The organism is Baekduia sp., from assembly GCF_035318805.1.
In the GTDB taxonomy this organism is placed as follows: domain Bacteria; phylum Actinomycetota; class Thermoleophilia; order Solirubrobacterales; family Solirubrobacteraceae; genus Baekduia.
In genome coordinates, this window is sequence record NZ_DATHDY010000037.1 from 1 (window position 1) to 56,182 (window position 56,182).

Below are 56,182 nucleotides of genomic sequence, written 5' to 3' on the forward strand. Positions count from 1 at the left end.
GGGCGCTCGGCCAGCAGCTTGGCCGCGTAGAGCACGAGCGCCAGCTTCATGATCTCCGACGGCTGGAAGACCAGCGGGCCGGCGCCGAGCCAGCGCCGCGCGCCGTTGACCTCGACGCCGAGGCCGGGGACCTTGACGAGCACGAGGCAGACGAACGCCCCGGCCAGCAGCGGCCCGGTGATCTTGGGCACGATCTCCAGCCCGCGCCGCGCGAGGACCTGCATCAGCGTGAAGCCGATGGCGCCGTAGGCCACGTACCTGACCATGAACGACGTGCCGTCACCCTGCCCGGAGAGCAGCGTGCGGGCGGACGAGGCACTGAACACCATCACCGCCCCTGCTGCCAGGAGGCAGAGGGTGGCGGTGATCAAGATGTTGTGCTCGATCGAGTGGGGATGGCGGCGGCGGGCCATCAGGCCCTAGATTCGCGCCAGCTCCCGGAAAGCCTCCCCGCGGACCTCGAAGTTCGCGAACTGGTCGTATGAGGCGCACGCGGGCGCGAGGAGGACGACGTCGCCCGGGCGCGCGGCCGCGCGCGCGGCCGCCATCGCGTGCTCGAGATCGCCGGCCTGCGTGGCCGGCGCGGCGCCGTCGAGGGCCTCGGCGAGCGGGCCCGCCTCCTCGCCGATGAGGTAGACGCCGGCGCAGTGCGCGGCGACCGCGTCGCGCAATGGCGCGTAGCTCTCCCCCTTGCCGCGACCGCCCAGGATCGCGTGCACGGGCACGTCGAACGAGGCGAGCGCGACCAGCGCGGCGGCCACGTTGGTGGCCTTGGAGTCGTTGACGTAGGTGATGCCCTCGCGGACGGCGACCTCCTCGAGGCGATGGGGAACGCCGGCGAACGCCCTCAGCGCGGCGCGCACGCCGTCGAGGTCCAGGCCGCGCGCCAGCGCGACGGCGGCCGCGGCCATCGCGTTGCGCACGTTGTGCGGGCCGCGCAGCGCCAGCTCGCCGGCGCGCAGCAGCGGCTCGCGGTCCCACCAGAGCGTCCCGGCGCGCAGCGACAGCTCGGCCTCGGGCGAGTCGCCGAAGCAGACGCGCCGCGCGCAGCCGCCGAGGTCCGCGATCGCCAGGCCCTCGGGCGCGACCGCGACGTCGTCGTTGCCCTGGTGGGCGAAGACCTTCAGCTTGGCCCGGTGGTAGGCGTCGAGGCTGCCGTGGCGGTCGAGGTGGTCGCTGTCGAGGTTGAGCAGGACCGCGGCCTCGGGCGCGAAGGCGACGGTGTCGTCGAGCTGGAAGGACGAGGCCTCGCAGACGACGACGAGACCGTCCCCGCCCGCCCCCAGGTGCTCGTCCAGCGCGAGCGAGGCGTAGGCCGTGCCGACGTTGCCGACGACCGCGACCGGGATCCCGCACTCGCGGTGGATGTGGCCGAGCAGCTCCACGGTGGTGGTCTTGCCGTTGGTGCCGGTGACCGCGATCACCTCGTTGGGGACGCAGCGCCAGGCGAGCTCGAGCTCGCCGAGCACCGGGATCCCCCGCTCGCGCGCCGCGGCGATGACCGGTGCGTCTCCGGGCACGCCGGGCGACTTGACGACCGAGCGGACGCGCTGCAGCAGCTCCACGCCGTCGCTTCCGGCGTGGACCTCGACGCCGTCGGGAAGGTCGGCGCGCAGACGGTCGGCGGGCGCGCGGTCGACCGCGACGACCTCCTCGCCCCGGGCGTGCAGCAGCGCCGCGGCGGCCTGGCCGGAGCGGGCGAGGCCGACGACGAGGTGGGGACCGGGCGGCAGCGGCGGGCGGAGCGACATCGGGCCGGGACGGTAGTCCTTCGCGCAATTGGGCAGTCCCGAGAGCTGTGGTCCGTCTCCGCCAGGCGCTCGCCCTCCTGCTCGTCGTCGCCGCCGCCGTCACCGGGACGGTCGGCGCGCTGGCGCTCGTCGACGGCCAGCGCCGCCTGTCGGTGGGCACGATCCAGGTCGGCGTTTCCCCCTTCCACGACGGCGCGCTCGACCTGTACGTCCCGCTCGTGGACTGGGGCGCGCGCTTCGGCGGCGTGCGGCTGCCCGCGCGGCTGAACGTCGAGGTGCGCTCGGTCGATCGCGACGTCGTCCAGCGCGTCGCGCGCGGCCGGCCGGTGGACGTCCGGCAGGTGCGCGACGAGGCGGCCCGGGCGATCGCGTCGTACCTGCGCCGGCTGCTCGCGCTGTCGCTCGTCGCGGGGGTCGTGCTGGGCGGGCTGGTCGCGCTGGCGGTGCGCGGCCACGCCGGCGTCCCCGGCCCGCGGGTGCGCACGGGGCTGGCCGTGGCGGCCGGCGCCTCGGTCGTCACGGTGGCGATCGTCGCGCTGCTGCTGCCGCCGCGCGGCCGGATCGCCGATCCGACGTACTACGCCCACGGCCCCGACCTGCCGCGCGCGCTGGACGCGCTGCAGTCGCTGCGGCGCTCCGGCACCGCGCTGGACCAGGAGCTCAACGGCCAGCTCGTCGGCCTGGCGCGGCTGGTCGTCGCGCCCGGCGAACACCCCGCGCTGAGCGGGCGTCCCCGGCTGGTGCTGGCGAGCGACCTCCACAACAACGTGCTCGCGCTCCCGACGCTCGAGCGCGCCACCCGCGGGCTGCCGCTCGTCTTCGCCGGCGACCTGACCGACAAGGGCACACCCCTGGAGGCGAGCCTCGTGCGGCGCATCGCGCACATGGGCCGGCCGACGATCGTCGTCGGCGGCAACCACGACTCCGACACGCTGTTGAAGGAGCTGGCCGGCGCGGGCGCGATCGTCCTGACCCAGTTCGGCCGGCTGCGCGCCGACGGCTCGCACGGGCCGATGGTGGTCCGCGTCGGCGGCCTGCGGTTCGCCGGCTACGACGATCCGTTCCTGCGCCGGGCCGGCGAGCAGTACGAGGACCGCTTCCGCCGCGGCCTGACGATCGCCGCCCAGGAGGACTTCCGGCGCTGGGTCGCGACCGTGCAGGACCGGGTCGACGTGATCGTCGTCCACGAGCCGGAGGTCGCCGCGGGCGTGCTCACCGACCTGCGCCGCGACCCGCCGAAGAAGCCGCTGATGGTCCTCGACGGGCACACCCACCGCCCGTTCCTGGAGGCCGACCCCAACCTCCTGGAGGTCAACGGCGGGACGATCGGCGCCGGCGGCACGGGCAACCTCGCCGACGAGCGGACCAACCTCGGCCTCGCGGTGATCACCTACCGCCTCACGCCGACGCCCCTGCCCTTGGCCGTCGACCAGGTCTCGATCGATCCGGGCTCAGGCTCCTCGTCCGCCCGCCGCGTCCGCGTCGACCGCCAGCTCCGCGCCACCGCGAAGGCCCAGGGCTAGGCGATCGACTGCTGGTAGATCGTGAAGCCCGACGCCGCGCAGACCGCGGCGATGATCCAGAAGCGCAGGATGATCTTGGTCTCCGACCAGCCGAGGATCTCGAAGTGATGGTGGATGGGCGCCATCAGGAACACGCGCTTGCGGAACGTCTGGAAGCTGAAGACCTGGATCAGGACCGACAGCGCCTCCACGACGAAGATCCCGCCGAGGAGGATGAGGATCTCCTCCGTCTTGGTCATGACCGCCAGGCCCGCGATCGCTCCCCCTAACCCGAGCGACCCCGTGTCCCCCATGAAGATCGTCGCCGGGAACGCGTTGAACCACAGGAAGCCGACGCACGCGCCCACCAGGCAGCCGGCCAGCAGCGCCAGGTCGTCCTGGCCCGACGTGATGAACGTGATGCCGATGTAGGCCAGCAGCACGATCGCCGCGCACCCCGCGGCGAGGCCGTCGAGGCCGTCGCTCAGGTTCACCGCGTTGGTCGTGCCCGCCACCACGAGGTAGATGAACAGCGGGTAGAACGGCCCGAGGTCGACGGTCGCATCGATCGTGCGCAGGCGCAGCGTCGAGGGCAGGTCGGCCTTCTGGGTGGCGATCCACCACAGCAGCAGCGAGATCGCGACCTGGCCCCCGAGCTTCATCTTGCCGCTGAGCCCGAGCGACCGGCGCCGGATGATCTTCGTGAAGTCGTCGGCGAAGCCCAGCAGCGCCGACAGCAGCGCGGCGAGGTACACGCCGATCGAGCGCCAGTCGTAGTCGCTGAGCAGGAGGAACGGCACCGAGACGGCGGTGAAGATGATGATCCCGCCCATCGTGGGCGTGCCGGCCTTCTCGTGGTGGCCCTCGGGCCCCTCCTCGCGGATGTTCTGCCCGAACTCGCGGCGTCGCAGATAGGCGATGAAGCTGGGGCTGAGGAAGATGCAGATCAACAGGGACGCCATCCCGGCGATCAGGACCTGCCCCATCAGGCGGTGAGCCCCTGCGCGACGACCTCGAGGCCGACGCCCCGGGACCCCTTCACGAGCACGGTGTCGCCGTCCTGGAGCAGTCCGGGCAGCAGCGCGACCGCGTCGGCCGCGGTCGCGACCGCCCGGACCTCGCCACCGAACGCGGGCCCCATCGCCTCGGCGAGCGGCCCGACGGTGACCAGGAGGTCGACCCCGACGACCCGGGCGTGGGCGCCGATCTCCTCGTGGAAGCGCCGCTCGCCGGGCCCGAGCTCGAGCATGTCGCCGAGCACGGCGACGCGGCGGGCGGGCGGGTCGACCTCGGACGCGGCAAGGTCGTCGAGGGCGGCGCGCATCGACATCGGGTTGGCGTTGTAGCAGTCGTCGATGACGACGATCCCCCGGCCCACGTCCACGCGCTGGCCCCGCAGCTCGCTCAGCGCGACCTCGAGGCGACCGGTCGGCTCGACCCCGATCGCCCGCGCCGCGGCCAGTGCCGCCAAGGCGTTTGCCCGCATGTGCGCGCTGAGACGGTCCCCGCCCGCGGTGATCTCGAGGCCCTCCGGAAGGGCGTCCACGTCGCCGCCCGGGCCGAAGGTCACCCAGCTGACGTCGTCACGCGTACGGTGCCCTTCGAGCAGCGGCTCGCCGGCCGGCACGATCGCGGTGCCGCCGGGCTTCAGCCCGTCCAGCAGCTCGGCCTTGGCGGCGGCGATCGCCTCCACCGAGCCCAGCAGCTCGAGGTGTACCGGCCCGACGTTGACGACGATGCCCACGTCGGGCTCGGCGATCGCGGCCAGCTCGGCGATCTGGCCCGCCCCGCGCATCGCCATCTCCAGGACGAGCACCTCGGTGCCCGCGGGTGCGCTCAGGACGGTCAACGGCAGCCCGATCTCGGTGTTGAGGTTCAGCGGCGTGGCGATCACGCGGCGCTGCTGGTCGACCATCGCGGCCAGCAGGTCCTTCGTGGAGGTCTTGCCGGTCGAGCCCGTGACGCCGATGACCTGCGCGCCGAGCTCGCGGCGCCAGGCCGTCGCCAGGCGCTGCAGCGCGGCCAGCGGGTCCTGGGCGACGAGCACGGCGCCACCGCCGTCGGTCGGGTCCTCGACCCCGCCCCAGCCCTCGCCGACCAGGACGCCCCACGCGCCCGCGCCGAGCACGGCATCGGCGAAGCGGCCGCCGTCGACGCGCTCGCCGGGCAGGCCGACGAACAGGTCGCCCGATCCGGCCTGGCGCGAGTCGATCACGGCCCGCGTCGGGCCGCTCGTGCGATCGCCGGGCTCGACGAGCCGGGCGCCGGCCGCCTCGGCGACCTGGTCAGGCGTCCAGTCGCGCACGCAGCGCCTCCCGGGCGACCTCGCGGTCGTCGAACGGCAGCTTCACGCCGCCGGCGACCTCCTGGTAGGTCTCGTGGCCCTTGCCGGCGATGAGCACGACGTCACCGCGATCCGCCTGGGCGATCGCCCGCTCGATGGCGGCGCGCCGGTCGGTGATCCGGGTGACGCGATCGGTCCCGCCCGCACCCGCGGCCATGGCGTCGATAATCGCCTCGGGGTCCTCGCTGCGCGGGTTGTCGGAGGTGAGGATCACGGTGTCGGCCTGCCGCGCGGCGGCGGCGCCCATCAGCGGGCGCTTGCCGCGGTCGCGGTCGCCGCCGGCGCCGACGACGACGATCAGGCGGCCCGTGGCCAGCTCGCGGGCGGTGCGCAGGACGTTGTCGAGCGCGTCGGGCTTGTGGGAGTAGTCGACGATGACGGCGAACTCCTGCCCGGCGTCGACCGGCTCGAAGCGCCCGGGGACGTCGCCGGCGCCGGGAAGCGCCGCGGCGACGGTCGCGTCGTCGGTGCCCAGGGCGCGCGCGGCCGCCAGCGCGACGAGCACGTTGAGGACGTTGAAGCGCCCCGGAAGCGGCGCGCGCATCGCGGTGCCGTCCACGGTGAAGTCGGTGCCGTGCGGGCCGGGACGGAGGTCCACCGCGCGCACGGCGGCGCCGGGCGCGTCGATCCCGATCGTCACGGCCTGCGGGAACTCGCGGGCCAGGCGCGCGCCGTAGGGGTCGTCGACGCAGGCGATGAGCGTCGCGCCCTGCTGCGCGGCCACCTCGAACAGCGCGCGCTTGGCGAGGAAGTAGTCCTCCATGTCGGCATGGAAGTCGAGATGGTCCTGCGTGAGGTTGGTGAACGCGGCCACGTCCCAGTGGATCGCGTCGACGCGGTGCAGCGCCAGCGCGTGGGAGGAGACCTCCATGACGGCCGCCGCGTCGCCGCCGTCGCGCATCGCCGCGAACGCGCGCTGGAGGTCGATCGCCTCCGGCGTCGTGCGCACGACCGGCGCCTGCACCCCGCCGATCCACGACGTCACGGTCCCCATCAGCCCCGTCCGGCGACCGGCGGCCTCCAGCAGCGCGCGGACCATGTAGGACGTCGTCGTCTTGCCGTTGGTGCCGGTGATCCCGACCATCGCCAGCGCGGCGGTCGGGTCGCCCGCCAGCCGCGCGGCGGCGGGCGCCATCGCGGCGCGGACGTCGTCGACGACGATCTCCGGCACGCCGAGGCCCAGCGGGTGGTCGACGACGAGCGCCACGGCACCGCGGGCCACGGCGTCGGGCGCGAAGTCGTGGCCGTCGGCCGTGAAGCCACGCACGCAGAAGAAGACCGTCCCGGGCTCGACGCGGCGGGCGTCGAAGGCGAGCGCGCGGACGTCGGCTGCCGGGAGCGTCGGATCTCCGAAGAGGTCGCCCAGGAGCATCGCGGCGACCATAGCGGCCTGGACCCCGACCTACTTCGGCGGGATCTTCTGGTATTGCAGGGCGAAGCCGGCGATCTTCCCGAACGCCGGCGCCGCGACCTGCCCGCCGTAGATGTCGCCCTGCGGCTCGTCGACCATGATCGAGATGAGCAGCTGCGGGTCGTCGGCGGGCGCGAAGCCGACGAAGGAGGCGACGTACGCCGACTGCGAGTACTCACCGGTGGCCGGGTTGATCTTGTTCGCCGTGCCCGTCTTGCCGGCCAGGGTGTAGCCCTTGAGCTTGACCTCGGCGGCGGTGCCGCCGGCCGCCAGCACGCCCTTGAGCATGTCGCGCAGGGACGAGGCGGTCGCCGCCGACATGATGCGCCGCCCGACCGACTGGGTCTGCAGGCTGCCGTCGATGCGCCGCACGACGTGCGGTGTGCGCAGGATGCCGCCGTTGGCGATCGCGCCGTAGAACTGGGCGATCTGCATCGACGTGACGGCCTCGCCCTGGCCGATCGGCAGGTTGCCCATCGAGGACCCGGAGTACTTGTCGAGCGCCGGGACGATGCCCCGCTGCTCGCCGGGCAGGTCGGTGCCGGTGGGCTTGTCGAAGCCGAACTTGCGCAGGTAGTAGTCGAAGCGCTCCGCGCCGAGCCGCCGGCCGATCGTGATCGCGCCGACGTTGTCGGACTGCGCCAGGATCTGGCGTGTCGTCATCGTCGCCCAACCGCGATCCTCGGCGTTCTTGATGGTGCGGTCGGCGACGACGATCTGCGGCGGCAGGTCGAACGACGTGTCCGGCGTGACCTTGCGGTCCTCCAGCGCGCCGGCGACGGTGATCGCCTTGAACGTGGAGCCCGGCTCGTAGGTGATGCCCACTGCGCGGTTCATCAGCGCCGACTGCGGCGCGCCCGCGGGGTCGTTGGCGTTGACCGTGGGCCAGTTGGCCAGCGAGAGGATCTCACCGGTGGAGGGATCGGTGACGATCGCGGTGGCGCCCTTGGGCCGGTAGGTGCGGCCGATGCCCTTGAGCACCTCCTCGACCTTCTCCTGGATGTGGGAGTCCAGCGACAGCTCCACGCGCGCGCCGGGCTCGGCGCGCTTGAGGTCCTTGACCTGCACGTCCTCGCCGTGGCCGTCGCGCACGATGCGGCGCTCGCCGTCGCTGCCGTGCAGCTTGGCCTCGAGCTCGTACTCCAGGCCGGAGGAGCCCTTGCCCGCCATGTTGACGCCGCCCAGGACCTGCGACGCGAGGTAGTCGTGCGGGTAGACGCGGCGCTGACCGGGCTGGAACTCGATGCCCGCGATCGCGAGCTTGCGGATGGCGTCGGCCTTGTCGGCGGGAACATGGTGGCCGAGGTAGACGAAGCCGGTGTCGCGGCGGGCCAGCTGCTTGAGGACCACGGCCTGGTCGACGCCCAGCAGCGGCGCGATCTGGCTCGCCGCCTTCACGGGGTCCTTGACCAGGTAGGGCGTGGCCGAGACGTCGTCGGCGGCCTGCGAGGCGGCGAGCTCGACGCCCTGGCGATCGGTGATCGTGCCGCGGCGGGCCGGGAGGACGGCCTGGGCGACCTGCTGGCTGGTCGCGGCCTTGGCGAGCATGTCGCCCTTGAGCGTGCCGAGCTGCAGGGAGCGCAGGCCGGCCAGGCAGATGAGGGCCAGGAAGAAGGCGAAGAGCAGGCCGATGCGCCGCTCGACCAGGACCACGGCTAGTTCCCGGTCGGGGCGGCCGCGCCCCCGGCGGTCGCCGCCGCGGTGGTGGCCGCGGCGGGCGGGGACTGCGTGGTGCCGGGCGCGGCGGTGGCGCCGGCGGGGGCTTGGGTCTGCGGCGGCGCGGCCGCCTGCTGCTGGGTCGTCGCGGGCGGCTGCGCGGCCGCGGAGGTCTGGGTGGGCGCCGCGGTCGCGGCGGCGGTGGTGCCCGTCGGGGTGGCGGTGGCGGTGGCGGTGGCGGCCTGCACGGGCGCCGTGGTCGCCGTCGCCGTCGTCGCGGCGGCGGCGGCGGTCGCCGCCTGGGCGCGCGCCATCGCGTCGGGATCCGGCGAGGTCATCGTCTGTGCCGCGCGGGCGGCGGTGTCGCCGGCGCCGGCGCGGACGTAGTGCTCCGCCCCGTCGGCGGGGACGACCATGCCGAGGCCGCGGGCGACGCTGTCGATCCGGTCGCCGGACTCCATGCGCGAGACGGCGCTGCGCAGGTTGGCGTTCTGGCTCTCGAGCGTCGAGGCGCTCTGCACGGCGCGACCGATGCCCGCGTTCAGCTTGAGCATCGAGACCTGCATGAAGACGATGCCCATCAGCCCGGCGGCGACGAGCGGGATCCACAGCTGCCCGCGCACGAGGCGGTCCAGCAGGCGCGAGTCGGCCAGCAGCCGGCAGCGGCGCAGCGCGCGGACCGCGAGCGGATCGGCGACGGTCGCAGCGCCGGCGCGGCGACCGGTCGACGCGCCCGAGCGCTTGGGGCGGGCGGGGCGGGCGGCGGGGCGGGCGGCGGGGCGGGCGGGGGGGCGGGCGGGGCCGGATACCCGTCGGGGAGCGCGCGGAGCGGCGGTGCGCGGAAGCGCGCGGCCGGCGGTGGCGGCGGGCGGGGTCATGTGGTGGCGTCCTCTTCCCTGAGCTTGCGGGCCGCCCGCATCCGCGCGGACGTCGATCGGGGGTTGCTGGCGATCTCGCCGGCCGACGGCGCGATGCCGCGGCCGATCAGCTCGGCTTCCGGCGTCCGGCCGCAGACGCAGACCGGCAGGCTCGGCGGGCAGGTGCACCCCTGCGCACGGGCGGCGAGGAAGCGCTTCACGCGGCGGTCTTCGCCGCTGTGGAAGGAAATGCCTGCAAACCGGCCACTCACACGCAGGAGGTCCCACGCCAGCGGGAGCGCGGCGTCGACCTGGCCGAGCTCGTCGTTGACCGCGATGCGGATCGCCTGGAACGAGCGCTTGGCCGGATGTCCGCCGCCGAAGCGGGCCCGCGCCGGGATCGCGTTGGAGATGACGTCGACCAGCTCGCTGGTCGTGCCGATCTCGCGCTCCTGGCGGACGCGGACGATCGCGCGGGCGATGTTGCCCGCGTAGCGCTCGTCGCCGTACTCGCGCAGCAGCTGGGCGATGCGCCGCTCGTCCCACGCGTTGACGATCGTGCGGGCGTCGAGCTCCTGGTCGGAGTCCATGCGCATGTCCAGCGGCGCGTCGTAGCTGTAGGAGAACCCGCGCTCCCAAGTGTCGACCTGCATCGAGGAGATGCCGAGGTCGACGTAGACCATGTCGGCCTCGATCCGCTCGGCGACCAGCTCGCGCAGGCCGTCGGCGAAGGAGGCGTGCAAGAAGCGCGTCCGGCACGGGACCTCGGCGGCGAGCGCCTCGAAGTGGGCCTCGGCGACCGGGTCGCGGTCGATGGCGATCAGCGTGCCGGTCGGGCCCAGACGCTCCGCGACGAGGCGGGCGTGGCCCCCGGCGCCGAACGTGCAGTCGACGGCGATCTCGCCGGGCTGGGGGTTCAGGGCCTCGATCAGCTCGCCGGCGAGGACCGGGACATGTGAGGCGGTCATGTCATACGGGATAGTGATCATCACGCGGTTGCGGGGGCATCGAAGGCCGCCGAGATGTCGAAGATGTCCGCGGCGAGCTGGTCGTTGTAGGCCGTCCAGGCGTCGCGGTTCCAGATCTGGAGGTGGTCGCCGGCGCCGACCACGGTCACCTCGCGCGTGAGCTTGCCGTGGTCCATGAGGAACGGCTGCACCGGCACGCGGCCCGCGCTGTCCAGGCCGCCGGGCGTGGAGTTCGCGGAGAGGAAGGTCATGATCTTGCGCCCGCGCTGGCTCATCGGATGCACGTCCTGCAGCGCCGCGCGGCGGAAGTCGTCGTAGCCGGCCGTCGGCCAGATCGCGACGCAGGGCTCGATGTCCTTGGCGAGGACGAGACCGCCTTCGAGCGCACCCCGATACCGCGCAGGAACCGTGAGGCGGTTCTTGGCGTCGAGGGTGTAGTCGGCTTGGCCGGTGAACGAGGTGTCCATGTGGACGGCTGCATCGCGGAAGAAAAGGGGCCGGGGTGGAGGAGTGGGAGGAGCTCCTCCACCCCGGTCCGCAGGGAGCGTTGTATCCCACTCTCTCCCACGATGCAACACCGATTCCACACTTTCCCCCACCCGCGGACCACGAGGGGCTCAGGAACGGCCCGAATCCCGCATGGGCACTGGGGTTTCGGCGGTGGGAGGCCGCGACTCGTCCGTATGACGAGAAGCGCACCGCGGGTTGCAGAACGGCGCGCCGCAACGTCGCTTGCGCGTTTGGCGCGGTTCCGTCCGCGGCGTGTGCCTCTGGTGGGAGGTGGTGGGAGGCCCGGCGACCCCCGTCCAGACGCGGCGCCCCGCGCCGGCACTCGCCCGTACCATTCGCGCCATGTCCTCCCTGCTCCTGCCCCGCTCCGTCACGGCCTTCGTGGCGGCGGCGGCCGTCGCGGTGCCGGTCGCCGGCTGCGGCGCCGGCGGATCGTCGGCGGGCGGCGACCCCGGCGCCGACCCGGCGGCGTTCGTCCCCGCCTCCGCTCCGGCTTACGTGGAGGCGCAGATCCGCCCCGACGGTGCGCTCGCCGCCGGCGCCCGGACGGTCGCGGGCAAGCTCCTGCGCACGGGTGACCCAGGCGGCAAGATCGTCGACCTGCTGGAGAATCGGCTGAAGGACTCCGGCGCCACCTACGCCGAGGACGTCGCCCCGTGGCTGGGCAGCCGTGCGGGCATCGCGGTGACGGGCGTGCGCGACGGCTCGACGCCGGACCTGGTCGCGGCGATCGTCTCCAAGGACGACGATGCGGCCGGGAAGTTCGTCGACGGCCTCAAGGGCACTCAGGCGCGCAAGTACCGCGACGTCGGCTACCGCTTCGAGGCCGATGGCGACCTCGCCGCCGCGGTCGTCGACCACGTCGTGCTGATCGGCACCGAGCGCGGCTTCAAGTCGGCGATCGACGCGCGGTCGGGCGACCGGCTCGCGGGCGCGGGCAACTTCAAGGAGGCGCGCGCCACGGTCGGCACCGACGGCCTCGGGTTCCTCTACGCCGATCCGGCGCGGATCTTCGACCTGGCGCTGGGCGCGGTGCCGAAGGGGACCGGCGGCGCGGGCGGCGCCCAGGCCTCCCAGGCGCTGAAGGGGCTGCTGGCCGGGTCGGGCATCCGGTCGGTCGCCGCGTCGCTGGACGTCGCGGCCGACGCCGTGCGCGTCGACGCCGCGGTCATCGGGATGAAGACGACGACGGGCGCGGGCGACGGTCCGGGCGCGGCCGCCGCGGTGCCGGCGGGCTCGTGGCTGAGCCTCGGCGTCGGCGACGTCGGCGGCACGGTCGAGCGCGCGCTGGCGCAGTTCGGCACGAGCGGCGGCTCGGGAGCGACCGGCGGTCTGGATCCGGCGGCGCTGCTGCAAGGGCTGCAGGGCGGCCTCGGCGTGGACGTCCAGAAGGACTTCCTGTCCTGGATGGGCGACGCGGCGCTGTTCGTCCGCGGCACGACGATGGACGAGCTCGGCGGAGCGCTCGTCGTGCAGTCCAAGGATGCGGCGAAGTCGAAGGCCGCGATCACGACGATCCGCCGGCTGCTGCAGACCTTCGGCGCGCGGCCCAAGCCCCTCACGGGCGTGAGCGGTGCCGAGGGACTCACGCTGCCGGCCGGCGGCAAGGCCGGGGCGATCCAGATCGCCGCCAAGGGCGACCGGTTCGTGATCGCCTACGGCCCCGACGCGCTGAAGGACGCCCTGGCGGGCGGCGCCGCCCTCGGCGACTCCGCGCCGTTCAAGACGGCCGCGGGCCTCCTGGAGGGCGCGAAGCCGTCGCTCTTCCTCGACACGCCGCAGGTCGTGAAGCTGCTCGGCGCCCGCGCACCGAGCCGGCCGGGCTTCGCCAAGGCGAAGCCGGCGCTCGAGGCGTTCGGGCCCGCCGCGGCCGCGGTGTCGTCGAGCGGCGACGTCACGCGGCTGAAGGTGGCGGTGCAGGTCCCGTAGGGCTGCGCTCGCCGCGGCGCGACTCAGGTCACGAGCTGCAGGCGCGGGTTCGGGCGCTCGCCGCGGCCGACCTTCGCGCGCGGCTCGCCGTCGACCTTGACGATGTCGGCGGTGAAGTCGTTCTGCCCGCGCAGCAGCGAGGAGCCCACGCCGTAGGCGTCGACGGGCGCGTCCTGCTCCTCGAAGCTGCGGATCTTCGCGGCGTCGAAGCCGCCGGAGACGACGATGCGCACGCGCTGGTGGCCGGCGGCGTCGAGCGCCTGGCGCACGCGACGCGCGAGCTCGACGTTGACGCCGCGCGGCGCGTCCTCCCCCAGGTCCGCGAGCGCCTCGTCCACCAGCCGCTCCGACGTGTCGAGCCGGACGCCCCACAGCTCGTCGGCGAGCGCGTCGGCGACCTCGACGGCCGTCCGCGCCGAGTCGTTCTCGAAGTCGACCAGGACCGTGACGTTGATGCGGTCGCCGTAGCGGTGCGAGAACGCGCGCGCGGCCTCGACGGTGTCGCCGCCGTAGGCCGCGATGAGCGCGTGCGGCACCGTGCCGACGCCGCGTCCGCCCCACCAGGACGCCTGGGCGTCGGTCGACACGCCGATGGCGCCCGCGACGTGCGCGGCCCAGCCGTCACCGGTCTGCACCAGCCAGTGGTCGTGGCGGGCCGGGAAGTACAGGATCTCCTTGCCGCGCGCGGCGGAGACGACGTCCCGGACGTTGCGCATGATGAGCGAGCGGCGCGCCATGGTGCCGAGGTAGACCGTCTCGAGATGGGCGAACTGGGCGTAGTCGCCCTCGATCGTCATGACGGTCTCGTTCGGCGCGACGACGTCGCCCTCGTGCAGCGCGTGTACGACGAGGTCGTCCCACGCCGGGACCCACACGCCGTCGTCGCCGACGTGGCCGGCGCCGACCTTGAGCACCGCGATGGCCTCGTCGACGCCGCCGAGCAGCGTGTCGTGCTTCTGGAAGACCTGCATCATCACGCGCGGGTGGCGATCCTCGGCCTCCAGCAGCTCCTTGGTGGAGTTGAAGTAGGCGTCGCTGTAGTAGCCGGCCCGCAGGCGCCCGACGGGCAGCTGGAAGGTCGCGGGGTCGAGTCGCAGCGGGTCCGGCGCCATCGGGCGACCGTACCGCGCGTCAAGCGAGTCCATGCACGAGACCGGCCGCGACGAAGAGGAGCACCGCCGGCACCAGCAGGAGCGCGACCGCGAGCTGGATCCGCGGCGCGGCCGCGGCGGCCTGCTCGTGCAGCCGCCGCGCCCGGTCGGCCCGGGCGTCCTGCGCGAGCGCGTGCAGCGCCGGGCCGAGCGGCGCGCCGTGGTGGTCGGCGCGCTGGACGGCGGCCGTGAGGACCGCGATCGCGGGCAGCGGCAGGCGCCGCTGAAGAAGGCGGAGCGCGTCGGCGCGCGGTACGCCGAGCTGGAGCCGGGCCGCGAGCGCGCGCAGTTCGGCGGCGACCAGGCCGCTGCGCCGGCGGCCGACCTCCTCGAGCGCGCGCCCGATCGGCAGCCCCGCCTCGACGCCCACGCGCAGCAGGTCCAGGACGTCGGCGAGCTCGAGCCCGGCGCGAGCGGCGCGGCGCCGGGCGCGCCGCGCGAGCCAGAGGTCGGGCGCGAAGAAGCCGGCCGCGGCGGCACCGGGGAGCACGACGAGCGCGAGCCGGGTCGGCAGCGCACCGGCCAGCGGCATGGTCGCCAGCGCCGCCACCACCCCACCGCCCGCCTTGGCGGCCATCGCGTCGGCGGTGCGCACCGTGGCCGGCAGGCCGCTCGCCGCCAGCCGCGCCCCGAGATCCCTCGGCGCCGCCGGCGCGCCGATCCTCCGTCCCAGCCGCGTCAGCGCCGCAACCCACCGCGCCGCCCTCCCCCGTTCGCGAGTCGCGCTCGCCGCCGCCACCCGCGCTCGTGCGACGACGACCGCGAGATCGGCCAGCCCGGCGGCGGCCAGCGCTCCGGCGACGCCGGCGAGGGCCGTCGCGAGGGTCATGCGGCCCCCAGCCGGGCGAGGCGGGTGATCACGGTGAGGGCGAGGGCGCCGACGGCGAGCGCCGCGACGAGCAGCAGGCGCGAGCGCGGGTCGGCCAGGAGCGTGGCGAGGGAGCCCGGTGCGACGAGCTCGCCGAACGCCAGGCCGGCGAACGGCAGGCCCGCGACCAGGCGCGCGGTCGCCCGGGCCTGCGCGGTGAGGCCGCGGGCGTCGGCCTCGACCCGCCGGGCATGCTCGCGGGCTTCGGCGACCGAGCGCAGGAGGCGGGCCAGATCGCCGCCGGCCTCACGCTGCAGGAGGATCGCCGCCACGAGCGTGTCCCACGCCGGGTCGTCGGCGCGACGGCGCAGGCGCTCCAGCACGGCGTCGGTCGGCTCGCCGAGCGTCAGGCGGCGGGCCACGACCGCCAGCTCGCCGCCCGCCGCGCCGCGCACCGCGCCGGACGCGCCGAGATCCTGCAGCGCCCCGCGGATGCTGTGACCTCCCGCCAGCGCGTCAGCGAGCGCCCGCGCGACGGCCGGCACGCCGTCGGCGAGCCCGCGACGCCAGCGGCGGCGCCTCGCGGCCACCGCGGGCCCGACCGCCGCGGGCCCGGCTCCCGCCAGCACCGCTCCGGCGACCGGGCCGGCCAGCAGCCAGCCGGCCGACAACAGCGCGCCGGCACCCAGCACCGCGAGTCGCCGGCGCTCCGGCGCCGTCGGCTCCCGCCCCGCACGCCCCGCCAGCCGCAGCGGCGCCACCACGCGCCCGAGCGCCTGCACCGGCCGCGCCTGCTCGAGCACCGCGAGGCCGTCCCAGGCGCCGAACACGGCGAACGCCGCCGCCAGCGCGGCGAGCAGCGGCGCGATCACGCCGCCGCCTCCAGCCGCTCGGCCAGCCGATCGGAGAGCGGGGCGCGCCAGCGCGGGCGCGAGTCGCGGATGGTGTAGACGTCGCGCGTCGCCGGGCCGGAGGCGATGCGGACGACTTCGCTGACCGCGACGACCTGGCGGCGCCCGTCGCGCAGGCGGGCCTGGTGGACCACGAGGTCGAGCGCGTCGGCGATCTGCTCGCGGATCGCGGCGTGGGGCAGGCCGAGATCGGCCATGAGGGCGAGCGTCTCGACGCGGCGCAGCGCCTCGGCCGGCGAGCCGGCGTGCACGGTCGAGAGCGATCCGTCGTGGCCCGTGGTCATCGCGGCGAGCATCTCCAGCGCCTCGCCGCCGCGGATCTCGCCCACCACGATGCGGTCCGGGCGCATTCGCAGCGCGTTGCGCAGGAGCCGGCGGATGGTGATCTCGCCGCGGCCCTCGACGTTCGGCGGGCGCGCCTCCATCCGCACCACGTGGGGCTGCTGCAACCGCAGCTCGGCGGTGTCCTCGATCGTCACGATGCGCTCGTCGCGCGCCACGAACGACGACAGCGCCCCCAAAGTGGTGGTCTTGCCCGAGCCGGTGCCGCCGCTGACCAGCACGTTCAGCCGCGCCTGCACCGCCTGGGCCAGGAAGTCACGCAGGGGCGGCGACCACGTCCCGCACGCCACGAGCGCGTCGGCATCGAGCGGCCGGGCGCGGAAGCGCCGGATCGTCAGCAGCGGCCCGTCGACGGCCAGCGGCGGCAGCACCACGTTGACGCGCGAGCCGTCGCTCAACCTCGCATCACACAGCGGCTCGGCCTCGTCGACCCGCCGCCCCAGCGGCGCGAGGATGCGCTCGATCGCGTGGCGCAGCTCCGCCTCGTCGGCGAACCGCACCGTCGTCGGCTCCAGCCGGCCGGCGCGCTCGACCCAGACCGTGCCGGCCGGGCCCGCGGCGTTGACGAGGATCTCGTCCACCGACGCATCGGCCATCAGCGGCTCCAGCGGGCCCAGGCCAAAGGAGCGCCGGGCGATGCGCGCGGTGAGATCGGCCCGCGTCGCGGCGTCCAGCAGGCCCGCCTCGCGATCGACGAGCGCCGCGATGCGGTCGGTCAGCGGCGCGCCGCCGGCCGCGCCGTCGCCCTCCCCGGCCACCGCGAGCAGCCGCTCGCGCAGCGCATCGGCCAGATCGTCGAGTCGGTCGCGTGCGGTCTCCACCTCCACCCAAGGGCGCGGCGCAGCGAAACTCGCCCCCCTAGGTCCGCCGGAGAACGACGACGGCCGGGCGGATGATCCGCCCGGCCGCGTGCCGCGAGTGCTTGGTGCCGCGTGGCCGCTACGGGCCGTCCACGTGATACGGGCTCGCCCAGTCCTCCTTGGCCGGGTAGTAGCCCTGGGGCACCGGGTAGTGGCAGTAGCTCGAGTAGGTCGGCTTGCACGGGTTGAACGGCTGGACGCGCGCCACCGGGTTGGTCCCGCCGGGCCGGCCGTAGCTCACGCCGTCGACGCTGAACCCCGACGAGACGTAGGTGCTGCACCAGTTCAAGGGACGCCCCTGCTCCTGGTCGTTGCGGTAGCCGTCGTGATCGACGTCATCGTCGCCGTCGCGGACGTCGTCGCCGTCGGTGTCGTGGTCGACGAAGTCCAGGCCCGAGAACGCCGGTCCGGCGTAGTTCGACTCGACGTAGTCCGCGTTGCAGCGGTTGCCGGGCGCGTTGGCCCAGGCATTCCACCACGCCGGGCTGCTCAGGGGACCGTTGGCCTCCACCCAGTTCGTCAGCCCATCGCCGTCAACATCGCGATCGGCGTCGCTGGTGGAGCCGTCGGTCTTCTGCGTGCCGTCGCTGTAGCTGAGCGGGAAGATGAGGTGGCAGTTGTTGTACGTGGCGTCGTGCACGTGGCCCGAGCAGGACCCGTACAGCCAGGCCTGGTACTCCTGGGTGAGGGTCAGCGAGTCGCCGTCGAAGTCCGAGTTCGCGTCGGTCTTGTCCAGCGCGTTGGGGTAGGCCCGCTTGCCCGGGTAGGGCACGTTCGAGTTGTTGAGGTCCCTGGCCGAGTAGTACTCGAACCCGTCGCTCACGCCGTCGCCGTCGGTGTCCCAGGCCAGCGGGTTGGTCCCGAGGCCGTTCTCGAACCCGTCGACCAGGCCGTCGCCATCGTCGTCCTCGTCGCTGGCGTTGGGCAGTCCGTCGCCGTCGATGTCGCTGGAGCCCAGGAGGCACGCGGCATTGTCGTAGCTGGGGACGCAGGCGTCCAGCGGCGAGACCTTCCGGCTCTTGAACGGCAGCGACATCATGCTGAGGTACTCGGTCAGGTTGGAGATGCCGTCGTGGTCGACGTCGTCGCCGTCGTCGCGTAGCCCGTCACCGTCGGAGTCCGGGGACAGCCAGTCGAGCGTGTCGACCTTCTGCACGTCCACGAGGCCGCCGGAGATCTTGTCGGTGCAGTAGAACGGCACCTGGTTGATGCCGCCGCACTGGAGCGGGCTCTGCTGCGCCAGCTCCGCGGCCTGCGCGAGGTAGCTCGGGGTGAAGATGCCGAAGTCGTAGAACTTCGGGTCCGAGTCGGCCTGGCTCTTGGTGATGCGCGCTGCCTCGATCGTCGTGCCCGCAAGGTCGCCGCGGGTTTCGTCCATGTTCGGGAAGCCGTCGCCGTCGGCGTCGCGCTCGAGGTCCGAGAGGAACCCGTTGCCGTCACGGTCCATGTAGCCCTGGCCGGCCGGTACTGCCCCGCGGCCCGTGGAGGCGCCGTTGCCGCCGCTGTAGCTCAGCGGGATCGCGTTGCCGCCGTACGTCGCCCAGGCGCTGTACTCCTCAAGGTTCGTCAGGCCGTCGCCGTCGCTGTCGATGGCGGCGTCCTTGGGATCAAGCGGGTTGGGGCTCGGCTTGGTCTTCGGGTAGACACCGCCGTTGCGATCCTTGGCCGACTGGATCTCCCAGCCGTCGGACATGCCGTCGCCGTCGGAGTCGCGCTTGCAGGCGTCCGTGCCCGCCGTGGCCTCCAGGGTGTCGGAGGCGAGGTCGTTGTCGTCGTCGCCGTCCTTGGCGTTGGACACGCCGTCGGCGTCGCAGTCGCCGGCGGAGCCGGAGGCCGAGGACGTCGGGGAGAGCAGCGGCGACTGGCCGGTCTTGGTGTAGGTCTTGCCGAGCTTGGTGGCCATGACCCGCAGGCGGAAGCGCGTCGGCTGCGGAGCGCCGCTCTTCTGCTTGAAGAAGGTGAGGAGCTTGGCCGGGACGGTGACCGTGATCTGCGTCGTGGTCGCCTTGTCGGCCTTGACGAAGAGGGCCTTGCCGCCGTCGCGCTTGAAGACGACGTAGTTCTTGGCCTTGCCCGACTTGTACGTCTTGCCCTTGATGACGATCTTGTCACCGATGCCCGCCTTCATCGGCGAGACCTTGGTGACGGTCGGGTACGTCGTCTTCTTGGTGGTCTTCTTCTTCGACGAAGTCGTCTTGGACTTCGCCGTCCCCGCCTTCTTGGCGACCGGGGCAGCGTTGGCAGCCGCGGGGACCATGAACATGGCCAGCGCGAGGACGAGAGGAAGGGAACGAAGGATTCGCAGCATGAGTGAGCCTCGGCCCGGGGTATCGGTCGTGTGGGTGGAGCCTTGAGGTGCGGACCCGCTGCTGGACGGGTGACCGAGGCGCCATCGGACGTCCGCGATCAGACCCCGGCGGGGCCGATCGACCGTCCTCATCGGAGATCTGCCCCGACCGTCGTGCCGGCCACGCCGCGGCGGTGATCGCCCGCGGCCCGCGGCAGGAGGCGAAGCTCGCGGGCGAACGACTGCGCGGCCGCGAGGAACACCGCCTGCCGCACCGTCACGCGCAGCGAGACCGCGACGCGCGGTCCGCCCTCCTCGGCACCGGCCTCCGCGGCCGGGCCCGCTGCGAGGACCTCGGCGTCCTCCAGCGCCACCGACGTCGAACCGCCGCCGTCGCCGCGCTCCCGGGTCACGAGCACGTCGACGCGGCCGCCGGGGCGCACGAGCTCGATCGAGCCGCGGGCCACGACGTCGGCCACGCGCTCCCCCGGCCGGACCGGCGCACCGGCCACGCGGGTGCCGTCGTCGACCGCCGAGGGCGTCACGTCCTGGCCCAGCTCCAGCGCGACCGCGGCACGGGTTCCGGCGAGCGCCGCGACGGAGGCGTACGCCGCGGCCGGCGCGAAGCGCGCAGGCACGCGGCGGATGCCGAGGTAGCGGGCGTCGAGGCGCGTGCCCGCGGCGAGGCGCGTCCGCGCCACCACCACCGGCACGGCCGGGCCGACCGAGCGCCGCAGGGCCGCCTCGCGCCCGGCGACGTCGGAGGCCGCCAGGGCGCCGAGCACCAGAGCGAGGCCGAGCAGGAGGGCGGCGCGGCGCCGGCGCGTCACGGGCGGGCCGCCGCCGCCGGAAGCTCGATGGCGACGCGGCCGCCGCCCGCCGACGGCACCGCCGCGATCCGGCCGCCGCAGTGCGTCAGGACGTTCGCCGCGATCGCCAGCCCGCGCCCGCGACGGCCTCGCCCCGCCCGCGGCCGGCGCGCGAGCTCGGCGACGGACGCGGGGAGCCCGGGGCCGCCGTCGGCCACCTCGACCCGGACCCGGTCGCCGATCCTGCGCGTGCGGATCTCGACGATCCCGCCGCCGTGCTCGATGGCGTTGGCGACCACGTTGCCGGTGGCCTGCGCGACGCGCAGCGCGTCGGCGTGCACGACCGCGGTGCCGGGCCCGGGCACCAGCACCACCCGAGCGCCGTGCGCCGCGGCGACCTCCTGCCACGTCTGCACCTGGCAGCGCAGCAGGGCGTCGAGGTCGACGTCGGCGCTGACGGCCGCCGAGCGCGGGTCCTCGAGCGCCAGGACCGCTCGCCGCAGCTCGAGCTCGAGGGCGGCGACGAGGATCGGCGCCACCTCGCCGCGACGCGCCGCGCCGTGGAGCGCGAGCTGGGCCGCCGACAGCGGCCCACGGACCTCGTGCGCGACGCGCGCGGCGCGCTCCCGCAACGCCCGGCACCGGTGCCACGCGATGACGGCGGCGGCGGCGCTGAGCACCGCGACGAACGCGGCCGGCACGGCGCTCATGCCGCCTCCAGCTCCAGGCTGCTGGAGCCCGGATCGTCGATCAGGCGGTAGCCCACGCCCCAGACGTTCAGGACGAAGCGGTCGCCGGCGATGCCGAGCTTGGCGCGCAGACGGCAGGCGTGGCTGTCCAGCGTCCGCGTCGTGCCCCTCGCCCGGTAGCCCCAGACGCTGCGCAGCAGCGCATCCTTGGTGTGAACGGTCGTCGGCGACGCCGCCAGCACGCGCAGGAGCGCGAACTCCTTCTGGGTCAGCGCGATCCGCCGGCCGGCCAGCCGGACGTCGCGCGACGCCGGGTCGATCTCCAGCGTCCCGACCCGCACGCGCGACGGCCGGCGGCGGCGCTCGGTGCGGCGCAGCAGCGCCCCGACGCGCCCGCGTAGCTCGGCGTACGAGTAGGGCTTGGCGACGAAGTCGTCGGCCCCCGCCTCGAAGGCGCGGACGCGGTCGACCTCACCGCAGCGACCGCTCAGCACGAGCACGGGCAGGTCCGGATCCATGCGGCTCACCGCGCCGTCGGCGGCGCGGACGCGGCGCACCACGTCGAGGCCCGAGGCCTCGCCCAGCCCCACGTCCAGAATCGCCAGATCGGGGAACTTCGTCTCCAGCAGTCGCAGGGCGTCGGCGGCCGACTCGGCGACGAGGAGCTCGTAGCCGTCGGCGGTCAGCTCGTCGGCCAGGAACGTCCGCGTCGTCGCGTCGTCCTCGGCCACGAGGATGGTCGCGGGCGTGTCGTGGGTCATGCCCCCACAAGGGCGGCGCGTTGCAGAACTCGCCCCCCTCGGCCCACCGGAAGGGTCCGGTCAGACCGCACCGAACCTCATCCCGACGGCGGGCCGCACGAGGAGCGGACGGACTGCAAGATCCATCCCATCACCTGCGGAGACGAAGGGATCGGGCATACGATGCCGACGACTCCGGGAGCCGCCGTCCTACCTCGGCGCGACTTGACCGATTCACCATATGAACGACGCACGCCGAGGCAACTACGACAGCGGTGAGGACTTCGTCCTCGAATACGGCGAACTCCGGTTCACCTTCAACGAGCGCGACTTCCGCGAGCGCTGCGAGCAGGCCGCCAACAAGCTGGGGTTCGTCTCCGGCCGGTTGGACGACCCCGAGCTGGAGGACCTGGTGACCCTGTCGGTCAACGGGGAGATCCAGGAGCCCGCGTCCGCGCTGGGTGAGCACGTCAACGACTGCTGGCCCGAGCTCGTCGGCCCCAGCGACCGCTCGCTGGTGCACTGGCTGCGCCGCCTCGTCTTCCGCTCCGCCTGGCTGGACCAGCGCGTCAAGGAGGACGAGCTCGACGTCGAGTTCGACGCCGAGACCTCCTCCTTCATGTACGTCCAGCCGGACCGCGACGGCGAGCCCGTCGAGCTGGCCCCCGAGCCCTCCTGGGGCCGGGTCGCCTACGTGCCGCGGTAGGCGCCGGCGGCGATACCTCAGGCTCGAGTCGAGCCTGAGGTCGAGCCTGATCGAGGGTTAGGCGCCGAGCGCCTGCGCCCGCGCCTGGGCGATCGCGTCGGCGCCGGCGTCACCGACCAGCAGCTCCGGGCGCAGCGTGCCGCTGTTGACCAGGTCGAGCGCCGGGAAGCGGCCGGTCCGGGTCAGCGTGCGGTCCAGGGCGATGATCGTCGTCTCGCCGCCGACGGGCGCGGCCGCGGTGGCGACCACGGTCAGCGAGCCGCCGTCGACGATGTTGCGGGCCGCCCCCAGGGCGCGGCGCGCGGCGTGCGGCGGCAGGCCGTCGATCGCGTCGATGAGCACGACGACGTCCCCGCCGCGTGCGGTGATGCGCTTGGCGGTGTCGATCGCCCGCTCGACGGCCTGGGTCTGGGCGTCGGGGCTGGCGCCGATGGTCAGCGCGGCGGCGGGCTCGATCTCGCCCGCGCGCCACTCGGCGCACTCCTCGGGCCGCACGGCCGCGAGCACGACGTGGACCTCGAGGCCCTCGACGGCCTTCAGCGCGCCGGCCAGGCGCTTGAGCGCCTCGGACTTGCCGGCGTGGGCCTCGCCCACGATCGCGGCGCGCGAGCCCTTGCCGATCGGCGTGAGCCACTCGATCGCCTTGAGCGTCGCGTCCTCGGAGCCGAGCGCCAGGCGCTCGGTCGGCAGCGTGCACGGCAGGTCGTCGAAGTGCGTGCCCTCGGCGACCTCGTCGGCGGGGCGGCCGTTGATGGTGTCGATGCGGATCAGCGACGGGTAGCGCTCGGAGCGGCGCGGCTCGCGCACCGGGCCGGCGACCTGGTCGCCGGAGACGAGCTCGCAGCGGCGGATCTGGGCGGCGGAGACGTAGACGTCGTCGTCGGAGGCCTCCGGCGGCGTGACGCGGACGAAGCCCGAGCCGTTGGGCAGCAGCTCGACGGTGCCCTCGGCGATGCGGTCCTCGCGATCGGCGTCGCGGTCGTCGCGGTCGCGGTCGCGGTCGCCGCGGTCGCGCTCGGCGCGCGGGGCGGGCTTCTCGTCGTCGCGGTCGCGATCGCGGCCACGGCCACCACGGCTGCGGCGGCGCGGCTTCTCGTCGATGGCCTCCTCGCCCTCGGCGTCCGCCTCCTCGGCGGCGATGACCTCGTCGACGACCTCGTCCTCGGTCGCGATGACGTCGGCCTCGGCGTCGTCGGACGCGTCGGCCTCGGCGTCGTCGGACGCGCCGGCCTCGGCCTCGTCCTCGTCCTCGGCCTTGCGGCGGGTGCGGCCGCCGCGGGCCCCACGCGTGCGGCGCTTGGGCGCCTCCTCGGCGGCGGGCGCCTCGGCCTCGACCACGACCTCGCCGTTGGCCTCCTCGCCGCCCTGCTGCTCGATGATCTTGGCGACCAGGTCGGCCTTGCGCAGGCGCCGGAAGCCGTCGATGCCGATCTCGGAAGCGATCGTGTGGAGGTCGGCGAGCGGGCTGGCCTCGAGGGCGGAACGGGTAAGAACGGACATGGAGTCCTCCTCGGAAATGGGTGTCGGTAGGCGTCCATCCCGCGTTGCCTTGCAGCGGGACGGCGACTCTCTCGTCGCGGACCGTAGCGAAGTCCCCGGTCAGGACGACGTTTCGTCGCCGGGCGATGTCCCCGCGCGGATCCACTTCAGCCCGTCGTCGGAGGCGTCGACCTCCCCCACCTCGGCCCCGCCGTGCAGGACCTCGCGCACCGCGAGGAAGTCGACCGTCGCGGCGACGTCGTGCACGCGGACCATCGCCGCACCGCGGTCCGCGGCGTAGCCGACGGCGGCCAGCGTGCCGGCCAGGCGCTCGGCCGGCGGCCGGCCGGTCACCGCGGCGAGGAAGTACTTGCGCGACACCGCGGCCAGCCACGGATGGCCGAGCGCGGCGAGCTGGTCGATCGCGCGCAGCGACGCGACCGACTCGGCCGGGGACTTCGCGAAGTCGGGCCCGGGATCGACGATCAGCCGGTCGGCCGGCACGCCGTGGGCGCGCGCCACCGCGCAGCGCTCGGCGACGAACGACACCACGTCGCCCACGACGTCGCCGCCGTAGTCGGCGAAGTGCTCCTCCTTGGGCGCGGCGCGCGTGTGCATCACGACGAGCGAGGCGCCGGTGCGCGCCACGTGGTCGGCGAGCGCCGGGTCGCGCAGGCCGCTGACGTCGTTGAGCAGGTGCGCGCCGGCGTCCAGCGCGGCGCCCGCGACCTCGGGCTTCCAGGTGTCGACCGACACGACGACGCCCTCGGCGACCAGCCGCTGCACCAGCGGGACCACGCGCGAGCGCTCGACCTCGGCGGCGGTCACGCCCGTGTAGGTCACGCCGGACTCGCCGCCGACGTCGATGAGGTCGGCGCCCTCGTCGACCAGTCGCAGCGCCAGCGCGACCTGCGCGTCGAGCGTCGTCGTGCGCACCGCGTCCGAGAACGAGTCCGGGTTGGCGTTGACGATGCCCATCACCAGCGGCCGACCCGGCCGCAGCGCCAGCTCGCGGTCGCGCAGCAGCAGGCGCGCGGGCGTGGATCCGGGCGCGTCAGTCACGCTGGGGAACGTAGTGCAGGAACAGGTGGTCGCCGGCGCGGTGCACGTCGCGGAGACCCAGCCGGCCGGCCTCGGGCAGCTCGGCGGCGCCCTCGAGGATCGTCGGCGCGTCGCCGGCGATCAGCCACGGCGCCACGGTCAGCAGCAGGTCGTCCAGCAACCCCTGCACGACCAGTTCGCGCAGCAGCGTCGGACCGCCCTCGCAGAGCACGCCGCGCACGCCGCGCGCACCGAGATCCGCCAGGAGCGCGGGCAGCGCGAGCGTCCCGGGCGCCAGGCGCACGACCTCGACGTCGGCGCCCACCTCGGGCGCCGCGGCACAGGACTCCGTGTAGACGAGGATCGACCGCCCCGGCTCGGAGAACAGCCCGACCTCCACCGGCAGCTCCAGCGCGCGCGAGACCGTGACGACCGTCGGATGCTCCGGCAGCCCCGCGGCCGCCCGCCCGGCGCGCTGGTCGGCGTCGAGCAGGTTCGCGTAGCGCTCGGCCTTCATCGTGCCGGTCCCGACGAGGATCGCGTCCACGCCGGTCCGCAGCTCGCGCAGCAGCGCCCGGTCGGCCGGATGGCCGAGCGCGACCGAGCGGCCCTGCACCGAGGCGCGCCCGTCGGCCGAGGCGATCATGTCGGCGACGACACGCGGGCGCGCACCGGCGGGCCGCTCGTCGCGCAGGCCCAGGCCGGCGACGAGGTCGCGCGCCGTGCGCGCCTCGCCGTCGTCCAGCCGGTGCAGGGAGTCAGCCAGCGCCCGCCCCGCCGCTACTTGCCGCCGATGCGGATCTTGCGCTCCACCGCGACGGCGTTGCCGGCGTCGTCGGCCGCGCTGACCCGGATCGTGAAGGAGCCGGTGTGCCCGTAGCGGTGCGTCGCCTTGCGCGCCTGCGTGACGGCGCTGCGATCGCCCCAGTCGATCCGCACGTACTTGATCCCTGCGGCCTTCCCGCTGGGCGGGACGACGTCGGCGGCCTTCGCGGTGACGGTCACCGCGCGCTGCTTGCGCTTGACCGAGAACGACGCGGTCGGCGCGACGGTGTCGACCTTGAGGGGCTTGACCGTCGTGGTGACGGTCTGGCCGCGACGGTCGGTCGCGACCACCCGCCACGTGTGCAGACCCTCGGAGACGGCGCCGACCGGCAGCACGGACTTCGTCTGCTGGGTCTGGGCGACGGGCTTGCCGTCGATCAGCACGCTGTAGGTCAGCGGGCCCCACAGCTCCAGCGCCGTGCCCCACGCCAGCGGCTGCAGGGCGACGTTGCGCCACAGCTTCGAGCTCGTGCTGATCTGGAACGCGCCCGGCAGGCGGTCGTAGGAGGCGGCGACGAGCCGGCGGGCGTCGCCGGTGCCCTGGACGAAGACGAACGAGAAGTCGCCGGTGCGGTTGGCCGCGACGTCGAAGCCCGCGCCCGGGTCGGCCGGGCCGAGCTCCGGGTTGGTCAGCAGCGTGTCGGGCCCGGGCGGCGGCGCGTTGCGCACGTTCGGCTTGTCGTCGTAGAAGACGCCGTGGACCGTGGCGTCGGCGGTGCTGATCCAGCCGACGACGCGATCGGTGGTCTCGGCGACCGCCCCGTCAGGCTGTGCCGGCGCGCCGGAGCCGCCGAGCGGCGCGGCGGTGTTGAGCACGTCGTCCTTGAGGACGCCGGCGATGGCCGAGCCGCCGGTCGTGCCGACGGTCGCGACGCCCTGGCCCTTGCCGTTGAGGTCGACGCGCGGGGTCTCCACGCCCTCGCCGCCCCAGCCGAGGCCGTCGAACGCGACGGGCGGCTCGGTGCGTGAGCCGCGCAGCCGCACGCCGATCGCGCGCGGCTTCTGCACCGAGCCGTCGGTGAACTGCTGGCGGAACGTGATCCAGGCGAAGCTCGAGTCGTCCTCGATGTCGACGTCCGGCGCGTCCGCGGTGCCGCCCGCGTGCCCCTCCAGCTCGCCGACCGTCAGGTCCTGCGGCGCGGTCGACACGTTCGTGCCGAACAGCCGGCGCGCGTAGACGCGACCGTTCTCGCCCCAGGTCGCGACGGCGGTGCCGTCGGCGGAGATCGCCACGCGCGAGCGCGCGCTGCCGACGCCGGCGGTGGCGGCCGGGTCGATGTCGAGCGGCGCGGCGAGACCGGTGAAGGCGGTGGCGCTGCGGTCCATCCGCGCGGCGAGGACGTCGCCGTTGGCGGTGTAGGTCGCGAACGCCGCGCCGTTGAACGACATGTCGACCGACGGGTCCGAGGCGCCCGACGCCAGCAGCTGCGGGGCCGCGAACGCCGGCGCGCCCGCGGGCCGCACCGTGGCGAGCGCCGAGCCCCCGCTGATGAACACGACCACGAGGCGGCCGCCGTCGGAGGCGGCGACGACCGGCTGCGACGACGCCGCGTCGATGCCGACGTCGACGCGCTCGGGCGTCTGGTAGGCGCCGCTGACCAGGCGCGAGACGAAGACATGGTCGACGCCCCCGTCGCGGCGCACGTAGGCGACCGCGCCACTGCCGTCGCGGGCGACGTCGATGTCGCCCACCGAGCGGATGTCCGGCGAGGGACCGTCGATGGGCTCACCCGTGAAGAACGCCGCGTGGGCGGCGGTGGCCGGCGTGAGGGCGGCGAGGGTCGTGACGATGAAGGCCAGGCGGCGGCGCATGGGCTGCGGAGCTGCTCCTCGGAGGGGACGGAAACTGGACGGCGGTCGTGTCGGGGAAACCGGCGCCGGACCGGAAGTTACGGTGCGCGCCCGACGGTCGTCGGTCCGGCGGTCATCCGGGAACCAGTCCCTCGGCCGCCGCCTCGCCGGCGAACGCCGCCGCTGCGCGTCGCTGCGCGGCGTCGTCCCAGCCGGTCTCGGGCGCCATCGCGGCCGCCACGCGGCGGGCTGCGGCGCCGCCGTCGGCGGTCACGTCGCGCGCCGCCACCAGGCCCAGGCGGGTGCGGCGCAGCAGGACGTCGCCGACCGTGCGCGCCTGCTCGCGCCGCACCGCGTAGACGGCCTCGGCGAGCAGGTCGGGCTGCGATGCGACGACCGGCCCGGCGAGCTCTGTGCGCTCGGCGGCGATGGCGAGCACGTCGTGCGCGGCGTGCCCGTAGCGGGCGGCGAGCGCGGCGTACGCGCCGCCGGCGACGCCCGCGACGCGGGGCAGCGCGGAGGCCTCGGCGGCCTGTCCGAGCGGGATCTCGTGCGTGCGGCACGGCGCGTCGCGCGCCTCGCGCTCCACCAGCCGGTCGACCGCCATCTTCGCCATCCGCCGCCACGTCGTGAGCTTGCCGCCGGTGATCGTGACCATCCCGCTGGAGGTCTCGTACAGCTCGGCCTTGCGCGAGATGTCCACCGACTTGCCCTGGTCGGCCGACGAGATCAGCGGCCGGACCCCCGCGAACGCGCCGGTGATGTCCGACGCGGTGAGCTCCGTGCCGAAGAACGCGTTGACGGCCTCCAGCAGGTACTCGACGTCCTCGTCGGCCGGGCGCACGTGGTCGAGCTCCGGCGTCGGATGATCGCTGTCGGTCGTGCCGACCAGCGAGCCGCCCAGCCACGGCAGCGCGAAGATGAACCGGCCCCCGCCGGCCGGCACGATCGCGCCGGCGTTCAGCGGCAGGTCCGCGCGGCGAAACGTGATGTGCGTGCCCCGGCTGGGCCGGATGATCGGGACCTCCGCCTCGTCGTGCAGCTCCTCGGGCCGCAGGCGGTCGGCCCACACGCCGGTCGCGTTGACGACGTTCTGCGCGCGCACGGTGAACGACTCGCCGGACTCCGCGTCGGTCACGCGCACGCCGCGCGCGCGACCGGCCTCCTCGACCAGCTCGGTCACGAGCAGCCCGTTCGCGCACACGGCGCCGAAGCGCTCGGCCTCCGCCAGGACGGTCAGCACGAGGCGGCTGTCGTCGGTCTGGCAGTCGTAGAACAGGTAGCCCGAGGTCGGCTCGCGCGCGGCCAGCGCGGGCAGGCCCTCGGCGACCTCGCCGGCGTCGATCATGCGGTGGCGGTCGGGCGACCAGGACTCCGTGGACGCGGCGTCGCGCTCGCGCTCGCGGCCGCGCCGGCGCAGCGGCGAGCGCAGCTTGTCCACCGACATGACGTCGTAGAGGTTGAGGCCCATGCCCATCATGCGATCGGGGCGCGCGCCGTCGAACGCGGGGACGATCAGCGGGAGCGGCCTGACCAGGTGCGGCGCCAGGGACACCATGATCTGGCGCTCCAGCAGCGCCTCGCGCACGAGCCCGAGGTCGAAGTTCTGCAGGTAGCGCAGCCCGCCGTGGACGAGCTTGCTGGACCGGCTCGACGTCCCCGACGCGAAGTCGTGGCGCTCGACCAGCGCGACGCTGTAGCCGCGCGTGGCCGCGTCCAGCGCGCAACCCGCGCCGGTGATGCCGCCGCCCACGACGACCACGTCGAACTCCTCGCCGGCGAGGGCGGTCACGGCGTCGGCGCGGGCGATCATCGGATCGCGGAGTGTGCCAGGGCCTCCGGTCCCACCCGGACCCCACCCGCCGCGGGCGGTAGCGTCGGGGGACCGTGGCCGACAGCTACCTCGTGCTCTTCGTCGCCGACGCCGCCCACGACGGCCACGCGGAGGCCCTGCGCGCCGCAGCGCGCAACGTGCCGGACGCGGGCTTCTTCGACGATCCCAGCGGCGGGGACGAGCGCACCGTCGGCGCCTACGTGCGCACCGAGACGCTCACCGGCGGCGCCCCGCTGCTGCGCGCCGTGGCGGCCGTCTCGGCGCGGCTGGACACGCGCTTCGAGGTGCAGTTCCGCGAGCAGAAGGTCGGCCACCTGGTCTCCGGGACGCCTGACGACGACCTCGCGGCTGCCGTCCCTCTGGGGGACATCCCCGAGCCGCTCTAGGGTCATCCCGGATGGTGCGCGGGCCCGCGCCGCGCGATCTTGCTCCCATGCCCGAGACCCCCGACTCCCCCGACGCACCCGAGCCCCAGGATCGCCGGCCCGACGACGAGGCGCCGACCGAGCAGGCGCCGCGGACCGACGTCCCCCCGGCCGGCGAGGCGCCCACGACGGCCGCCCCCGCCGCCGGCCCGCGGCGCCTGCTGCGCTCCCGCGACGACCGCGTCATCGCGGGCGTCTGCAGCGGCATCGCGCGCTACTTCAACATCGACCCGCTCATCGTCCGCATCGCCGCCGTCGCCCTGGCGTTCGTCGGCGGCGCCGGCGTCATCGCCTACGTCGCGGCGTACTTCCTCGTCCCCGTCGACGACGGCACCGGGCATCCGGTCGACCAGGGCCCGTCGCGCCTGGCCACGGTGCTGGGCGCGATCGCCATCGTCCTGGCGGGCATCGCCCTGCTGGACGGCAGCTTCGGCTTCGGCTTCGCCTGGACGCTCGCGCCCTTCGGCTTCGTCGTCCTGATCCTCGTGCTCGTCGGCCAGCGGCTGCTGCGCCGTCGCGGCGAGGACGAGCCGCCCGTCGCCCGCCTGGTCAAGGTCACGATCCTGCTGCTCGGCGTGCTCATCGGCTGCGCGCTGCTCTTCGCCGGCTCGGCCTGGGCCACGGCGGCCGGTGGCGGGACGGTCGTCGCGGCGCTGGTCGTCGCCCTCGGCGTCACGATGGTCGCGCTGTCCTTCCGCCACGGCGAGGCGCGCTGGCTGGCGCTGCCCGCGCTCGTGCTGGCGATCCCCGCCGGGGTCGTGTCGGCCGCCGGGATCGACCTGGACGGCGGCGTCGGCGAGCGCAACTACACGCCCGCGACGATCGCCGACCTCAAGCCGGGCGGCTACCAGCTGGGCGCCGGCGAGCTCGACGTCGACCTGCGCCGGATGCAGTGGCCCGCCGATGCGCAGGTCTCGCTCCGGCTCGACGTCGGCACCGGCCACGCGCTGGTCGTCGTCCCCTCCGACGTGTGCGTGCAGGCCAAGACCCACGCGGGCCTCGGCTACGTGGACGTCCTCGGCGACACGTTCGCCGGCGCCGACGTCGACGACGAGGCCGGCACCGTCGCGCGCCACCAGGGTCGCCGGCTGATCATCGACGGCGACGTCGGCATCGGCGCCATCGAGATCCGCCACCGGCGCCCGCGCGACGACTGGCGCGGCCCCGGCGGCGACCGCGCGTGGCACGACGACGTCGACACGATCACCGACCTGCTCGCCGACGCGGGCTGCGCCGGGGCGCGGGCGTGAGCCGGCCGGACCTCCCGACCCTCGTCTCCGGACTCTGCGTCATGGCCCTCGGCTCCGCCCTGCTCCTCGACAGCGCCGGCCAGCTGAACCTCGACTTCGGCTCGCTCGCACCGCTGGTGCTCACCGTGATCGGCCTCATCCTGCTCGTCAGCGGCCTGGCGCGCCGCGACGGGGCGTGAGCGGCTTGCCCGCACGCGCGATGATCTGCCGGTGAGCGTCTCCGCTCCCACGTCTCCCCAACGTCCGGCCCTGCGCCGCGACCCCGACCGCAAGCTCGTGGCCGGGGTCGCTTCGGGCATCGCCCGGACGCTGGGGATCGACCCGCTGCTGGTGCGCGTCGGGTTCGTGGTCGCGACGATCCTCTCCGGCCTCGGCGTGCCGCTCTACCTCGCCGCGTGGGTGCTGATGGCGCCCGCGACCGGGGGCCCGGCGCTCGCCTCGCGCCTGCGCGCGCGGCCGGGCGGCCTCCAGGTCGCCGCCGGGGTGGGGTGCCTCGCGCTCGGCGCGCTGCTGACCGTCCGCGAGCTGGGCTTCTGGTGGAGCGACGCGGTGACGTGGCCGTTCGTCCTCGCGGTCTCCGGCGGCGCGCTGGTCTGGCACCACATCACGACGGGCGCCGCCGCGCCGGAGCCGCCCCTGGTCCGCACGCCGCGCGGGCCCGAGCAGGCGCCCGAGCCCGTCGCCCTGCCCGAGCCCAGCGACCGGCTCGGGACCAGCGACCTGCGGGCGATCTACCAGGGCGGCTTCGGCGTCGCGCTCGTCGTGGGCGCCGCGCTGCTGTTCCTGCAGGCCAACGGCGCGCTCAGCGGCGCGCGCGACCTCGTGCTCTCGCTCGTGGTCGTCTCGCTCGGGCTGGGGCTCGTCCTGGCGCCGTTCTGGCTGCGCCTGGTCCGCGGGCTGACCGCCGAGCGTGCCGCGCGCATCCGCTCGCAGGAGCGCGCCGAGGTGGCCGCGCACCTGCACGACTCGGTGCTCCAGACCCTCGCGCTCGTGCAGAAGCGCGCCGACGACCCGCGCGCGGTCGCGACGCTCGCCCGCCGCCAGGAGCGTGAGCTGCGCACCTGGCTCTCGGGCGCGCCCGAGGCGCGGCCCGACGAGCGGCTCGCCGACGCGCTGCGCGCCGCGGCTGCCGAGGTCGAGGAGGCCCACGGCACGCCCGTGGAGGTCGTCACCGTGGGCGATCGCGACCTCGACGAGCGCACGCGTGCGCTCGTCGCCGCCGCCCGCGAGGCGCTGGCCAACGCGGTCCGCCACGCCGGCAGCGACGCGCCGATCTCCCTGTTCGCCGAGGTCACCGACGGCCACACGGAGGTCTTCGTGCGCGACCGCGGCCAGGGCTTCGACGTCGGCACCGTGCCCGAGGACCGGCGCGGCGTGCGAGAGTCGATCGTGGGCCGGATGGCCCGCCACGGCGGCCGCGCCACCGTGCACAGCACGCCCGGACAGGGCACCGAGGTGGAACTGGTGTTGGATGACTGAGATGAACGACCCCACCCACGCGCTGCCGACCGTCGTGCTGGTCGACGACCACGCCCTGTTCCGCGCCGGCGTGCGGTCGGAGCTGGAGGGATTGGTCCAGATCCTCGGCGAGGCCGGCGACGTCGAGGGCGCGGTGCGCGAGATCGTGGCGCGCGCGCCCGACGTCGTCCTGCTCGACGTCCACCTCCCGGGCGGCGGCGGCGTGGAGATCCTGCGCCGCCTGGCGATCGAGGCGCCCGACGCCAAGTGCCTGGCGCTGTCGGTCTCCGACGATCCGGAGGACGTCATCGCGGTCATCCGCGCGGGCGCGCGCGGGTACGTGACCAAGACCATCAGCTCGACCGAGCTGGCCGAGGCGATCGGTCGCGTGCAGGACGGCGACGCCGTCTTCTCGCCCCGGCTGGCGGGGTTCGTCCTCGACGCGTTCGCGGGTGGCGGCGGCGCCGGCGGGCCGAAGTCCGACGCGGTCGATCCCGAGCTCGACCAGCTCACCCCCCGAGAGCGCGAGGTGCTGCGCCACATCGCCCGCGGCTACCTGTACAAGGAGATCGCCCAGCGGCTCGGGATCTCGGTCAAGACCGTCGAGGCGCACGTCAGCGCGGTGCTGCGCAAGCTGCAGCTGTCCAGCCGCCACGAGCTGAGCCGGTGGGCCGTTGAGCGACGACTCGTCGACTGAACGGCTAGGTTCCCGGGCGATGCCCCGGACCTCCCTGATCACCGGCTTCCCCGGCTTCCTCGCCGGCCGGCTCATCCCGCGCCTGCTGGCCGACGACGACGAGGCCCGGATCGTCGCGCTCGTCGAGCCGCGGATGGTGGAGCGCGCCCGCGCGCTGGCGCCCGACGGCGTCGACGTCCAGCCCGGCGACATCACCGACCCGACCCTCGGGCTGGACCCGCAGACCTACGACCGGCTCGCCGGCGAGGTCGTCAAGGTCTTCCACCTCGCCGCCGTCTACGACCTCGCGGTCGGCGCCGAGCTGGCCGAGCGCGTCAACGTCCAGGGCACGCAGCACGTCGTGGACTTCTGCCGGCGCGCCGCGAACCTGGAGCGCCATCACTACATCTCGACCGCCTACGTCGCCGGCCGGCGCTCGGGCCTCGTGCTCGAGGCCGACCTCGCCGCGGGCCAGGCCTTCAAGAACTTCTATGAGTCCACCAAGTTCGCCGCCGAGATCCTCGTCCGCGCGTCGATGGAGGAGATCCCGACGACGGTCTACCGTCCGGCGATCGTGGTCGGCGACTCGCAGACCGGCGAGACGCAGAAGTTCGACGGCCCGTATTACCTGCTGCGCTCGATGTCGGGACCGACCGGCGCGCTGCTGCAGGTCGGCCGCGGCGACGCGCCGTTCAACGTCGTCCCGGTCGACTTCGTCGTGTCGGCCATCGCGGCGGGCTCGCGCGACCCCGAGGCGGTCGGGCACACGCTGCACCTCGTCGATCCCGAGCCGGTCTCCTCGCACGAGCTGGCGCGGCTGCTGGCGCTCGAGTACCGCGGGCACGAGCCGAGGATCCCGCTGCCGCCCGGCGTCGTGGACCGCTCGCTGAAGTACGCGCCGATCCGGAAGCTGTTCGGGGGCACGCCGCGCGAGTCGATCGTCTACCTCAACCACCCGGTCCGCTTCGACACGGCGCAGGCGGCCGAGATCCTCGGCCGCAACGGGCTGCGCTGCCCGCCGTTCTCGGAGTACGTCGGCGAGATGGTGGCGTTCTTCGTCGCGCACGAGCACGACGACGCCTACCGGCCGCCGCACGAGAAGTAGCGGGGACACCCTCCCAGGCTCGGACGGGGACTGTCCCTACCCCGCGCGCAGGCCGTCGATGACGAACTCGACGAAGCGGCCGGCGTCGACCGGTGCGCGGTCGCGCGCGGCCATGACGGCGCCGACCGCGCACATCAGCGCGGGCACGTCGTCGACCGTGAACGTCGTGCGCATCCGGCCCTGGGCCTGGGCGCGCTCGATGAGCTCGCCGACCACGCCGGCCAGGACGAGGCGCTCGGCCTCGGCGCTGGCCAGCGCCTCGCCGGAGTCGGCCCAGCTGATGCGCTGCTGCAGCGTGGCGTCCTCCGCCATGGCGTCGAACGACTCGCGCAGGAAGCCCTCGAAGGCCTCCCATCCGTCGTCGCGCTCCGCCCACCGGCGCGCGACCCCCGCGTGGTGGCGGAACTTCGTGGCCATCAACTCGCCCAGCAGCGCCTCCTTCGTCGGGAAGTGGCGGTACACGGTGCCGACCCCGACGCAGGCCCGCCGCGCGACGTCGTCCATCTGGGCCGCCTGGCCGGCCTCGGCGAACACGTCGCGCGCCGCGTCCACGATCCGCTCGCGGTTGCGGCGGGCGTCGGCGCGCAGGGGCTTGGGCTCCGCGGAGCTCATGTCCGCACTGTAGCGCCGAGGGTTGACAAGCGGAACCGGTTCTCCGTATGGTGCGGCGAAGAAACGGACCCACCTCTCCACTTCCCTGGATCCCGGAGGATCTCCCCCTTGCCTCCCTCCTCGTCTCAGAGCACCAACAAGTGGCTGGCGCTCGCGCTGCTGGCCACCGCGCAGTTCGTCATCGTCCTCGACGCGTCGATCGTCAACGTCGCGCTGCCGTCGATCGGCAAGGACCTCAACTTCAAGCAGGACAACCTCTCGTGGGTCGTCAACGCCTACACCTTGATCTTCGGCGGCTTCCTGCTGCTCGGCGGCCGGCTCGCCGACCTGCTCGGGCGGCGCCGCCTCTTCATGGCCGGGCTCCTGCTCTTCGCGACCGCCTCGCTGGCCGGCGGCTTCGCGCAGAGCGAGCTGTGGCTCATCATCGCCCGCGCGGTGCAGGGGCTCGGCGCCGCGCTGGTGTCCCCCGCCGCCCTGAGCATCGTCACCACCACGTTCCGCGAGGGCGCGGAGCGCAACACGGCGCTGGGCGTCTGGGGCGCCGTGGCGGGCTCCGGCGGCGCCGCCGGCGTCCTGCTCGGCGGCATGCTCACCGAGTGGGCCGGCTGGCAGTGGGTGCTGTTCGTCAACGTGCCGATCGGCCTGGCGGCCGTCGCGCTCGCGCCGCGCCTGCTCGGCGAGAGCCGGGACGTCGACCGCGTGCGGCACTTCGACGTCGCCGGCGCGATCACCGTCACCGGCGGTCTGGCGATCGGCGTGTACGCGCTGGTCGACGCCAGCAACGCTGGCTGGACCTCGACGCAGACGCTCGTGCTCGGCGCGATCTCGCTCGCCCTGCTCGCCGCGTTCGGCGCGGTCGAGCGGCGCTCGCCGTACCCGCTCGTGCCGTTCTCGATCTTCCGCCTGCGGACCCTGCGGGGCTCGAACGTCGTCGGCCTGCTGATCGGCATGTCGCTGTTCTCGATGTTCTTCTTCATCTCGCTCTACCTGCAGCAGGTGCTGCACTACAGCGCGCTGAAGGCGGGCTTCGCCTACCTGCCGCTGGCGTTGTGCATCATCTTCTCGGCGGGGCTGGCGTCGCAGCTCGTGACGCGGGTCGGCTTCAAGCCGACGCTCATCGCCGGCCTGCTGTTCATCACCGCGGGGCTGCTCTGGTTCGCCCAGGTCTCCGCCGGCGGCAGCTACCTCGGCGACGTCCTGTTCCCGTCGCTCCTGGCGGCGATCGGCCTCGGCCTCGCGTTCGTGCCGGTGACCATCGGGGCGGTGACGGGCACCAAGCCCGACGAGGCGGGCCTCGCGTCAGGGCTGATCAACACCTCCCAGCAGGTGGGCGGCGCCCTCGGGCTGGCGATCCTCTCGTCGATCGCCAACAGCCGCACCGATCACGTCCTCGCCGGCGGCGAGCGCAGCGCGACCAACGCGCTGACCGAAGGCTTCCAGACCGCCTTCCTGGTCGGCGCGGGGTTCGCGCTGACCGGCGCGATCCTGGCCGCCGTCCTCATCTCCTCGCGCGACAGCCGCGAGCAGGTCGAGGCGGCGCGCAGCGGCGAGTCCGACCCCGTCCCCGTCGCCGTCTGAGCGGCGGCGACCAAAGCTGCACGGCCCGCGCCGAGCGGGTCGCGCACGGCAGGGGGCGGCGCGTGGTGGCGCCGCCCCCTCCAATCCTGCCCGGGGTCACCGCGCCCTCCAGACCCCTGTCGCCGCTGCCGCGCGTGCGTACTCGCCGAAGTCGCGCGGCGGGCGACCGAGCGCGCGCTGCACGCCGTCGGCGAGGCTCGCGTTGCGACCGTCGAGCACCTCGGCGAAGAGCGTGACGAGCATCCCGGCCTCGTCGCCCGGCACGCCGTGCTCCACGAGCATCGCGCGCGTTGCCCCCGCTCCTCGTCCTCGAGGCCGGCGCCTCCGACGGCGCGCTGATCCCGCTGCTGGCCGGCGAGATCGTCAAGGACGACCCGGGCCAGGAGGCGGTCCTCGACCGCCTGCTCGACCTGCTGCTGATCACCACCCTGCGCTCCTGGTTCTCGCGACCCGACGCCGAGGCGCCCGCGTGGTACCGCGCGCATACCGACCCGGTCGTCGGGCGGGCGCTGCGGATGCTGCACAACAACCCCGCGCACCCGTGGACCGTCGCCTCGCTGGCCGGCGCGACCGGCATCTCGCGCGCCGCGCTGGCCCGCCGCTTCAACGAGCTCGTCGGCGAGCCGCCGATGACCTTCCTCACCGGCTGGCGGCTGGCCCTCGCCGCCGACCTGCTGCGCGAGACCGACGCGACCATCGGCGCCGTGGCCGACCAGGTGGGCTACGGCAGTCCGTTCGCCCTGAGCACCGCGTTCAAGCGCGTGCGCGGCATCAGCCCGCAGCAGTACCGACGCCACGGACCCGGCAGCCCATGGTCTGGACGGGTCTCCACCAACACCATTAACAACCCGACGTTCTTCATGAACACAAAATAGGAGCAGGCGCGCGGGCCGGTAGGATCCGCGCCGCCCATGCTCCGCCGCGTCCGCTTCCGCCTGACCTTCGCCAACCTCGTCGCCAGCATCGCGCTCTTCGTCGCGCTCGGCGGCGGCGCGTACGCGGCGGTCTCGGGGATCCCGGGCCAGGACGGCAAGATCCATGGCTGTTACAACACCAGCAGCGGTGCGCTGCGCGTGGTTGCGCAAGGTCGGTCGTGCAAGGACCACGAGAAGGCGCTGGCCTGGAACGAGCAGGGGCCGCGTGGCGCGACGGGTGCGCGCGGCGCCACGGGGGCGACCGGTCCGCAGGGGCAGGGCGGTCCGCAGGGCGCCGCGGGTGCGGACGGTCCCGCTGGTCCCCAGGGCACCGCCGGCGCCGACGGTTCCGCCGGTCCTCAGGGCCCGGCCGGCGCGGACGGCGCCACCGGCCCCGCCGGACCCTCGGCGCCCGAGCCTCCGGTCGACACGCCGGACTCGACCTACAAGCTCACGCTGCACGAGCCGGGTGGCGACGTCGTGGCGTCCCTCAGCTCCTTCGGGATCACCGTCAGCCCGTCGGGCACCGCCGGCAACTGGAACCTGGGGTTCTCTCGCAAGCACGACAACGTCAGCCCGGCGCTCACCAAGCTGGTCGCCAACGGCCAGATGGCCCTCGACGCCACCCTGACGGCCACCAGCGCGGCTGCGGCCTCCGACCACCCGACGACGCAGCCCTACGCGACGTGGGCCCTGCACAACGTCGCGGTCACGAGCTACACCGATGCCGAAGCCTCCGGCCAGGGCAGCGACACCGGCACCCTCGCCTTCACCGCGTCCTCCACCACGCCGGGCTTCTCCATCGACGACACGCTGCTACCCGCGACCACGCGCCGCCGTGCCGGCACGATCACGTTCAACCTCCCCGGAGGCGCGGCCACGTCGGACCTCTACGAGACGAACTGGAGCCTTTCGAACTCGGGCGGGAGCGGCTCGGGCACCGGCGCCACCGTCGCCGACTTCACCGCGCTCACCGTCACCCACCGCCTCGACGAGTCGTCCCCGCGCCTGCTGTCGCTGCTGCGCAGCGGTGCGACGATGCTGAGCGCGACCGTCAAGCTCCAGGATCCCGCAGAGCCGCAGCCCCACGCGACGTACGTGCTGTCCAACGCCAGCGTCGGGCCGTTGTTCGTCGGGGGCGAGAACCACCAGACCGAGCAGGCGGTGCTCTTCTACACCCGGATCAGCACGACCGTCCGCTCGGCCGACGGCACGACGACGTCCTCCTGCTGGGACCTCGCCGGCAACGCCGCCTGCTGAGCCGCCTTCAGGCCACTGGCTCGCGCGGGCGCCAGCCGTCGCGGGCGTGGTCGAACGCGTCCCAGTCGATCGGGGTCGGCGGATCGGTGTCGGGATCGTCGCCCCCGCCCCCTCCGCCGTCGTCGTCCCAGCCGTCGTCGTCGCCCCGGCGGCGGGCGACCCACGCGGCGAGGCACAGCGCCTCGACGCCGCAGACGACGAACGCGCCGGCCATCCCGTCCTGGCCGTCCAGCAGCGCCTCGCCGGCCAGCACGTAGAGGCAGATCGACAGCCCGACGAGCGTCCGGGCGAGGCGATCGTGCGCGTTGCGGGCAGGCACTCCGAGGAAGGCTCGTCCCACGGAGAGCACCAACGCGGCGGCGACGATGGCCTTGATCTCGAGCGGCAGCGCGCTCACACCGTGAGGCTACCCCGATCGGCGCCCCACGCAAAGTGGTCCGGCGCCCGTGGGGCGCCGGACCTGCGGCCTACAGCGCCTTGAGCTCTTCGGTGATGTCGGCGACCGAGCCCTTGGCGTCGCCGAAGAGCATGCTCGTCTTGGGGTTGACGAACAGCGGGTTGTCGATGCCGGCGTAGCCGGAGCTCATCGAGCGCTTGAGCACGATGACGCTCGCGGACTCGTCGACGTTGAGGATCGGCATCCCGTAGATCGGGCTGTCGGGCTTGTTGCGGGCGTCGGGGTTGGTCACGTCGTTGGCGCCGATGACCAGCGCGACGTCGGTGCGGCCGAACTCGCCGTTGATGTCGTCCATCTCCCTGAGCTGCTCGTAGGGCACGTCGGCCTCGGCCAGCAGCACGTTCATGTGCCCGGGCATGCGGCCCGCGACCGGGTGGATGGCGTACTTGACCTCGACGCCCTTGGCCTCCAGCAGCTTGGCCATCTCGCGCACCGCGTGCTGGGCCTGTGAGACGGCCATCCCGTAGCCGGGGACGACGACGACCAGCCGGGCATAGGCCATCTGGATCGCGACGTCGGCGGCGCTGGTGGAGCGCACGGTGCCACCCGACGCGCTGGTGGCGCCGGCGGCGGCCTCGATGGTCCCGCCGAACCCGCCGGCGATCACCGAGGTGATCGAGCGGTTCATCGCGATCGCCATCTGCTGGGTCAGCAGCGTGCCCGAGGCGCCGACAATCATGCCCGCGACGATCAGCGCGGTGTTGTTCAGCGCGACGCCGGTCGCCGCCGCCGACAGCCCCGTGAACGCGTTGAGCAGCGAGATGACGACGGGCATGTCGGCGCCGCCGATCGGCAGCACCAGAAAGATGCCCAGCAGCCCGGCGCTGACCAGCACCCCGATCATCAGGATCTCGGAGTGGGAGCCCGCCACGATCGCCGTCCCGCACGCGACCGCGATCGCGCCGAGCGCGACGTTGATCAGCGTCTGGATCTGCGCGCTGCCGATGACCTTGCTGCCGCCGTCGATGAGCTCCTGCAGCTTGCCGAAGGCGATGTTCGAGCCCCAGAACGAGACCGAGCCGACGATCGCGGCGAAGACGCTGAAGATCGCCACGTAGGTCGGGCGATCGGCAAACCCGTCGGAATCGCGGAACTCGACCCACGCGATCAGCGCGACCGCGCCGCCGCCCACGCCGTTGAACAGCGCGACCATCTGCGGCATCTGGGTCATCTTGACCCGCCGCGCCGCCGGCACGCCCACCGCCGTGCCGATCGCCACGCCCAGGATGATCAACACGATGTTGTTGACGTCGGGCACCAGCAGCGTCGCGACGATCGCGATCGCCATGCCGACCGCCGCGATCCGGTTGCCGCGCACCGCGGTCTTGGGACCGGTCAGCCCGCTCAACCCATAGATGAACAACCCGAAGCTGATGATGTACAGGATCGACCGGAAGTCGGCATCGGTGAGAAACGACGCGGTGACGGGCGCAAGCCCGAACGACACTGTCGCGATCACGCCGCGCCCTCCTCGGTCGCCGGGGCCTCGATCTGCTCTTTCGGCTTGGTCTTGAACATCTCGAGCATCCGGTCGGTGACCAGGAAGCCGCCGACGACGTTGATCGTGCCGAAGGCCACCGCGATCACCAGCAGCAGCTTGTTGAGCGTGCCGCCGGCCAGGCCCTCGACGAGCAGCAGGATGCCGCCGAGCACCACGATGCCGTGGATGGCGTTCGTGCCCGACATCAGCGGCGTGTGCAGCGTGTTGGGCACCTTCGAGATGACGGCGTAGCCGACGAAGCCGGCCAGCACCAGGATCGCCAGGTTCGTGACGAGCATGGCTTACAGGACCTCCCCGTTCTTGACGACGCAGGCGCCGGCGACGATCTCGTCCTCGAAGTCCGGCGCGTATGCCCCGGACTCGTCGTCGGCCAGCAGCTCCAGCAGGGCCTGCAGGTTGCGCGCATACAGCGCGCTGGCGTGCTCGGGCATCGTCGCCGGCAGGTTCAGCGGCGAGACGATCGTGACGTTGTACTTGACCACGGTCTGGCCGGGCTCGGTGAGCTCGCAGTTGCCGCCCGTCTCCCCCGCCAGGTCGACGATCACGCTGCCGGGCTTCATGCCCTGCACCGCCTCCGCGGTGACCAGCCGCGGCGCCGGGCGCCCCGGCACCAGCGCGGTGGTGATGACCACGTCAAAGGTCTTCGTCGCGTCGGTCAGCGCCTGCTGCTGGCGGGCCTTCTCCTCGTCGGTCAGCTCGCGGGCGTAGCCGCCCTCGCCCGCCGCCTCGATGCCGAGATCCAGCCACTTGGCCCCGAGCGACTCGACCTGCTCGGCCGTCTCGGGCCGCACGTCGTAGCCCGTGGTCTGCGCGCCGAGGCGGCGCGCGGTCGCCAGCGCCTGCAGCCCCGCGACGCCGATCCCGAGCACCAGCACCTTGGCCGGCGGGATCGTGCCCGCCGCGGTCATCAACATCGGGTAGAAGCGCGTGGAGTGCTCGGCGCCCAGCAGCGCCGACTTATAGCCCGACACGTTGGACTGCGAGCTCAGCGCGTCCATCGACTGCGCCCGCGAGATCCGCGGGATCGCCTCCATCGCGAATGCCGTCGCGCCGGTGTGCGCGATCGCCTGCAGGCCGTCGGGGTTGCCGCGCGGGTTGAGGAAGCCGACGAGCGTCGTGCCGCTGCCCAGCCGGGCCAGCTCCTCCGCCGTCGGCGGCGCGACCTTGACGACGACCTCGGCGCCCCACGGGTCGCCGATCGTCGCGCCGGCGTCGGCGTAGAGCTCGTCGGGGACCAGCGCGGCCTGTCCGGCCCCGCCCTCCACGACGATCTCGTGACCCTTCGCGACGAGCTTGCGCACGACTTCCGGCACGAGAGCGACTCGCCGCTCGCCCTCCGCCGTTTCCTTCGGGACGCCGATCTGCATAAGAGCGGCGGACCCTATCCGAACAGGCATTCGCCGCGATGTGCCGTTCGCCACAACGCACAGCCTCGTGGCAAACGGCTCAGCAGGCGGCCGGGCGGCGCGGGGCGACCGAGACGGGAAGGCGCCGTCGGCTGAGCGCGACGGTCGCGTCGACGGACGCCAGGACGCGGCTGCCCGCGTCGTCGCGCGTGAACTGGAAGGCGCCGCCGGCGCGCTGCAGCGTGCGCAGGGCGCGGCGTGCGCGCGCGTCGCCGCGTCCCATCGCGCCCTGCGCCTCGATCGCCAGCGCCGTCGAGTTGGCCTCGTTGCGGTCGCGTCGTCCGAGGGCGAAGCCGCCGGCCGCGGTGCGCTGCGCGAGCATCCACTTCAGGCCCGCCCGCAGCGTGCCGTTGCTCCTGCTGACGCCGGCCGCGCGTGCCGCGAGGATCGCCATCGCCGTGCTCGTCACGTCGTCGGCTCGACCACCCGAGCGGGTGAAGTCGAAGTTCCACCCGCCGCTCCCGCGGGCCCCGAGCAGCACGCTCACGCTGCGCGCCGACGGGCCCGCCCGCAGCGCATGGACCGCGAGCATGCCGAGGGTCTGGTCGAAGATCGTGGAGCCGTAGCGACCGGCGCGTCCGTAGCGCTGCAGGCGGCGCAAGAGGTCCAGGCCGCCGGCGCCGCAGCGCGGGTTGCCGGAGCCCGACGCCACGAGCGCGAGGATCGTCTTGCCGGTCGCGCCGGCGGTCTGCGCGTAGCCGTTGGCGCCGGCGCGCAGCGCACCGGCGCGGCGGGCGGCCTCCGCGGCGGGCAGGCGCCCGGCTGCGCGCAGCGCGACGAGCGTGTCGGCGGACATGCCGTCGGCGCCGGGCTTCACGGCGCCCGAGAGATACGCCGCGCCGGCGCGGGCGGCGCCGGCATCGGAGGCGCGGGCGACGGCGGGCGCGAGGGCCAGCAGCGCGGCCGCGGTCACGGCGAGCGCGGGGACGGCTCGGAAACGGCGGTGCGTCATGCGGGTGGGGACTCCAGGGGGGTCGGGATCATGGGGGCGGACGGCGCGGCGGAGACCCAGCGGACCTCGAGCCGCGCGCGGTAGCGCTGCAGGACCCGCACGAACGCGGGGCCGAAGGCGAGGAAGAACGCGACGTTGCCCACGGCGTGGGCGATGTCGAACGGCAGGCCGGCGGCCTCGACGGCGCCCCACTGCGCCAGCGACGGCGTGCCGCCGGCGGCCGTGAGCGTCGACAGGTTGGTCAGCGCGCCGTACATCAGGCCGCAGAGGGCGCAGATGACGGCGGTGCTCCAGCGCGGCAGACGCCGGCGCGTCACGCGCCCCCAGCCCGCGCCGATCACGCCGACCAGGCCCCACGCCGCCATCTGCCACGGCGTCCACGGGCCCTGGCCGAAGACGAGGTTGGAGCTGAGGCCGCCCAGCGCGCCGACGGCGAACCCGGGCGCGCCGCCGAGCACGTAGCCGCTGAGCAGCACGATGTCGGTCGTCGGCTTGACGTTGGGCAGCGGCGCGAACGCGATGCGGCCGATCGCGGCCAGCGCCGCCAGCGTCGCGACCATGGCCAGGACCTTGGACGACGGGTGCGTGCGCTCGTACCACGCGAAGCCCGCGGCGAGGACGAGCCCGAGGATCGTGAAGGTCGTCAGCTGCCAGGTCACGGCGCCGCCACCTCCCGGCCGCGCAGCACCGCGGCGCCCGCGTCGGGCAGCAGCGCGCGCCCGCCGGTGACTCGCGCGGTCTCGGTCGCGAAGTACCAGCCGCCGGCCAGCACGGACGCCGCCGGGCCGTCGGCGATCGGGCGCCCGTCGGCGAGCAGGACGATGCGGTCGGCGACCTCGGCGGCGAACTCGGGGTCGTGCGTGGCCACGACGACGGCGGCGCCGCCGGCCGCGAAGGCGTTCAGCCGGTGCGCCAGGGCCGCCTTGGCGGCGCGGTCCATACCGCGCGTGGGCTCGTCGAGGCCGATGACCGCCGCCGGCTGCGGCGAGTCGAGGACGATCGCGAGCGCCAGGCGCTGGCGCTGGCCGCCGGAGAGGTCGTGCGGGTGGCGGTCGACGAGGTGCTCGAGGCCGACGGCGGCCAGCGCCTCGGCCGAGGCCTCGTCGCCGACGCGCTCGTGCAGCAGGTAGTCGTTGGGGTCCTGGAGCAACAGCGCGACGCGGCCGGCGGCCGTGACCGTGCCCCGCGAGGGCGCCATCAGCCCGGCGGCGTGACGCAGCAACGTGGACTTGCCGGCGCCGTTGCGGCCCATGAGCGCGACGCGCTCGCCGGGCGCGATCGCCAGGTCCACGGCCCGCAGGACGGTGGCGCCGCCGCGGCGCTCGTGCCACACGCCGTCGAAGACCAGCGCCGCGGCGCGCCGCTCGCGACGACCCGGACGGCTGGGGGCGCTCGTGTCGCCGTCGGCGGGCTCGGCCGGATCGAGGTCGACACCGCGCGCCCGCAGCGCCCGGCGCGCCTCCTTGACGCCGGTCGGGGCCGGCGCGATGCCGGCGCCGTGGAACATGCGCGCGACCGGCGTCTGGAGCTCAGGGGACGCGTCGGCGGCCCAGGCGAGGAAGTCGGGCGGCGGCGCGTCGCAGGCGATCGCGCCGTCGGCGAGGACGACGACGCGATCGGCGGCCGGCAGGCACCGCTCGAGCCGGTGCTCGGCGAGGACGATCGTCGTCCCCCACTCCTCGTTGAGACGCCGCAACAGCCAGATCAGCTCGTCGCCGGCGACGGGGTCGAGCTGGGACGTCGGCTCGTCGAGCAGGACGAGCCGCGGGCGCCCCGCCAGCGCCGCGCCGAGCGCGACCCGCTGCAGCTCGCCGCCGCTGAGCTCGTTGGTCGCCCGGTCGAGCAGGTGCGCGATGCCGAGCGCCAGCGCCGCCTCCTCCACCCCGCGCGCGACCGCGGCGGCGCCGTGGCCACGGTTCTCCAGCGGGAAGGCCAGCTCGGCGCGCACGGTCGTCAGCACGACCTGCGCCTCGGGGTCCTGGAACAGCGACCCGGCGATGCGCGCGACCTCGGCGGGACCGTGCTCGCGCGTGTCCAGCCCGCCGACGCGGACCTCGCCCGCGAACGTCCCGCCGTGGAAGTGCGGGACCAGCCCGGAGGCCGCGCGCAACATGGTGGACTTGCCGCCGGCGCTGCGGCCGGCGAGCACGACGAACTCGCCCTCGGCGACCGCGAGCGACACGTCGCGCAGCGACGGCGCCGTCGCGCCCGCGTAGGTGTAGGTGACGCGGTCGAGCTCGAGGACGGGCGCGGTCGCGCTCAGGCTCATGCGATCCCCCGGCGCGACGTGAACGGCACGAGCGCGACGAGCGCCAGCGCGACGCCCAGCGCCACCGCACTCCCCGCGCCGCCGGCCTCGATCAGCGGATAGGGCTCGAATGGAGCGATCGGCGCCGTGCGCGCGACGATCGTCAGCAGCGCGATCGCCGTGGCCGACCCCGCGAACGCCAGGTCGTGGCGCGACCACGGCCGCGCGCCGACCGCGCCGCGCCGCGCGGTCCCGTACCCGCGGACCTCGAGCGTCGCGGCGACGTCGAGCGCGCGGTCCAGCGCGCCGCCGGCCACGGCGCGCAGCACGGCCAAGCGGGCGGCCGCCCCGTCGCCGCCCCGGTCGGCCCGGCAGCGCCGCGCCTCCTCGATCCGTCGCGCGTCGGAGGCGAGCACCGGCACCAGCCGCGTGGCGAGCGTCGCCGCCAGCGCGCTGCGCACCGACACCCGGCGCATGAGCCGCAGCAGGTCGTCGGGGTCGACGGCGACCGTGAACAGCGCGAAGGCCGCGGCGACGACCAGCAGCCGCAGGCCGAAGAGCAACCCGTACACCAACGCCTCGAGCGTCAGGTCGACCTGCCCGAACGGCGGGACCTCGCCGACGCGCGCGAGCACCGTCAGGCCCTCGCGGACGACCAGCACGTTGACCAGCGCGATCACGAGCGCCCACGGGACCATCCACGCCGCGGTCCGTGCGACCTCGCGCAGGACCCCTGCTCCCGCCGCGCCCGCGAGCACCGTGAGCGCGAGCGCCGCGAGGACGATCGGGTGCTGGGCGGCCAGTGCCGCGGCCGCCAGCGCCGCGCACCACGCGCCACCGGCCGCGGCGCGGGCCGCGTGCAGGGGGCTCGCGCGGCGGCGGTACCTCACGGCGCCTCGGGGACCGGGACGGGCTTGCCGCCCGACAGCGCGATGGCGAAGCGCCCCGCCAGCGCGCCCTCGTCGAAGGCGCTCGCCGCGGTGGCGATGCTCGCGGCGTCGGTGCCGGTGACGATCCAGACCGGCTCTCCGCCGGCGCCGCCCTTGCGGTTCTCGACGGCGGTGGCGGCGACCAGGCCCGTGCCGGCGCCCAGCGTGCGGGTCGCCTTGCCCTGGCCGTCGAGCAAGGTGATGGACTTGCCGTCGGCCGCCGGCTTGGCGAAGACGCCGCTGATCGCGGGGCCCTTCTCCAGCAGCTTGGCGGTGCTGTCGCCGCGCAGCGCGATCCACGGGCCGACGAGGATGCGCAGCGTCTCGGAGACGTAGCTGTTGCCGATCCCGCCCTTGGCCGCGGGCAGGCCGAGCTCGGTGAGCTTGTCGGCAATCGCGTTGCACGCGTCGGAGTTGGCGTCGACGCACTCCACGCGGGTCGGCAGGCGCCGCCCGTCGACGCCGTGCACGAACGGCTCGGGGAACGAGCCGACGACGGCCGGCACGTGGTCGGTGACGCCCCAGTCGTGGAAGTCCCACCAGACGCGGTCGCCCTGGTGGACGCGCACCGACGCCGCGCCCTTGTCGGCCTGGATGCCGTTGACGTAGAAGAACCAGTCGACCGGCCGCCCCGCGCGCTGGCCGCCGCTCGTGCCGTCGATGGACTGCACGAAGCCGCCGCCGTAGCGCGTGCTGACCTTCGGGACGTTGCGCTGCAGCAGGCGCATCACGGTGTCCGACCCGCCGGTCTTGGGCTGGTCGGTCTGGGCGACGCCGCGATTGCCGAAGTCCTGGGTGACCAGCAGCTGGGTCTGGCCCGGCGTCTTGCCCGCGCCCAGGCCGCACCCCGCCACGACCGCCGCCAGGACGGCGACGGCCACGGTCGCGAGCATGCGGCGCCGGGCGCGGGTAGGAGACTGTGTCGCTATCGCGACTGGGGACCCACCTCCGGCGGCGACGGCTGGCCGTCGTGGGCCTCGGCCTCGCTGGCCGCCTACGGCACCCCTACGCAACGGTGAACACCACCCGCGACGTGCCGCGGGCCAGGGCGGCGGTCTTGTTGCCCGCCTTGTCGACGACCTGCAGGTCGAGGACGAAGCGGCCCGGACCGAGCCTGGACGGCAACAGGTAGGTGAAGTCGGATTTGGCGCCGACCGAGAACCACCTGCCGTGCGTCGCGCCGCACTTCTTCATCGCGACGAAGCGCTCCGTCCTGCCGTCGAAGGTCGAGCACGCGCGGGCGTTGGTCCGTGTGATCCGGATGCGCACGTCGGCGATGCCGCTGGGCTCGTCGGCCACGCGGCCGGCGAGCTGGCGCGGGCCCTTGCCCTTCTTGTACTTCTTGCCCTCGGGCAGCGCGGTGAAGGCGGCGTTGGCGGCGCGCTTGTCGGGCGAGCCGCAGAGGCCGTCGTCGCCGCGGGTGACACAGGGGGGCGCGGGCGCGATGGTCGTGCCGCCGGCCGCGGTGCTGCCGCAGAACCCGTCGCTGCCGGTCGTCGCGCAGCCGCTGATCCGCGCCGGGGCGCGGTTGCCCTTGGTGGCCAGGAGCGTGTAGGGGCCGGGAGCGACCGTGACCTGCGCGGTGCCGTCGGCGCCGGAGGTCGCCGTGGCCGTGCCGCCGGCGACGGAGGCGCCGGCCGACGGGGTGATGGTCGTCACGCCCGGATCGAATCCGGTCGGGCCGAAGTACGTCGAGGTCTCGGTGACCGTGACCGCCGTGGCGCGCCCCGGCACGAGCGCGGCGGGCGCGTCGAGCAGCACGGGCTCGCCGTAGCCCGCGTCGGCGAAGGCGCCGCTCCAGAAGAACACGACCTTGTCACCGTCCTTGACCGCCGCGGCGCAACCGGAGTCGTTGACGAAGCGGCCGTTGAGGTAGAAGGACCACGAGCCGCCGGGGCCGAAGGGATGCGACTCGCCCTTGATCGTGTCGACCGTGTAGGCGCTGCCGGCCCAGTCGCCGCCGGTGAACGCCTCGAGCGCGCCGACGATCGTCGTGCCGTCGCAGTCCACGCCACCGGGCTTGGTGACGTGGCCCGGCGTGGTCACCGTGGTCGGCGACGACTGCACCGTCTGTCCTTCGATCTCGACCGAGACCGATGCCGCGAATGCCGAACTCGTGGTTGCTGCGAGCGTCAGGCCTCCAATCAGGAGGCCGAGGATCTTGTGCTTCATGCGGGAGCCACCCCTTGCCGCGAGGGCGTCGTGTCCATGACGGTCGGAGGCAGGTCTCCTGGCTTCCGGGCCTCTCCTCCTCCGCGCCTTCCCAGGTCTCTCGATCCCAGTGGCTTGCGCCGGCGTGCGGCGCGTGCGGTGAGGCTCTCGCCCGGTCACAGTGGCGGGTCCGCGCCGGTATCGCACCGGCTTCCCTTCACCACCGACCCTTGATAGGCGCCAAGCGTACCGCGCGGGCGCTGTCCGGCGGGGCTGGCCGGCGATAGCCTCCGAGGCGATGACCGTCAACCTCACGCGGATCTACACCAAGCTCGGCGACGGCGGGGAGACTCACCTCGGCGACATGAGCCGGGTGCCCAAGACGCACCCGCGGATCGAGGCCTACGGGGTCGTCGACGAGCTCAACGCCCATCTCGGCGTCACGCTCGCGCTGCCGGACCTGCCGGCGCAGCAGGCGCAGTGGCTGCGGCGGATCCAGAACGACCTGTTCGACGTGGGCGCGGACCTCGCCGTCCCCCACGGCGGCGACCGGGCGCGCCTGCGCGTGGACGAGGGCTACACGACGTGGCTGGAGGGCGCCTGCGACGAGGTCAACGCGACGCTGGAGCCGCTGAAGTCCTTCGTGCTGCCGGGCGGCACGCCGGCGGCGGCGCAGCTGCACGTGTGCCGGACGGTCTGCCGGCGCGCCGAGCGGCGCGCGATCCACGTGGAGGACGGCAACCCCGAGGTCGTGCGGTACCTCAACCGGCTGTCGGACCTGCTGTTCATCCTCAGCCGGGCCGCCAACGGCGGCGAGGAGCCGCTGTGGCAGCCGGGGGCGACGCAGGCGGCGGAGGGCGACGCGGCCGGCGGCGACGCGCCGCCGAGCTAGAAGGCCCCTGGAAATCAGGCGGTCCGGTCAGATGTGGTCGTGGACCGAGCCAGGCGCCGCACGATTCCGCAGGCAAGGCTTCCGCCTTGTCAAGGGATCGGGTGGTGATCTGGCGATGTGTCCACGGCCGCAGCTGGCCGCAGCGCCTTTTTCAGGGGTCTTCTAGGACTGCCGCGCGGGCGCGTGGCCGCCGCGGAAGCCCGCGGCCAAGACGCCGGCCAGCAGCGTCGCGAGCACGGCGATGGCGATCGCGCCGGCGACGAACGTGGTGTGCGTCTCGGCATAGCCGACGAGCGCATGGGGGCGCGCGAGCGCCAGGCCGGCGGCCGCGCCGGCGGCGAGCATCGCGACGGCCAGGGCCGGCACGACATCCACCGGGCGCGTGACGCCCTCCGCGCCGCGCCGCGTCGGCCAGCGCAGGTCGGCCGCGCTCACCGCGGCGATCCCGAGCAGCACGTAGGTGGCCGCGACGAGGTAGCCGCCGAAGACGTCGGACGGGAAGTGCCAGCCGAGCGTGAGGATCGCGTAGGCGACCGCGAGCGCGAAGGCGCCGCCGAGGGCTGCGACGGTCGGCCGCAGGCGCGGCGGGGCGGCGAGCACGGCGGACAGCGCCATGGTCATCGCGGCCGTCGAGTGCCCGCTCGGCCACGACGCGGCGGCGATCTGCGAGTGGCCGAGCCACTCGTCCACGCGCGGGGAGGCGAGCAGCTGCTTCAGCGACTCGGTGGTGGCGCCGGTCAACACGAAGAGGACCGGGATCAGCAGGGCCACGCGCCAGCGGCCGCGCAGCAGCGCGACGAGCGCCAGGCCGAGGCCGGCGAGCGCGTACGGCGCCGGGTCGGCGAGGTGGGCGATCGTGTTCAGCGTCGGGCTGAGGCCGGGCGCGTTGAGGTCGACGAAGCCGTTGAGCGTGCGGGCGTCGCCCTGCTGGGTGACGGGCACCAGCTTGGCCAGCACGCCGGTCGCCGCGAGCGCGGCGAGGCACGCGAGCGCCAGCAGCAGCGGAGGTCCGGGGCGGCGGAGCATCACCTGCACGGTAGCCGCGGCGAAGCAACGCCTCCTGAAGGGTGGGCGCGCGAGACGGACGGCACCTTCGTGGGCATCCGGCCCATCCTGGTGCCATCCGTCCGCGCATACGCCGCGGTGGGGTGTGAACCGCAACGACTTGGTGAGACGCGGCGGGATCTTGGACCGGATCCGACCGCACGGCAACGCCTGGTCGAGAACATCCACGTCAACGACGCGGTGCCGGCGAACCGGGACACGCCTGTCCACTATCTCCCCCGCCGGCGCCGTGCGCCACTGGCCGGAGGTCAAGGCTTGCCGTTCGCGGGCAGGACGTTCCCGGGATGCGCACGCGCCGGGTGTGCCCGACCGTGCGCTGCCGTCCTGTCGCCGGAGGCGGCAGCGCCGGTGGTCCGACGTCTCGGCGGCGACGCTCAGCCGCCGTCGTGTGCCCCGGCGAGCGCGTGCGCGCCGTGGCCGACCTTCCTGATGGCCTCGCTGTACATCGCCATCTCGCGACCGACCCCTTCGCCGGTCACCGCGGGCACCACGCCGAAGTTCTCGACGATGAGCGTGGCATCGATGACCGCGCGACGGAACTCGTCGTCGTCGGTCAGCGCAGCGCACTGCGCCTCGGTGCCATGCACCATGAAGAACCCCCCGAGGTCACCGCCGTGCGGATCGAGCAGCGCGACGTCCATGCCCTCGATCCGCCCGCCGGACTGCATCTGCCCGAGCATGCTGACGAACTCGTCGAAGACCTCGACGGCCCGCTCCTCACGCCCCCTCACCGGTTCTCCCCACCCGATGAACAAGGCCCGATCAGCCATCACGACTCCTTCCTGTCGCTGAGCTTCTGAGCGTCTCACCACGGGGTGCGCGGTGCAAGGGCGCGATCGGCGGCGAGCGGCCTTCGCCATGCGGACGGCCGTGCGATGGGTCGCTCGCGGCGGAACCCAATGCAGAGGGTTCGTCAGCGGTGTATCGTCGGCGCGTGCGCGCCGTGCTGCTGGCCTTGCCTACTGCCGCGACCCTGGTGGGCGTCGCGGTGGCCGCGGCGCCAGAACGGCCGGAGGGCGCGCCGGCGACGTGCCGGCACCAGTCCTCGGCCGGGTTTTCCAAGAGCTCGCGCAACCTCGTCGTCGGGCCGCTCGTGCTGGTCGGCGCGCGCGAGTATTCGTCGCCCGCGGTGATCGCGAAGTTCGGTGGGCAGAAGTACCCGGCGGTCGTCCTCACCGGGCATCGCGTCACCGTCGAGCTGTCGCGTGACGTGCGGCGCTCCACCTCGCTGCTCTACGCCGACGACCACTGGAGACGGTCCGACGGCGGGCGGACGGTCGGCGACGGCCACCGGGTCGTCGACTTCCGCTCATGCGCGACCGAGGGAGGCGGCAGCTTCTACGGCGGACGCGAGGCCACGTTCTGGTCGGGGTTCGTGCTCACGACCGTGCCGCGCTGCCTGAAGCTGCGCATCTGGGTCGACGACGAGCGCACCCCGCGCCGCGCGCAGATCCCGCTCGGCAAGCGCTGCGCTGAGAAGCCGTCTCCGACCGGGTCTTGAGACAGCTTCTCACAACGGGTCACGTGGAGCCCGGCGGTCCGGTTTCCGGGTGCTGATCACGACTGTGCCGGCCAGGACCTTGCACGGACGCTGCCGATTCCGGCAGAGTGGCGCCTGAATCGGGACGCCGCCGTCCCAGTCCCCGTATTGGGGGGCGGCCGCGTCCACTCACGGATGGAGGAGGAGACATGCACGTGATGACATGTGCCCGAACGCGCCGCGCCGTGGTCCTGGCGAGCGCCGTGGCGGCGCTCGCCGCGCTGGCCCCCGTGGCCGCAGCCGACGCCAGGCCACGACTGGAGCGGTTCTCGATCGAGACGCTCTCGAGCCGAGCCGACAAGGTGACCGGCGACGACGCCCTCGTCGAGGTCCAGGTGCCGTCGAACGTGCGCGTCGATCGTGCCCGTGTGCTGCGCAACGGCACGGACGTCACGAGCGCCCTGACGCCCGACGCCGCGGACCCGCGCCGCCTCGTCGGCGTGGTGGGTGGACTGCGCAAGGGCATCAACCTGCTCACCGCCGACGGCGGCCGTGGCAGCCTGCTCGCGACCGACGCGCTGCTGGTCGTCAACCGCGCCATCACCGGCCCGGTGTTCTCGGGCCCGCATCAGACGCCGTACGTCTGCCGCACGGCGCAGTCGGGCCTGGGCGAGCCGACCGACGCCAACTGCTCGGCGCCCACCCAGACGACGTACTTCTACCGCTCGACGGCCGGCGGCTTCAAGCCGCTCGCGGACCCCGCGTCGCGCCCCGACGACCTCGCCCAGACGACGACGCGCGCCGGCGAGACCGTCGACTACGTCGTCCGCCTCGAGTCGGGCACCATCAACCGCGCGGTCTACCGCTGGGCCGTCCTGGCCGGCGGTGGGCAGACCGGCACGGGCTGGAACCACCGGCTGTCCTACCAGTTCGGCGGCGGCTGCGGCACGGGCTACCACCAGGGGACGCTCGCCGCGAGCGCCGTGCTCGACGACGCCATGTTGCGCCGCGGCTACGCCGTCGCGACCGCGAGCCTCAACACGTTCGGCGTGTCGTGCAACGACGTCCTGTCGGCCGAGACCATGATGATGGTCAAGGAGCGCGTCATCGAGGGCCTGCACGACGCGCCGGTGTGGACGATGGGCTGGGGCGGCTCGGGCGGCGCGATCCAGCAGCTCATGATCGCCTCCAACTACCCCGGGCTTCTGGACGGCCTCGTGCCCGCCGCGACGTTCGAGGACAACTCGTTCGCTGAGCCGGTCGACTGCCGGCTGCTGAACCGGTACTTCGCGACGGGCGGCGCGACCATGACCGGCGCGCAGCGACTTGCCGTCACGGGCTATCGCAGCCCCGCGACGTGCCTCGCCTGGGACTCCGCGTTCGCCAACGTCATCGTCGCCGAGGCCGGCTGCGACGCCGCCGTACCGGTCGAGCTGCGCTACAACGCGCTCACCAACCCGACCGGCGCGCGCTGCACGCTGTGGGACAACGCCGTCAACGTGTTCGGCCGCGACCCCGCGACCGGGTTCGCGCGGCGCACGCTCGACAACACGGGCGTGCAGTACGGGCTCAAGGCGCTGAAGGAGGGCGTCATCTCCGTCGACCGGTTCCTCGATCTCAACGACAAGGTCGGCGGCTACGACAACGACGGCCGCCCACGCGCGGCACGGGCCGTCGCCGATCCCCAGGCCATCGCGACCGCGTACCGCACGGGACGCATCACCCAGGGCAAGGGCGGACTGCCCGACGTCCCGATCATCGACGCACGGTCCTACACCGACACGGCCGTCGACATCCACACCTACATCCACTCCTACATCGTCCGCGACCGCCTGCGCAAGGCCAACGGCAACGCCGACAACCAGGTGATGTGGCGCACGGCGGGAGCGGGTGCCGGGCCGATGAACGAGGCCGCCCGCGACACGATGGCCTCGTGGCTCGACGCCATCGCGGCCGACCAGTCGGCGGCCCCGAAGGCCGGCAAGGTCGTGGCCAACAAGCCGGCGACCGCCGTCGACGCGTGCTGGACCACGGCCGGCCAGCGCATCGACGACCCCGCCGAGCTGGACGCGACCGGTCCGTGCACGCAGCTGTTCCCGCCGGCGTCCACGCCGCGCCTGCGGGCCGGACAGCCGCTGGACTCGCTGACGATCAAGTGCCAGCTGCGCCCGGTCGACCCGGCCGAGTACGGCACGCTCACGCCGGAGCAGCAGGCGCGCCTGAACGCCGTCTTCCCCGACGGCGTCTGCGACTATACGAAGCCCGGGGAGCACCAGCAGCCGTTGAAGGGCACGTGGCTGTCGTACGGCACCTGAGCCGCCGCGCTCGGACGCCGTGACACGACGCGAGGGGCCCCGCCGGCGGCGGGGCCCCTCGCCGGCACCGCTCCCGAGAACGACAAAACCCGCGTAGCGGGCGCGGGCTCGGTCAGTACCGCCGCCACGGTTCCTCGGACAAGATCAGGGGTGCGGCCGCCGGGCGCGCGGTTGAGGCGAATCCCGTTAGAACACTGGCGATCCGGCTCCGGCGCAACTGCTAGGAACCGCGAGAAACCGTTCTGCGCCGGTGCTGTTGTGCCCACGCTGTCCCCACGGAGTACGCTCCCGGCCGTCATCGTCTGCGAAAACTGCGGGAGCCCGCCAGGATGTAGCCTTCAGCAGCGCCGTCCGCCGCTCCCGCGAGGATGCGCAGCATGGCTCATCGAACCCACAGGGTCCACGACGGCGACAAGACGGTCACCGTCGGGGCGAACGACAAGCTGCCCGAGCAGGTCGAGATGGTCTATCGGCTGGCGTTGGAGTCCATCCACCGGCTGAACGACCTGGAGGAGGACGTGTCGACTCTGCGTCGCGCGCTCGTCGACCTCAGCGGCCCTGCGTACGAAGGGCTGTTGCAGTCGCACGAGCGACCGGAACGGCCCGACCGAGCCTGAGACCGACCCCAGGAACCCTCAGCGACCCTCACGCCCCGAGAGTCGCAGAGGTCGCCGCTAAGCCTGGGGCCACTCCACGAACAGGCCGCTTATGCTGCCGAACGTGGCGGCCGCCACCGTCATGGTCAACGTGTTGTCGTCGAGCACGAGCGCGGACGGTGACACCTCGAAGTCGGTGGACGACGCGGCGGCGTTGACGTAGGTGTTCGCGTCGCGCGGGACCGCGCTCGATGAAGCAACGTCCGCCTTCGACGCCGAGGGCTTCCGCAACGCAATGCGGGATCTCACGAAGTCGCTGGCTCCGAAGGAGCGAACGGCGACCCGCAAGACGCTTCGAACGTCGGCACGAGGTGCGCGACTGGCTCAAGAGGCTCTACGACGGCAGGTGCCAGGTCTGCGGCGTCCGCTTCAAGAAGCGCAGTAGCGGCTGGTAGTCGGAGGGCGCGCACCTGCGTCGGGTGGCGCTGCGACTGCCCGACCTCGACGTTGTCCAGAACATGGTCGTGCTGTGCGCTGACCACCACAAGATGCTCGACCACGGCTTCATGCGGATCGAGTGGGACACCGGGTCGGGCAAGCTCATCGCGCGCGACACCGACAAGGGCGATGTCGAGATGACGAACAAGCACTTGGCCGGGGGCGTGGACGGCGACTTCGTCTGCACGGTCGCAGGAGCCCCATCGTGATCTGCGGTCTAGGTTGGAGCACTCGACGTGCCTGAACTGGCAGGATCTCCGCCATGCCGGTCATCGTGAAGGTGCGCATCAGGGGTTCCGGTCCCAATGTCGAGTCGAAGCTGCGAGCGCTACGAGCGCGCCTTGACCAAGGCCGGGGCGTGATCGCTATCTGGACTTCACCTCGGTGGCAGTCGGGGAACGCCGAGATGGTGGACGACGTGGCCGAGGTCGAGATGTTGAACGAGGAGAAGCGCGTCCAGGCGCTCCACGCGGTGCGCGAGGCGCTGCAGACCGTCGACCCGAGGGGCGAGACCATCTTCGGCGGCGACTTGGACTTGGAGCCACTGTCGCTGTAGGCATGTCGCTGCGGCTTGGTGAACGGTCAGCGCGGCCCGTCTAGGGCGCGTCTGACCTGTTCTTCGATGCGGTCCACCGCCTCACTGACCGACTTCGACTCTGGCCTGGGCGGCGCGGGAGAGGACGCTTCACGGGCATCGCGCCCTAGCGCACGCTGCTCCTGGGCGTAGCGGCCACCCAGGATCTCCTTCTGGCGACGACGAACGGCGTAGTCCTCATAGATCGCGTCCTGCGTACGGCGGACGTTGACGCTATGCACCCAGAACATCACCGCGATCAGCGGCGGCAATACAAGTGTGGCCGTGGCCCACTCGGGCAGATGCAACGCTTGCGCGATCTTCATCAACCCTCCTCCGACAATGAGGAAGGCGACGAGGTAGCGGATCTGGCCCGCGCCGGACTCTGCCTCCTCGTTGCGGTCGCTGGGCATGGAAGCCGAGCTTAGATCATCGCTCCAAGAGCAGTTAGATCGAGTGTGCGGCCCCACGCATAACCCGGTCCCGTGCCGTCGCGACCGGGGGCCGCCGCCAACACCCTGCGACCCCTGAGCCCCGCGTTCATCCGGTTCTTGAGATTCCGTCTCGTCTACCCGGACGCCGATGGGGCCGAATATTGTTCGACGTTTCTCGAACCGTCTGTCAGCGGCCCTAGGGTTG

54 protein-coding genes, 2 pseudogenes and 1 riboswitch are annotated in these 56,182 nt (G+C 73.9%); of the genes and pseudogenes, 18 read left to right on the forward strand and 38 right to left on the reverse strand.

Annotated features, from left to right (window positions below; genetic code table 11):
• A partial coding sequence (locus VK501_RS08940; protein WP_324336780.1) for an FtsW/RodA/SpoVE family cell cycle protein occupies positions 1–413 on the reverse strand: 413 nt, incomplete at its 3' end.
• A gap of 6 nt (positions 414–419) precedes the next feature.
• Positions 420–1,751, reverse strand: coding sequence for a UDP-N-acetylmuramoyl-L-alanine--D-glutamate ligase (gene murD / locus VK501_RS08945; protein ID WP_324336782.1), 1,332 nt, complete (start codon positions 1,749–1,751; stop codon positions 420–422).
• Positions 1,752–1,798: 47 nt separating this feature from the next.
• On the opposite strand from murD, the gene VK501_RS08950 reads away from it, so the two are divergent.
• Positions 1,799–3,274 carry a metallophosphoesterase gene (locus tag VK501_RS08950; protein ID WP_324336784.1) on the forward strand — a complete coding sequence of 492 codons (1,476 nt, stop codon included), beginning with the start codon at positions 1,799–1,801 and terminating at the stop codon, positions 3,272–3,274.
• Here the strand turns inward: VK501_RS08950 and mraY are convergent.
• From mraY to VK501_RS08985, 7 genes are read right to left on the reverse strand one after another with little or no spacing between them, the layout of a single operon-like run.
• Entirely contained in the window at positions 3,271–4,239 is a 969-nt protein-coding gene (gene mraY, locus VK501_RS08955) for a phospho-N-acetylmuramoyl-pentapeptide-transferase (protein ID WP_324336786.1), read from the reverse strand. The two genes, VK501_RS08950 and mraY, sit on opposite strands and share 4 nt — an antisense overlap.
• On the reverse strand, positions 4,239–5,558 hold the full coding sequence (locus tag VK501_RS08960) for a UDP-N-acetylmuramoyl-tripeptide--D-alanyl-D-alanine ligase (protein ID WP_324336788.1): 1,320 nt from the start codon (positions 5,556–5,558) through the stop codon (positions 4,239–4,241). Before VK501_RS08960 ends, mraY begins: the two co-directional genes overlap by 1 nt.
• Positions 5,539–6,969, reverse strand: a complete 1,431-nt coding sequence (locus tag VK501_RS08965) for a UDP-N-acetylmuramoyl-L-alanyl-D-glutamate--2,6-diaminopimelate ligase (RefSeq protein WP_324336789.1) — start codon at positions 6,967–6,969, stop codon at positions 5,539–5,541. The genes VK501_RS08960 and VK501_RS08965 overlap by 20 nt, the downstream gene beginning before the upstream one ends.
• 30 nt (positions 6,970–6,999) lie before the next feature.
• Positions 7,000–8,661 (reverse strand): penicillin-binding protein 2, encoded by a 1,662-nt coding sequence (locus tag VK501_RS08970; protein WP_324336791.1) that lies wholly within the window; start codon positions 8,659–8,661, stop codon positions 7,000–7,002.
• A gap of 2 nt (positions 8,662–8,663) precedes the next feature.
• Complete coding sequence (locus VK501_RS08975; protein ID WP_324336794.1) at positions 8,664–9,542, reverse strand: hypothetical protein; 879 nt, start codon at positions 9,540–9,542, stop codon at positions 8,664–8,666.
• On the reverse strand, positions 9,539–10,489 hold the full coding sequence (rsmH, locus tag VK501_RS08980) for a 16S rRNA (cytosine(1402)-N(4))-methyltransferase RsmH (protein ID WP_324336796.1): 951 nt from the start codon (positions 10,487–10,489) through the stop codon (positions 9,539–9,541). Before rsmH ends, VK501_RS08975 begins: the two co-directional genes overlap by 4 nt.
• Positions 10,490–10,509: 20 nt before the next feature.
• The gene (locus tag VK501_RS08985; protein ID WP_324336798.1) at positions 10,510–10,956 is read right to left on the reverse strand and encodes a hypothetical protein; all 447 of its coding nucleotides are present in this window, start codon (positions 10,954–10,956) and stop codon (positions 10,510–10,512) included.
• A 385-nt stretch (positions 10,957–11,341) separates the two neighbouring features.
• On the opposite strand from VK501_RS08985, the gene VK501_RS08990 reads away from it, so the two are divergent.
• Entirely contained in the window at positions 11,342–12,928 is a 1,587-nt protein-coding gene (locus VK501_RS08990) for a DUF3352 domain-containing protein (protein WP_324336800.1), read from the forward strand.
• A 23-nt stretch (positions 12,929–12,951) separates the two neighbouring features.
• Here VK501_RS08990 and VK501_RS08995 read toward each other — a convergent pair whose 3' ends face one another.
• The 8 genes from VK501_RS08995 to VK501_RS09030 form a co-directional block, all read right to left on the reverse strand.
• Entirely contained in the window at positions 12,952–14,040 is a 1,089-nt protein-coding gene (locus VK501_RS08995) for a quinolinate phosphoribosyl transferase (protein ID WP_324336802.1), read from the reverse strand.
• Positions 14,041–14,059: 19 nt separating this feature from the next.
• Positions 14,060–14,908, reverse strand: coding sequence for a type II secretion system F family protein (locus tag VK501_RS09000; protein ID WP_324336803.1), 849 nt, complete (start codon positions 14,906–14,908; stop codon positions 14,060–14,062).
• Positions 14,905–15,759, reverse strand: a complete 855-nt coding sequence (locus VK501_RS09005; protein WP_324336804.1) for a type II secretion system F family protein — start codon at positions 15,757–15,759, stop codon at positions 14,905–14,907. Before VK501_RS09005 ends, VK501_RS09000 begins: the two co-directional genes overlap by 4 nt.
• Positions 15,756–16,961, reverse strand: coding sequence for a CpaF family protein (locus VK501_RS09010; RefSeq protein WP_324336805.1), 1,206 nt, complete (start codon positions 16,959–16,961; stop codon positions 15,756–15,758). The genes VK501_RS09005 and VK501_RS09010 overlap by 4 nt, the downstream gene beginning before the upstream one ends.
• Positions 16,962–17,079: 118 nt before the next feature.
• Entirely contained in the window at positions 17,080–19,308 is a 2,229-nt protein-coding gene (locus VK501_RS09015; RefSeq protein WP_324336806.1) for a hypothetical protein, read from the reverse strand.
• A gap of 128 nt (positions 19,309–19,436) precedes the next feature.
• On the reverse strand, positions 19,437–20,117 hold the full coding sequence (gene cpaB / locus VK501_RS09020) for a Flp pilus assembly protein CpaB (RefSeq protein WP_324336808.1): 681 nt from the start codon (positions 20,115–20,117) through the stop codon (positions 19,437–19,439).
• Positions 20,114–20,806 (reverse strand): HAMP domain-containing sensor histidine kinase, encoded by a 693-nt coding sequence (locus VK501_RS09025; RefSeq protein ID WP_324336810.1) that lies wholly within the window; start codon positions 20,804–20,806, stop codon positions 20,114–20,116. Before VK501_RS09025 ends, cpaB begins: the two co-directional genes overlap by 4 nt.
• Positions 20,803–21,546, reverse strand: coding sequence for a response regulator transcription factor (locus VK501_RS09030; RefSeq protein WP_324336812.1), 744 nt, complete (start codon positions 21,544–21,546; stop codon positions 20,803–20,805). The genes VK501_RS09025 and VK501_RS09030 overlap by 4 nt, the downstream gene beginning before the upstream one ends.
• Before the next feature lie 220 nt (positions 21,547–21,766).
• Between VK501_RS09030 and VK501_RS09035 the strand changes: the two genes are divergently transcribed.
• Positions 21,767–22,231 carry a hypothetical protein gene (locus tag VK501_RS09035; protein ID WP_324336814.1) on the forward strand — a complete coding sequence of 155 codons (465 nt, stop codon included), beginning with the start codon at positions 21,767–21,769 and terminating at the stop codon, positions 22,229–22,231.
• 57 nt (positions 22,232–22,288) lie between these two features.
• Here VK501_RS09035 and VK501_RS09040 read toward each other — a convergent pair whose 3' ends face one another.
• The 5 genes from VK501_RS09040 to VK501_RS09060 form a co-directional block, all read right to left on the reverse strand.
• Positions 22,289–23,731: a Rho termination factor N-terminal domain-containing protein gene (locus VK501_RS09040; RefSeq protein ID WP_324336816.1), complete on the reverse strand. Its 1,443-nt coding sequence runs from the start codon at positions 23,729–23,731 to the stop codon at positions 22,289–22,291.
• Between the two features lie 99 nt (positions 23,732–23,830).
• A complete protein-coding gene (gene folP / locus VK501_RS09045; protein WP_324336818.1) occupies positions 23,831–24,772 on the reverse strand; it encodes a dihydropteroate synthase in 942 nt (313 codons plus the stop codon).
• Complete coding sequence (locus tag VK501_RS09050; RefSeq protein ID WP_324336885.1) at positions 24,765–25,517, reverse strand: dihydrofolate reductase family protein; 753 nt, start codon at positions 25,515–25,517, stop codon at positions 24,765–24,767. Before VK501_RS09050 ends, folP begins: the two co-directional genes overlap by 8 nt.
• 14 nt (positions 25,518–25,531) lie before the next feature.
• Positions 25,532–27,388, reverse strand: a complete 1,857-nt coding sequence (locus tag VK501_RS09055; RefSeq protein ID WP_324336819.1) for a hypothetical protein — start codon at positions 27,386–27,388, stop codon at positions 25,532–25,534.
• Positions 27,389–27,500: 112 nt separating this feature from the next.
• Complete coding sequence (locus VK501_RS09060) at positions 27,501–29,180, reverse strand: glycerol-3-phosphate dehydrogenase/oxidase (RefSeq protein ID WP_324336820.1); 1,680 nt, start codon at positions 29,178–29,180, stop codon at positions 27,501–27,503.
• Positions 29,181–29,254: 74 nt separating this feature from the next.
• On the opposite strand from VK501_RS09060, the gene VK501_RS09065 reads away from it, so the two are divergent.
• Genes VK501_RS09065 through VK501_RS09090 form a run of 6 tightly spaced genes read left to right on the forward strand, consistent with a single transcriptional unit; the run spans position 29,255 to position 34,115 of the window.
• Entirely contained in the window at positions 29,255–29,587 is a 333-nt protein-coding gene (locus VK501_RS09065; protein ID WP_324336821.1) for a hypothetical protein, read from the forward strand.
• 47 nt (positions 29,588–29,634) lie between these two features.
• Positions 29,635–30,876 (forward strand): PspC domain-containing protein, encoded by a 1,242-nt coding sequence (locus tag VK501_RS09070; RefSeq protein WP_324336822.1) that lies wholly within the window; start codon positions 29,635–29,637, stop codon positions 30,874–30,876.
• Positions 30,877–30,917: 41 nt separating this feature from the next.
• Entirely contained in the window at positions 30,918–31,055 is a 138-nt protein-coding gene (locus tag VK501_RS09075) for a hypothetical protein (protein ID WP_324336825.1), read from the forward strand.
• A 31-nt stretch (positions 31,056–31,086) separates the two neighbouring features.
• Complete coding sequence (locus VK501_RS09080; RefSeq protein ID WP_324336826.1) at positions 31,087–32,355, forward strand: PspC domain-containing protein; 1,269 nt, start codon at positions 31,087–31,089, stop codon at positions 32,353–32,355.
• 1 nt (position 32,356) lies between these two features.
• Positions 32,357–33,031, forward strand: coding sequence for a response regulator transcription factor (locus VK501_RS09085; RefSeq protein ID WP_324336828.1), 675 nt, complete (start codon positions 32,357–32,359; stop codon positions 33,029–33,031).
• A gap of 19 nt (positions 33,032–33,050) precedes the next feature.
• Positions 33,051–34,115 (forward strand): SDR family oxidoreductase, encoded by a 1,065-nt coding sequence (locus VK501_RS09090; RefSeq protein ID WP_324336830.1) that lies wholly within the window; start codon positions 33,051–33,053, stop codon positions 34,113–34,115.
• A 36-nt stretch (positions 34,116–34,151) separates the two neighbouring features.
• On the opposite strand, the gene VK501_RS09095 is transcribed toward VK501_RS09090, so the two are convergent.
• Entirely contained in the window at positions 34,152–34,727 is a 576-nt protein-coding gene (locus tag VK501_RS09095) for a helix-turn-helix domain-containing protein (protein WP_324336832.1), read from the reverse strand.
• A 108-nt stretch (positions 34,728–34,835) separates the two neighbouring features.
• Between VK501_RS09095 and VK501_RS09100 the strand changes: the two genes are divergently transcribed.
• On the forward strand, positions 34,836–36,305 hold the full coding sequence (locus VK501_RS09100; protein ID WP_324336833.1) for an MFS transporter: 1,470 nt from the start codon (positions 34,836–34,838) through the stop codon (positions 36,303–36,305).
• A gap of 96 nt (positions 36,306–36,401) precedes the next feature.
• Here the strand turns inward: VK501_RS09100 and VK501_RS09105 are convergent.
• A pseudogene (locus tag VK501_RS09105) lies at positions 36,402–36,584 on the reverse strand (NmrA family transcriptional regulator); the annotation flags it as partial.
• Here VK501_RS09105 and VK501_RS09110 point away from each other — a divergent pair.
• A pseudogene (locus tag VK501_RS09110) lies at positions 36,581–37,180 on the forward strand (helix-turn-helix domain-containing protein); the annotation flags it as partial. The pseudogenes VK501_RS09105 and VK501_RS09110 sit on opposite strands and share 4 nt — an antisense overlap.
• Positions 37,181–37,216: 36 nt before the next feature.
• Positions 37,217–38,479: a type VI secretion system tube protein Hcp gene (locus VK501_RS09115; RefSeq protein WP_324336839.1), complete on the forward strand. Its 1,263-nt coding sequence runs from the start codon at positions 37,217–37,219 to the stop codon at positions 38,477–38,479.
• Positions 38,480–38,486: 7 nt separating this feature from the next.
• Here VK501_RS09115 and VK501_RS09120 read toward each other — a convergent pair whose 3' ends face one another.
• The 10 genes from VK501_RS09120 to VK501_RS09165 all read right to left on the reverse strand — a co-directional run bounded on the left by VK501_RS09120 (position 38,487) and on the right by VK501_RS09165 (position 48,144).
• Positions 38,487–38,876 carry a hypothetical protein gene (locus VK501_RS09120; protein ID WP_324336841.1) on the reverse strand — a complete coding sequence of 130 codons (390 nt, stop codon included), beginning with the start codon at positions 38,874–38,876 and terminating at the stop codon, positions 38,487–38,489.
• Between the two features lie 70 nt (positions 38,877–38,946).
• A complete protein-coding gene (locus VK501_RS09125; RefSeq protein ID WP_414641167.1) occupies positions 38,947–40,383 on the reverse strand; it encodes an NAD(P)(+) transhydrogenase (Re/Si-specific) subunit beta in 1,437 nt (478 codons plus the stop codon).
• Positions 40,384–40,391: 8 nt separating this feature from the next.
• Positions 40,392–40,715 carry an NAD(P) transhydrogenase subunit alpha gene (locus VK501_RS09130; RefSeq protein WP_324336845.1) on the reverse strand — a complete coding sequence of 108 codons (324 nt, stop codon included), beginning with the start codon at positions 40,713–40,715 and terminating at the stop codon, positions 40,392–40,394.
• A gap of 3 nt (positions 40,716–40,718) precedes the next feature.
• Positions 40,719–41,804 (reverse strand): Re/Si-specific NAD(P)(+) transhydrogenase subunit alpha, encoded by a 1,086-nt coding sequence (locus tag VK501_RS09135; protein ID WP_349260989.1) that lies wholly within the window; start codon positions 41,802–41,804, stop codon positions 40,719–40,721.
• Positions 41,805–41,883: 79 nt separating this feature from the next.
• Positions 41,884–42,795, reverse strand: coding sequence for a hypothetical protein (locus VK501_RS09140; RefSeq protein WP_324336849.1), 912 nt, complete (start codon positions 42,793–42,795; stop codon positions 41,884–41,886).
• Positions 42,792–43,454: an ECF transporter S component gene (locus tag VK501_RS09145; RefSeq protein ID WP_324336851.1), complete on the reverse strand. Its 663-nt coding sequence runs from the start codon at positions 43,452–43,454 to the stop codon at positions 42,792–42,794. Before VK501_RS09145 ends, VK501_RS09140 begins: the two co-directional genes overlap by 4 nt.
• On the reverse strand, positions 43,451–45,064 hold the full coding sequence (locus VK501_RS09150) for an ABC transporter ATP-binding protein (protein WP_324336853.1): 1,614 nt from the start codon (positions 45,062–45,064) through the stop codon (positions 43,451–43,453). The genes VK501_RS09145 and VK501_RS09150 overlap by 4 nt, the downstream gene beginning before the upstream one ends.
• Positions 45,061–45,933 carry an energy-coupling factor transporter transmembrane component T gene (locus VK501_RS09155; protein ID WP_324336855.1) on the reverse strand — a complete coding sequence of 291 codons (873 nt, stop codon included), beginning with the start codon at positions 45,931–45,933 and terminating at the stop codon, positions 45,061–45,063. The genes VK501_RS09150 and VK501_RS09155 overlap by 4 nt, the downstream gene beginning before the upstream one ends.
• Positions 45,930–46,865, reverse strand: coding sequence for a DUF4430 domain-containing protein (locus VK501_RS09160; RefSeq protein ID WP_324336857.1), 936 nt, complete (start codon positions 46,863–46,865; stop codon positions 45,930–45,932). The genes VK501_RS09155 and VK501_RS09160 overlap by 4 nt, the downstream gene beginning before the upstream one ends.
• A gap of 112 nt (positions 46,866–46,977) precedes the next feature.
• Positions 46,978–48,144 (reverse strand): hypothetical protein, encoded by a 1,167-nt coding sequence (locus VK501_RS09165; RefSeq protein WP_324336859.1) that lies wholly within the window; start codon positions 48,142–48,144, stop codon positions 46,978–46,980.
• Positions 48,145–48,175: 31 nt separating this feature from the next.
• A riboswitch (cobalamin riboswitch) is annotated at positions 48,176–48,363 on the reverse strand.
• 58 nt (positions 48,364–48,421) lie between these two features.
• Between VK501_RS09165 and VK501_RS09170 the strand changes: the two genes are divergently transcribed.
• Positions 48,422–49,015, forward strand: coding sequence for a cob(I)yrinic acid a,c-diamide adenosyltransferase (locus VK501_RS09170; RefSeq protein ID WP_324336861.1), 594 nt, complete (start codon positions 48,422–48,424; stop codon positions 49,013–49,015).
• A gap of 162 nt (positions 49,016–49,177) precedes the next feature.
• Here the strand turns inward: VK501_RS09170 and VK501_RS09175 are convergent, their stop codons facing one another.
• On the reverse strand, positions 49,178–50,041 hold the full coding sequence (locus VK501_RS09175) for a phosphatase PAP2 family protein (protein WP_324336863.1): 864 nt from the start codon (positions 50,039–50,041) through the stop codon (positions 49,178–49,180).
• 413 nt (positions 50,042–50,454) lie between these two features.
• Positions 50,455–50,811 (reverse strand): hypothetical protein, encoded by a 357-nt coding sequence (locus VK501_RS09180; RefSeq protein ID WP_324336865.1) that lies wholly within the window; start codon positions 50,809–50,811, stop codon positions 50,455–50,457.
• Between the two features lie 203 nt (positions 50,812–51,014).
• On the opposite strand from VK501_RS09180, the gene VK501_RS09185 reads away from it, so the two are divergent.
• The 3 genes from VK501_RS09185 (at position 51,015) to VK501_RS09195 (ending at position 54,492) form a co-directional block, all read left to right on the forward strand.
• Positions 51,015–51,581 carry a hypothetical protein gene (locus VK501_RS09185; protein WP_324336867.1) on the forward strand — a complete coding sequence of 189 codons (567 nt, stop codon included), beginning with the start codon at positions 51,015–51,017 and terminating at the stop codon, positions 51,579–51,581.
• A gap of 188 nt (positions 51,582–51,769) precedes the next feature.
• Positions 51,770–53,875: a DUF6351 family protein gene (locus tag VK501_RS09190; RefSeq protein WP_324336869.1), complete on the forward strand. Its 2,106-nt coding sequence runs from the start codon at positions 51,770–51,772 to the stop codon at positions 53,873–53,875.
• A gap of 377 nt (positions 53,876–54,252) precedes the next feature.
• Positions 54,253–54,492: a hypothetical protein gene (locus tag VK501_RS09195; RefSeq protein ID WP_324336871.1), complete on the forward strand. Its 240-nt coding sequence runs from the start codon at positions 54,253–54,255 to the stop codon at positions 54,490–54,492.
• A gap of 57 nt (positions 54,493–54,549) precedes the next feature.
• On the opposite strand, the gene VK501_RS09200 is transcribed toward VK501_RS09195, so the two are convergent.
• Positions 54,550–54,819, reverse strand: a complete 270-nt coding sequence (locus VK501_RS09200; RefSeq protein ID WP_324336873.1) for a hypothetical protein — start codon at positions 54,817–54,819, stop codon at positions 54,550–54,552.
• Between the two features lie 122 nt (positions 54,820–54,941).
• On the opposite strand from VK501_RS09200, the gene VK501_RS09205 reads away from it, so the two are divergent.
• Both VK501_RS09205 and VK501_RS09210 read left to right on the forward strand, forming a co-directional pair.
• The gene (locus tag VK501_RS09205) at positions 54,942–55,178 is read left to right on the forward strand and encodes an HNH endonuclease (RefSeq protein ID WP_324336886.1); all 237 of its coding nucleotides are present in this window, start codon (positions 54,942–54,944) and stop codon (positions 55,176–55,178) included.
• Positions 55,179–55,231: 53 nt separating this feature from the next.
• A complete protein-coding gene (locus tag VK501_RS09210) occupies positions 55,232–55,525 on the forward strand; it encodes a hypothetical protein (RefSeq protein ID WP_324336875.1) in 294 nt (97 codons plus the stop codon).
• A 26-nt stretch (positions 55,526–55,551) separates the two neighbouring features.
• Here the strand turns inward: VK501_RS09210 and VK501_RS09215 are convergent, their stop codons facing one another.
• Complete coding sequence (locus VK501_RS09215) at positions 55,552–55,956, reverse strand: hypothetical protein (protein WP_324336877.1); 405 nt, start codon at positions 55,954–55,956, stop codon at positions 55,552–55,554.
• Positions 55,957–56,182: the final 226 nt, after the last annotated feature.

Bases quoted from the DNA above. Each gene is read 5' to 3' on its own strand.
- murD (WP_324336782.1), bottom strand. From the start codon at position 1,751: ATGTCGCTCCGCCCGCCGCTGCCGCCCGGTCCCCACCTCGTCGTCGGC.
- mraY (WP_324336786.1), bottom strand. From the start codon at position 4,239: ATGGGGCAGGTCCTGATCGCCGGGATGGCGTCCCTGTTGATCTGCATC.
- VK501_RS08965 (WP_324336789.1), bottom strand. From the start codon at position 6,969: ATGCTCCTGGGCGACCTCTTCGGAGATCCGACGCTCCCGGCAGCCGAC.
- VK501_RS08975 (WP_324336794.1), bottom strand. From the start codon at position 9,542: ATGACCCCGCCCGCCGCCACCGCCGGCCGCGCGCTTCCGCGCACCGCC.
- rsmH (WP_324336796.1), bottom strand. From the start codon at position 10,489: ATGACCGCCTCACATGTCCCGGTCCTCGCCGGCGAGCTGATCGAGGCC.
- VK501_RS08985 (WP_324336798.1), bottom strand. From the start codon at position 10,956: ATGGACACCTCGTTCACCGGCCAAGCCGACTACACCCTCGACGCCAAG.
- VK501_RS08990 (WP_324336800.1), top strand. From the start codon at position 11,342: ATGTCCTCCCTGCTCCTGCCCCGCTCCGTCACGGCCTTCGTGGCGGCG.
- VK501_RS08995 (WP_324336802.1), bottom strand. From the start codon at position 14,040: ATGGCGCCGGACCCGCTGCGACTCGACCCCGCGACCTTCCAGCTGCCC.
- VK501_RS09000 (WP_324336803.1), bottom strand. From the start codon at position 14,908: ATGACCCTCGCGACGGCCCTCGCCGGCGTCGCCGGAGCGCTGGCCGCC.
- VK501_RS09015 (WP_324336806.1), bottom strand. From the start codon at position 19,308: ATGCTGCGAATCCTTCGTTCCCTTCCTCTCGTCCTCGCGCTGGCCATG.
- VK501_RS09025 (WP_324336810.1), bottom strand. From the start codon at position 20,806: ATGAGCGCCGTGCCGGCCGCGTTCGTCGCGGTGCTCAGCGCCGCCGCC.
- VK501_RS09030 (WP_324336812.1), bottom strand. From the start codon at position 21,546: ATGACCCACGACACGCCCGCGACCATCCTCGTGGCCGAGGACGACGCG.
- VK501_RS09035 (WP_324336814.1), top strand. From the start codon at position 21,767: ATGAACGACGCACGCCGAGGCAACTACGACAGCGGTGAGGACTTCGTC.
- VK501_RS09040 (WP_324336816.1), bottom strand. From the start codon at position 23,731: ATGTCCGTTCTTACCCGTTCCGCCCTCGAGGCCAGCCCGCTCGCCGAC.
- VK501_RS09055 (WP_324336819.1), bottom strand. From the start codon at position 27,388: ATGCGCCGCCGCCTGGCCTTCATCGTCACGACCCTCGCCGCCCTCACG.
- VK501_RS09060 (WP_324336820.1), bottom strand. From the start codon at position 29,180: ATGATCGCCCGCGCCGACGCCGTGACCGCCCTCGCCGGCGAGGAGTTC.
- VK501_RS09070 (WP_324336822.1), top strand. From the start codon at position 29,635: ATGCCCGAGACCCCCGACTCCCCCGACGCACCCGAGCCCCAGGATCGC.
- VK501_RS09075 (WP_324336825.1), top strand. From the start codon at position 30,918: ATGGCCCTCGGCTCCGCCCTGCTCCTCGACAGCGCCGGCCAGCTGAAC.
- VK501_RS09085 (WP_324336828.1), top strand. From the start codon at position 32,357: ATGAACGACCCCACCCACGCGCTGCCGACCGTCGTGCTGGTCGACGAC.
- VK501_RS09090 (WP_324336830.1), top strand. From the start codon at position 33,051: ATGCCCCGGACCTCCCTGATCACCGGCTTCCCCGGCTTCCTCGCCGGC.
- VK501_RS09095 (WP_324336832.1), bottom strand. From the start codon at position 34,727: ATGAGCTCCGCGGAGCCCAAGCCCCTGCGCGCCGACGCCCGCCGCAAC.
- VK501_RS09115 (WP_324336839.1), top strand. From the start codon at position 37,217: ATGCTCCGCCGCGTCCGCTTCCGCCTGACCTTCGCCAACCTCGTCGCC.
- VK501_RS09130 (WP_324336845.1), bottom strand. From the start codon at position 40,715: ATGCTCGTCACGAACCTGGCGATCCTGGTGCTGGCCGGCTTCGTCGGC.
- VK501_RS09135 (WP_349260989.1), bottom strand. From the start codon at position 41,804: ATGCAGATCGGCGTCCCGAAGGAAACGGCGGAGGGCGAGCGGCGAGTC.
- VK501_RS09140 (WP_324336849.1), bottom strand. From the start codon at position 42,795: ATGACGCACCGCCGTTTCCGAGCCGTCCCCGCGCTCGCCGTGACCGCG.
- VK501_RS09150 (WP_324336853.1), bottom strand. From the start codon at position 45,064: ATGAGCCTGAGCGCGACCGCGCCCGTCCTCGAGCTCGACCGCGTCACC.
- VK501_RS09160 (WP_324336857.1), bottom strand. From the start codon at position 46,865: ATGCTCGCGACCGTGGCCGTCGCCGTCCTGGCGGCGGTCGTGGCGGGG.
- VK501_RS09165 (WP_324336859.1), bottom strand. From the start codon at position 48,144: ATGAAGCACAAGATCCTCGGCCTCCTGATTGGAGGCCTGACGCTCGCA.
- VK501_RS09170 (WP_324336861.1), top strand. From the start codon at position 48,422: ATGACCGTCAACCTCACGCGGATCTACACCAAGCTCGGCGACGGCGGG.
- VK501_RS09175 (WP_324336863.1), bottom strand. From the start codon at position 50,041: ATGCTCCGCCGCCCCGGACCTCCGCTGCTGCTGGCGCTCGCGTGCCTC.
- VK501_RS09190 (WP_324336869.1), top strand. From the start codon at position 51,770: ATGCACGTGATGACATGTGCCCGAACGCGCCGCGCCGTGGTCCTGGCG.
- VK501_RS09195 (WP_324336871.1), top strand. From the start codon at position 54,253: ATGGCTCATCGAACCCACAGGGTCCACGACGGCGACAAGACGGTCACC.
- VK501_RS09210 (WP_324336875.1), top strand. From the start codon at position 55,232: ATGCCGGTCATCGTGAAGGTGCGCATCAGGGGTTCCGGTCCCAATGTC.
- VK501_RS09215 (WP_324336877.1), bottom strand. From the start codon at position 55,956: ATGCCCAGCGACCGCAACGAGGAGGCAGAGTCCGGCGCGGGCCAGATC.